Source organism: Sphingomonas sp. 28-62-20, assembly GCF_002281505.1.
On the sequence record NZ_NCGH01000028.1, the window covers coordinates 1 to 57,671 of the forward strand.

Annotated in this window: 51 protein-coding genes, 1 tRNA gene and 2 pseudogenes; 30 read left to right on the top strand and 24 right to left on the bottom strand. The window is 60.9% G+C overall.

All coding sequences use genetic code 11. The annotated features are described in order from the left end of the window. Positions 1-39: 39 nt before the first annotated feature. The 3 genes from B7Y43_RS17555 to B7Y43_RS17565 form a co-directional block, all read right to left on the bottom strand. Positions 40-171, bottom strand: coding sequence for a hypothetical protein (locus B7Y43_RS17555; protein ID WP_374132976.1), 132 nt, complete (start codon positions 169-171; stop codon positions 40-42). A gap of 112 nt (positions 172-283) precedes the next feature. After that, positions 284-598 (bottom strand): hypothetical protein, encoded by a 315-nt coding sequence (locus B7Y43_RS17560; protein WP_374132977.1) that lies wholly within the window; start codon positions 596-598, stop codon positions 284-286. Between the two features lie 344 nt (positions 599-942). Continuing rightward, on the bottom strand, positions 943-1,269 hold the full coding sequence (locus B7Y43_RS17565; RefSeq protein ID WP_374132978.1) for a hypothetical protein: 327 nt from the start codon (positions 1,267-1,269) through the stop codon (positions 943-945). Positions 1,270-2,484: 1,215 nt separating this feature from the next. On the opposite strand from B7Y43_RS17565, the gene B7Y43_RS17570 reads away from it, so the two are divergent. The 5 genes from B7Y43_RS17570 to B7Y43_RS17590 all read left to right on the top strand — a co-directional run bounded on the left by B7Y43_RS17570 (position 2,485) and on the right by B7Y43_RS17590 (position 6,622). Continuing rightward, positions 2,485-2,688 (top strand): hypothetical protein, encoded by a 204-nt coding sequence (locus B7Y43_RS17570; RefSeq protein WP_374132979.1) that lies wholly within the window; start codon positions 2,485-2,487, stop codon positions 2,686-2,688. A gap of 86 nt (positions 2,689-2,774) precedes the next feature. Then, entirely contained in the window at positions 2,775-3,266 is a 492-nt protein-coding gene (locus B7Y43_RS17575) for a hypothetical protein (RefSeq protein ID WP_374132980.1), read from the top strand. A gap of 54 nt (positions 3,267-3,320) precedes the next feature. Next, complete coding sequence (locus B7Y43_RS17580) at positions 3,321-4,658, top strand: efflux RND transporter periplasmic adaptor subunit (protein WP_374132981.1); 1,338 nt, start codon at positions 3,321-3,323, stop codon at positions 4,656-4,658. 9 nt (positions 4,659-4,667) lie between these two features. Beyond that, entirely contained in the window at positions 4,668-5,405 is a 738-nt protein-coding gene (locus B7Y43_RS17585; RefSeq protein ID WP_374132982.1) for an ABC transporter ATP-binding protein, read from the top strand. A 68-nt stretch (positions 5,406-5,473) separates the two neighbouring features. Beyond that, positions 5,474-6,622 carry an ABC transporter permease gene (locus B7Y43_RS17590; protein ID WP_374133026.1) on the top strand — a complete coding sequence of 383 codons (1,149 nt, stop codon included), beginning with the start codon at positions 5,474-5,476 and terminating at the stop codon, positions 6,620-6,622. An 8-nt stretch (positions 6,623-6,630) separates the two neighbouring features. Here B7Y43_RS17590 and B7Y43_RS17595 read toward each other — a convergent pair whose 3' ends face one another. After that, positions 6,631-7,839, bottom strand: coding sequence for a hypothetical protein (locus B7Y43_RS17595; protein WP_374132983.1), 1,209 nt, complete (start codon positions 7,837-7,839; stop codon positions 6,631-6,633). Positions 7,840-8,149: 310 nt separating this feature from the next. Between B7Y43_RS17595 and B7Y43_RS17600 the strand changes: the two are divergent. Both B7Y43_RS17600 and B7Y43_RS17605 read left to right on the top strand, forming a co-directional pair. Further along, positions 8,150-8,458 (top strand): annotated as a pseudogene (locus tag B7Y43_RS17600) (cytochrome c); the annotation flags it as partial. Between the two features lie 112 nt (positions 8,459-8,570). Beyond that, positions 8,571-8,786: pseudogene (locus tag B7Y43_RS17605) on the top strand (transposase); the annotation flags it as partial. A gap of 135 nt (positions 8,787-8,921) precedes the next feature. On the opposite strand, the gene B7Y43_RS17610 reads toward B7Y43_RS17605, so the two are convergent. Next, positions 8,922-8,997 (bottom strand) — tRNA-Thr (locus B7Y43_RS17610). Positions 8,998-9,218: 221 nt separating this feature from the next. Here B7Y43_RS17610 and B7Y43_RS17615 point away from each other — a divergent pair. Together B7Y43_RS17615 and B7Y43_RS17620 are read left to right on the top strand one after the other, a co-directional pair. Further along, positions 9,219-10,529, top strand: coding sequence for a hypothetical protein (locus B7Y43_RS17615; RefSeq protein ID WP_374132984.1), 1,311 nt, complete (start codon positions 9,219-9,221; stop codon positions 10,527-10,529). Between the two features lie 90 nt (positions 10,530-10,619). Further along, positions 10,620-15,245, top strand: a complete 4,626-nt coding sequence (locus B7Y43_RS17620; protein WP_374132985.1) for an NAD-glutamate dehydrogenase — start codon at positions 10,620-10,622, stop codon at positions 15,243-15,245. Between the two features lie 373 nt (positions 15,246-15,618). Here B7Y43_RS17620 and B7Y43_RS17625 read toward each other — a convergent pair whose 3' ends face one another. From B7Y43_RS17625 to B7Y43_RS17650, 6 genes are all read right to left on the bottom strand, one after another. Next, entirely contained in the window at positions 15,619-17,757 is a 2,139-nt protein-coding gene (locus B7Y43_RS17625; RefSeq protein ID WP_374132986.1) for a TonB-dependent siderophore receptor, read from the bottom strand. A gap of 66 nt (positions 17,758-17,823) precedes the next feature. Next, positions 17,824-18,105 carry a ribbon-helix-helix domain-containing protein gene (locus B7Y43_RS17630; RefSeq protein WP_374132987.1) on the bottom strand — a complete coding sequence of 94 codons (282 nt, stop codon included), beginning with the start codon at positions 18,103-18,105 and terminating at the stop codon, positions 17,824-17,826. Continuing rightward, entirely contained in the window at positions 18,102-20,243 is a 2,142-nt protein-coding gene (locus tag B7Y43_RS17635; RefSeq protein ID WP_374132988.1) for a hypothetical protein, read from the bottom strand. The genes B7Y43_RS17630 and B7Y43_RS17635 overlap by 4 nt, the downstream gene beginning before the upstream one ends. Before the next feature lie 267 nt (positions 20,244-20,510). Next, on the bottom strand, positions 20,511-22,343 hold the full coding sequence (gene cobT, locus B7Y43_RS17640) for a cobaltochelatase subunit CobT (RefSeq protein ID WP_374132989.1): 1,833 nt from the start codon (positions 22,341-22,343) through the stop codon (positions 20,511-20,513). Continuing rightward, entirely contained in the window at positions 22,343-22,732 is a 390-nt protein-coding gene (locus B7Y43_RS17645) for a type II toxin-antitoxin system VapC family toxin (protein ID WP_374132990.1), read from the bottom strand. Before B7Y43_RS17645 ends, cobT begins: the two co-directional genes overlap by 1 nt. Continuing rightward, positions 22,729-23,007 carry a type II toxin-antitoxin system Phd/YefM family antitoxin gene (locus B7Y43_RS17650; RefSeq protein WP_374132991.1) on the bottom strand — a complete coding sequence of 93 codons (279 nt, stop codon included), beginning with the start codon at positions 23,005-23,007 and terminating at the stop codon, positions 22,729-22,731. Before B7Y43_RS17650 ends, B7Y43_RS17645 begins: the two co-directional genes overlap by 4 nt. Positions 23,008-23,302: 295 nt before the next feature. Here B7Y43_RS17650 and B7Y43_RS17655 point away from each other — a divergent pair, with 295 nt between their 5' ends. After that, positions 23,303-23,836 (top strand): CHRD domain-containing protein, encoded by a 534-nt coding sequence (locus tag B7Y43_RS17655; RefSeq protein ID WP_374132992.1) that lies wholly within the window; start codon positions 23,303-23,305, stop codon positions 23,834-23,836. 176 nt (positions 23,837-24,012) lie between these two features. On the opposite strand, the gene B7Y43_RS17660 is transcribed toward B7Y43_RS17655, so the two are convergent. The 3 genes from B7Y43_RS17660 to B7Y43_RS17670 all read right to left on the bottom strand — a co-directional run bounded on the left by B7Y43_RS17660 (position 24,013) and on the right by B7Y43_RS17670 (position 26,937). After that, positions 24,013-24,888, bottom strand: coding sequence for an SPFH domain-containing protein (locus B7Y43_RS17660; protein WP_374132993.1), 876 nt, complete (start codon positions 24,886-24,888; stop codon positions 24,013-24,015). Positions 24,889-25,232: 344 nt separating this feature from the next. Continuing rightward, positions 25,233-26,237, bottom strand: coding sequence for a cobaltochelatase subunit CobS (gene cobS / locus B7Y43_RS17665; protein ID WP_374132994.1), 1,005 nt, complete (start codon positions 26,235-26,237; stop codon positions 25,233-25,235). A 94-nt stretch (positions 26,238-26,331) separates the two neighbouring features. Continuing rightward, positions 26,332-26,937, bottom strand: a complete 606-nt coding sequence (locus B7Y43_RS17670; protein WP_374132995.1) for a J domain-containing protein — start codon at positions 26,935-26,937, stop codon at positions 26,332-26,334. A gap of 39 nt (positions 26,938-26,976) precedes the next feature. On the opposite strand from B7Y43_RS17670, the gene B7Y43_RS17675 reads away from it, so the two are divergent. From B7Y43_RS17675 to B7Y43_RS17690, 4 genes are read left to right on the top strand one after another with little or no spacing between them, the layout of a single operon-like run. After that, the gene (locus tag B7Y43_RS17675) at positions 26,977-27,264 is read left to right on the top strand and encodes a BolA family transcriptional regulator (RefSeq protein ID WP_374132996.1); all 288 of its coding nucleotides are present in this window, start codon (positions 26,977-26,979) and stop codon (positions 27,262-27,264) included. Next, positions 27,261-27,710, top strand: coding sequence for an NUDIX hydrolase (locus tag B7Y43_RS17680; RefSeq protein WP_374132997.1), 450 nt, complete (start codon positions 27,261-27,263; stop codon positions 27,708-27,710). The genes B7Y43_RS17675 and B7Y43_RS17680 overlap by 4 nt, the downstream gene beginning before the upstream one ends. Next, the gene (locus B7Y43_RS17685; RefSeq protein ID WP_374132998.1) at positions 27,707-28,609 is read left to right on the top strand and encodes a pirin family protein; all 903 of its coding nucleotides are present in this window, start codon (positions 27,707-27,709) and stop codon (positions 28,607-28,609) included. The genes B7Y43_RS17680 and B7Y43_RS17685 overlap by 4 nt, the downstream gene beginning before the upstream one ends. Positions 28,610-28,651: 42 nt before the next feature. Next, a complete protein-coding gene (locus B7Y43_RS17690) occupies positions 28,652-29,536 on the top strand; it encodes an alpha/beta fold hydrolase (RefSeq protein WP_374132999.1) in 885 nt (294 codons plus the stop codon). A 42-nt stretch (positions 29,537-29,578) separates the two neighbouring features. Here B7Y43_RS17690 and B7Y43_RS17695 read toward each other — a convergent pair whose 3' ends face one another. Genes B7Y43_RS17695 through B7Y43_RS17710 form a run of 4 tightly spaced genes read right to left on the bottom strand, consistent with a single transcriptional unit; the run spans position 29,579 to position 33,568 of the window. Continuing rightward, positions 29,579-30,232, bottom strand: coding sequence for a DUF6134 family protein (locus B7Y43_RS17695; protein ID WP_374133000.1), 654 nt, complete (start codon positions 30,230-30,232; stop codon positions 29,579-29,581). 2 nt (positions 30,233-30,234) lie between these two features. Further along, the gene (locus B7Y43_RS17700; protein ID WP_374133001.1) at positions 30,235-31,458 is read right to left on the bottom strand and encodes a class I SAM-dependent methyltransferase; all 1,224 of its coding nucleotides are present in this window, start codon (positions 31,456-31,458) and stop codon (positions 30,235-30,237) included. Continuing rightward, entirely contained in the window at positions 31,449-32,240 is a 792-nt protein-coding gene (locus B7Y43_RS17705) for a DUF1365 domain-containing protein (RefSeq protein WP_374133002.1), read from the bottom strand. Before B7Y43_RS17705 ends, B7Y43_RS17700 begins: the two co-directional genes overlap by 10 nt. Further along, positions 32,237-33,568, bottom strand: a complete 1,332-nt coding sequence (locus B7Y43_RS17710) for an NAD(P)/FAD-dependent oxidoreductase (protein WP_374133003.1) — start codon at positions 33,566-33,568, stop codon at positions 32,237-32,239. The genes B7Y43_RS17705 and B7Y43_RS17710 overlap by 4 nt, the downstream gene beginning before the upstream one ends. A gap of 125 nt (positions 33,569-33,693) precedes the next feature. Here B7Y43_RS17710 and B7Y43_RS17715 point away from each other — a divergent pair, with 125 nt between their 5' ends. Beyond that, positions 33,694-34,521 (top strand): DUF1295 domain-containing protein, encoded by an 828-nt coding sequence (locus B7Y43_RS17715; protein ID WP_374133004.1) that lies wholly within the window; start codon positions 33,694-33,696, stop codon positions 34,519-34,521. Further along, positions 34,518-35,546 (top strand): cyclopropane-fatty-acyl-phospholipid synthase family protein, encoded by a 1,029-nt coding sequence (locus B7Y43_RS17720; protein ID WP_374133005.1) that lies wholly within the window; start codon positions 34,518-34,520, stop codon positions 35,544-35,546. Before B7Y43_RS17715 ends, B7Y43_RS17720 begins: the two co-directional genes overlap by 4 nt. A 15-nt stretch (positions 35,547-35,561) precedes the next feature. Here the strand turns inward: B7Y43_RS17720 and B7Y43_RS17725 are convergent, their stop codons facing one another. Continuing rightward, positions 35,562-35,975 carry a DUF2177 family protein gene (locus B7Y43_RS17725; protein ID WP_374133006.1) on the bottom strand — a complete coding sequence of 138 codons (414 nt, stop codon included), beginning with the start codon at positions 35,973-35,975 and terminating at the stop codon, positions 35,562-35,564. Between the two features lie 395 nt (positions 35,976-36,370). Between B7Y43_RS17725 and B7Y43_RS17730 the strand changes: the two genes are divergently transcribed. From B7Y43_RS17730 to B7Y43_RS17770, 9 genes are all read left to right on the top strand, one after another. Beyond that, a complete protein-coding gene (locus B7Y43_RS17730) occupies positions 36,371-36,931 on the top strand; it encodes a hypothetical protein (protein WP_374133007.1) in 561 nt (186 codons plus the stop codon). Positions 36,932-37,187: 256 nt separating this feature from the next. Further along, a complete protein-coding gene (locus B7Y43_RS17735) occupies positions 37,188-38,945 on the top strand; it encodes an acetolactate synthase 3 large subunit (RefSeq protein ID WP_374133008.1) in 1,758 nt (585 codons plus the stop codon). Continuing rightward, the gene (ilvN, locus tag B7Y43_RS17740; RefSeq protein ID WP_374133009.1) at positions 38,945-39,460 is read left to right on the top strand and encodes an acetolactate synthase small subunit; all 516 of its coding nucleotides are present in this window, start codon (positions 38,945-38,947) and stop codon (positions 39,458-39,460) included. The genes B7Y43_RS17735 and ilvN overlap by 1 nt, the downstream gene beginning before the upstream one ends. 138 nt (positions 39,461-39,598) lie before the next feature. Next, positions 39,599-40,633, top strand: coding sequence for an NADP-dependent ketol-acid reductoisomerase (ilvC, locus tag B7Y43_RS17745; RefSeq protein ID WP_374133010.1), 1,035 nt, complete (start codon positions 39,599-39,601; stop codon positions 40,631-40,633). A gap of 108 nt (positions 40,634-40,741) precedes the next feature. Next, a complete protein-coding gene (locus B7Y43_RS17750; protein WP_374133011.1) occupies positions 40,742-41,956 on the top strand; it encodes a glycosyltransferase in 1,215 nt (404 codons plus the stop codon). A 248-nt stretch (positions 41,957-42,204) separates the two neighbouring features. Further along, the gene (gene leuA / locus B7Y43_RS17755; protein ID WP_374133012.1) at positions 42,205-43,866 is read left to right on the top strand and encodes a 2-isopropylmalate synthase; all 1,662 of its coding nucleotides are present in this window, start codon (positions 42,205-42,207) and stop codon (positions 43,864-43,866) included. 59 nt (positions 43,867-43,925) lie between these two features. Next, a complete protein-coding gene (locus B7Y43_RS17760) occupies positions 43,926-45,278 on the top strand; it encodes a divalent metal cation transporter (protein ID WP_374133013.1) in 1,353 nt (450 codons plus the stop codon). Positions 45,279-45,426: 148 nt separating this feature from the next. After that, a complete protein-coding gene (locus B7Y43_RS17765) occupies positions 45,427-46,638 on the top strand; it encodes a DNA cytosine methyltransferase (protein ID WP_374133014.1) in 1,212 nt (403 codons plus the stop codon). After that, positions 46,635-47,096 carry an Eco29kI family restriction endonuclease gene (locus B7Y43_RS17770; protein WP_374133015.1) on the top strand — a complete coding sequence of 154 codons (462 nt, stop codon included), beginning with the start codon at positions 46,635-46,637 and terminating at the stop codon, positions 47,094-47,096. The genes B7Y43_RS17765 and B7Y43_RS17770 overlap by 4 nt, the downstream gene beginning before the upstream one ends. Positions 47,097-47,119: 23 nt before the next feature. Here the strand turns inward: B7Y43_RS17770 and B7Y43_RS17775 are convergent, their stop codons facing one another. Further along, entirely contained in the window at positions 47,120-48,565 is a 1,446-nt protein-coding gene (locus tag B7Y43_RS17775) for a glycosyltransferase family 2 protein (protein ID WP_374133016.1), read from the bottom strand. 106 nt (positions 48,566-48,671) lie between these two features. On the opposite strand from B7Y43_RS17775, the gene B7Y43_RS17780 reads away from it, so the two are divergent. The 3 genes from B7Y43_RS17780 to B7Y43_RS17790 are packed head-to-tail and all read left to right on the top strand — an operon-like array spanning position 48,672 to position 51,143. Then, entirely contained in the window at positions 48,672-49,244 is a 573-nt protein-coding gene (locus B7Y43_RS17780) for a cytochrome b (RefSeq protein WP_374133017.1), read from the top strand. After that, positions 49,241-50,422 carry an NAD(P)/FAD-dependent oxidoreductase gene (locus tag B7Y43_RS17785; protein WP_374133027.1) on the top strand — a complete coding sequence of 394 codons (1,182 nt, stop codon included), beginning with the start codon at positions 49,241-49,243 and terminating at the stop codon, positions 50,420-50,422. Before B7Y43_RS17780 ends, B7Y43_RS17785 begins: the two co-directional genes overlap by 4 nt. Before the next feature lie 46 nt (positions 50,423-50,468). Continuing rightward, entirely contained in the window at positions 50,469-51,143 is a 675-nt protein-coding gene (locus tag B7Y43_RS17790) for a peptidylprolyl isomerase (protein WP_374133018.1), read from the top strand. Here B7Y43_RS17790 and B7Y43_RS17795 read toward each other — a convergent pair. The 4 genes from B7Y43_RS17795 to B7Y43_RS17810 form a co-directional block, all read right to left on the bottom strand. Next, positions 51,140-51,676, bottom strand: coding sequence for a DUF4199 domain-containing protein (locus B7Y43_RS17795; RefSeq protein WP_374133019.1), 537 nt, complete (start codon positions 51,674-51,676; stop codon positions 51,140-51,142). The genes B7Y43_RS17790 and B7Y43_RS17795 overlap by 4 nt on opposite strands. Before the next feature lie 115 nt (positions 51,677-51,791). Further along, on the bottom strand, positions 51,792-52,205 hold the full coding sequence (locus B7Y43_RS17800) for a response regulator transcription factor (protein WP_374133020.1): 414 nt from the start codon (positions 52,203-52,205) through the stop codon (positions 51,792-51,794). 41 nt (positions 52,206-52,246) lie between these two features. Continuing rightward, entirely contained in the window at positions 52,247-52,858 is a 612-nt protein-coding gene (locus B7Y43_RS17805) for a 1-acyl-sn-glycerol-3-phosphate acyltransferase (protein WP_374133021.1), read from the bottom strand. Positions 52,859-52,902: 44 nt separating this feature from the next. Beyond that, positions 52,903-54,774, bottom strand: coding sequence for an ABC-F family ATP-binding cassette domain-containing protein (locus B7Y43_RS17810; RefSeq protein WP_374133022.1), 1,872 nt, complete (start codon positions 54,772-54,774; stop codon positions 52,903-52,905). A 305-nt stretch (positions 54,775-55,079) separates the two neighbouring features. Between B7Y43_RS17810 and B7Y43_RS17815 the strand changes: the two genes are divergently transcribed. Next, entirely contained in the window at positions 55,080-56,756 is a 1,677-nt protein-coding gene (locus B7Y43_RS17815; protein WP_374133028.1) for a site-specific integrase, read from the top strand. Positions 56,757-57,172: 416 nt separating this feature from the next. Then, complete coding sequence (locus B7Y43_RS17820) at positions 57,173-57,664, top strand: DUF302 domain-containing protein (RefSeq protein WP_374133023.1); 492 nt, start codon at positions 57,173-57,175, stop codon at positions 57,662-57,664. Positions 57,665-57,671 lie beyond the last annotated feature (7 nt).

Consider the following 57,671-nt stretch of genomic DNA (forward strand, 5'->3'; position numbering starts at 1 on the left):
CCATCTCTGCCGGCCTCCCTCACCAGCAAAGATCGTGAATCAGAAAAAGTCAGCCGTGGGAATCCCCAATCGATTCACCATCGTCGGAAACCGCTCTAGGTCTTCTTCATCGGTGAGTTCGAGGAAAACGACATAATCCGCAATGATATGCGCAATCTGCGTAACGATCATGGCTTCACCACCCTTACCCTGATGTTGGCAATTTTACGTTGTCCCTGAGCGCCAGCGCGGCGTCACTGGCCGTCGTTCCCCCGGCCACTAGATGTCTAGCGCGCCAGCAAATTCACCCCTCTTCCGCGTCGCGCAATGCCTCCAACTCAGCCAATCTCGCTGGATCGTCAGCCGCCACCGCTTCTTCTAGATAGAAGTCATGCGCTATGTTGCGTACCGTCAATTGCGCCTCGTCACTATATTCCGGAGCAATCACAGCGAATGCGTCGATCAAACCTCGAAGCAAATCCTTATCAAGCGCCTCCATGTCGTTAGCGAGTTCTTCCATCTGTTGGACAGCAGCGTCAGGATTTAGTGTATTGTCATCAGTCATATAGAGGAATAAAACATAATTCGCAATTATTCGCGCGACCTGCAAGTTCATCATGGCTTTACTACCCTAACTTTAATGTTAGTAATATTCAACTTCTTGAGCATCTTGAGCGCTTTATTTCTTTGGGTAATAGTAGGAACCTCCCAGGTTCCGGTAGTCCGATGCTGCCCTAGCACGTCAGATTGCCGGAATGCTTGTGCTCGAGCATGTGGTGCGTCGACGACTTTTAACTTTCGGTCGATGGGGTGGTCGATGTCTCCCCCGCCGTCAAACTTAACTGGCCGCTTTGATCCGTCGGGCATGGTGCGCATCAAGGCCGGCGCGTATCCGGATCGTGCACCCGGCGCGGCGTCGTTGTATCGCTTTGCTGAACTGTCGGGGCCGAGATTTTCCCTCACCTAGTGAACCTTCGGCGGCGGAAACGGACCTGGACTAGGCCTTGCCTTACGAAGGCGGCGCAATTCGGAAACCCTTGCCAGTGCCGCACCCGGTGCAACTGCAAGCGCGACGTCTCCAGCGGCTGCCCCCGCGACACGACCGATATCGCGCGCCGAGGCATTGGCCACCGCACTCGCCGCGCGCGCCACTTGGACACGGGCCGGTGTGTCCTCGGCCGCGATCGCCGTATCGATCATCCCCGCGATTCCGCGCTCGACGTTGCGAAGGGTGGTGACCGGGTTCGTCGTCAATGCGGCATAGACGCCCTCGACCGTTCCTTTTGCCACATCATAGCCTCCCTCTCCGACACCGATGATAAAGTCGGCGACGGGATTGCGCTGATCGTTACGCGGCGAACCCACAGGCTTAGGCCGCACCTCGCCCGTCGCTTGGAGTACTGGCTTTTTGCGTTGCTGCGCCGTTTGTCCGGCGGGCGGCGTTTCCGCACTTGGGCGCGTTGCGCGCTCCGGTGGCCGAGGCTTTTGGCGGCCAATAGGATCAGCGTTCCGACTGCTGGCGCTACCCGCCGGGCCGGCCCCGCCTGCGCCATAATGGCGTCCCGCCCCCGCAAAGGTAAACCGGCCATCCAACGGATCATGCCAGGGGTTGAATTTGCGTTCGATCCCGTCAGGCGTTGGAGCCGGGGGCAGCCTGCCGGTTCGCAGCCACCACGAAAAAGCACTTTGCTGCCTGTAGGTTGACGTTCGAATCATGTCGCCCTCGCCGTTCGTTGCGGCCAGAACATTTCGGGAACATTCTCCAACAAGTAAAGGAAAAATAGTCCGAAACTAGAACCGCCGCACGCTGGCATCGTGCCAGCTGCGACCTCTCAGCGATCCCAATTGTGCAAAAACTGGTGCCCTGCAGAGGACAAAGATAGACAGGCGAACCATTGGACGATTTCCGTCAGTCGCCAGTGATTTTGCCCTCATCGTCGGGCAGTTTCGCGTTCGCTCGACGACGGCGAGCGGCTTGTATTTCGTCCTGTTCGCAACCAGATCGAAAAAGCGCATTGTCCGTATGCGGCGCGATTTTGTGAGGATGCGCGCCGCCTCGTCACGACTATCGGCTTGCAAGACAATGTACTCGCGCCACCAAACGTCGTAGCCATGAACTCATAAATATCTGATTATAAATGATAGATCTGCGTTCTTGAGATGAGAATCTAGGTAGCGGCAACCATCCGGCAATCACCGTAATGGAAGCCTTGGCGTAGGTTTGGGAGCGCGGGAGTCATGCCGCCTTTAGGCGCGTCAGTAGTCCGACACAATCAAGCGCATGCAGCGATCGGCCTACCCAGTCGGTCGTCCATGCATATCCTAAAATATCAAGTCCTGCTTATGCTATCGCTAATCGATAAGTAAACTTCCCGACAATCTTTAAATCAGAAAAATACTCACCTATGAGGCTCGATTTGGTACCGATTATTATTTGAACAAATATCTCCGAAATGTGACCTTCAAGTTGACCTTTTACGATCGCTCACATGACGGGAGTTTCGCATGAATAGACTGCCTATGAAAGCACGTCGCTTATTCTCCGTAATTGCCCTTGCGCCGATGCTGGCGTTGATCCCCACAGCGCCAGCAAATGCGGTGACTGTTCACGTCGAACTCATCATCGTCGCGGTGGATATTACGGTTTGTGTTCAGGTCGACGCGGACACCGTAATTTGTCAGACAGTGAACGCTGATACTAAGGCATGATTAACATTCATTGTTGAAATTAATTGGTCGATACGGCAGAATAATTTGCTATCGTATCGACCCTTTTTTCATTGGAGATGCGCGTTATGGTGAAGGCAATGGCGATCGGCACAGCGGGATTTCTTGTCCTGCTTGGTACTGCCTGCAACCAGGGCAATGCGGCGTACCCAGCTTCTGCCATCGCCACGTCAATCCCGAATGGCAGGTATCTGCTGAAATGGAAGGCAGAGCAGCGTGCTGGCGTTGGCGTTAGTATTTCCGTGAAATCAAAGGACAGAACGCAAGCTGCCACGGGCGGACAATATACTGCCGAATTTTCTGTGCGAAATAATAAGCTGAGCGGTTGCGTTTTGTCAGATCCCGTGAGAAATAATGCAGTCGTCGCAGCGCAATGCACCATGGCGAACGATAAATTGATGATCGTGCTCGGTAACCCGGTGGAAAAGGGTTCGGGCATTAAACTGGAGATGGTGCGTGACAATGAACGCTCTTACATTGGCCAGGTGCTCGTAAGTTCTGCCTTATTGCCACTTGGTTCGATAAAAATTGGAAATGCAACGATGACGCCGCTTAATTGAAGTATCGACGTAAATCGGCACGCAGGGCAGTTTATAGGTATTTGATTAATTGACTTGTCGGTTATCAGCGTGATGCGTCTTGCCAGACTTTTTATAATGATGGTCGGCAGGACGTTTCGGCAACGGCCACGGCTGTCGGTAATTGTCACATTGATCGCGCTTTTAGTTGCTTGGTCTTGGTGGCCTGTGCCGAAGCCCGAATATCAAATGGCGAATGTTACGCGCGGTGATGTCGAACGATCGGTCGTTTCCTCGGGCAGGTTGCGCCCCTTACAGACAGTGAAGATCGGCGCTGAGGCATCAGGACTGGTTTCGCAAGTTCTGGTCGACGTCAACGATCATGTGCAGCAAGGGCAACTGCTTGCAGAACTTGAGCCCGTACGCTTGGATGCTTCGGTCCGTCAGGCCGAAGCGCAGGTGGCGCTCGCGCGGGCCAATGTCATTCAGGCCGAAGCGGCGATCACGCGTGGCCTGACAGGAGTCACCGACGCCCGCCGCAATAACGAACGACTCCAACAGTTATATAAGCGTGGCTTTGTGGCGAAGCGTGAGCTTGAAAATGCTGAGACATTGAACCAGCGTGCGGTAGCGGATGTTAAGGGTGCAGGCGGCCAAATGGCAAGCGCGCGCGCAGAATTAGCGCGGGCCGAGGCGTTGCTCGCTGATGCCCGCACCGTCCGCGCGCGCGGACGGATCATTTCGCCGATCGCAGGGGTCGTGATTTCCAGGCAAGTCGATCCGGGGCAGACGCTTGCATCGAACTTCCAAGCGCCCGTGTTATTCGAAATTGCGACTGACCTGTCGCACATGCGGATTGAGGCGAGCATCAACGAGGCCGATATCGGCCAGGTTCGAGTTGGTCAGACCGTAAGGTTCGTCATCGAGGCGTTCCCGACGCGCAACTTTTTGGGCACCGTCAGTCAGGTTCGTCCTCAGGCTATCGATGCGGGCAATGTCATTTCCTATACCGTTATCATCGAGGTTTTCGATAAGAATGCCCGCCTGCTTCCGGGTATGTCTGCTCATGTCGAGATACTGACTGCGATCGCGAAGGAGGCGATCCGTGTGCCGCTGTCGGCGATTGGGTTCACGCCAGTGCTTGCAGGGGAACGTTGGCTGATCCCGAAGATCAGCAGCATCAACGTCTCGGTCGCACCGAGCGGCGGTGGCGGCAATGGCCCGATTTCCACAACAAGAGAGGTGAGATCAACGGGCGCGCCAGCAGATGGTAGGCCGACGATCTGGCGAGCTGACGCCGATGCACCGGGAGGGCTTGTCGCTGTCCCGGTCAAACTGGGAATCAGGGGAGACGAAATGGTGCAGATCGTCGGGGGCGACGTTAAAGTAGGTGATCGGATAGCGATTGGTCGGGCTCGATCTGCGAGCTATTAGCGGATGAAGGTGTTCGACCCCCTTATCGAAACGGTTGCCGTCACCAAGATATATGATTTGGGTGGCAACAGAGTCGTCGCGGTCGATTCGGTCAGCATCAAGATCGACCGTGGCGATCATGTCGCGATCATGGGGCCGTCGGGTTCAGGCAAGTCGACGTTCATGAATCTGCTCGGATGCCTTGATCGACCTACTCACGGTGCGTTGATTGTTGATGGTGCCGACGTTACTCAGTTCACGATCGATCAACTGGCCAGTTTTCGTAGCAGGACGATTGGCTTTGTTTTCCAGCAATTTAATTTGATGGCGCGAATGAATGCGGTCGATAATGTCGCGTTGCCCTTAATCTATCAGGGAGTCCCGGCACCGGAACGCCGCGAACGCGCGCGCGACGCGTTGGCCGCAATGGCGCTTGATGATCGCTTCGATCACTTGCCTGCCCAGATGTCGGGCGGCCAGCAACAGCGCGTTGCCATTGCACGCGCGCTGGTCGGTAATCCGCGGCTGATTCTAGCCGATGAGCCGACCGGCGCGCTTGACAGTGAGACATCGCGTGACGTGCTGGACCGGCTCGACGGACTGCAGGCGCGGGGTATTACCCTGGTCACGGTTACGCACGATCCGCGCGTTGCCGACCGGGCACGACGCATCGTTGATTTTTTTGACGGAAGGGTCGTTTCGGACAATGCCCGCCGGGCACTGGAAACCTCAGCAGCTGAGCAAGACGCGCGTGCGGCAACGCCGTGATGTGGAAAGAGGACATCCGCTCTGCGTTCGACACGATCCGGGCGAACCGGTTGCGGTCGCTCCTGACCATGTTGGGCGTCATCATTGGTGTTGCCTCGGTGGTGCTGATCATCTCGCTGGGGCGGGCGGCTGAACGCAGCATAGCGAGCTCACTCGATGCGTTGGGCCATGACTTGGTGTTGGTTTACCCAGCACCCGATGGACGCGGCGGAGGCGGGGCGATCCGAGCATCGCTGACCGATCGCGATGTTGATGCGATGCAGCGACAATTGCTGGGAATCGACACGGTCGCCGCTCAGCTCTCCGGGTCTGCCCGGATCATTGCGGGCGCAAATCGGGCCGACACTATTGTGCGAGGCGTGGATTTGAGTTTTTTTGACGTGACACCGCTGACGATCGTCGAAGGAGCGTCTTTGCGTGACAGCGACATCGCGACACAGGCTTCGGTGATTGTCCTTGGACGAAGCACTGCAGACCGCTTGTTCGGGGACGACCAGGCCGTCGGTCGCCGTGTTCGGGTGAACGGGGTCTCTGCAACCGTGATCGGAATAGCATCGACTGTTGGTAGTGGTCTTTCGGGTGATCAGAATGATTTCGCACTGACTCCGATCACGACTGCACGCCAACGGCTGGGGCTTCGCGTTGGGAATGACGACGATTCGGTCGGGTTAGTCCTGCTTCAATTCGGCGGCGAGGTCGATTTGACCGACGCGCGCGAGCGGACACTGAAATTCTTGAAGGATAGAAAGCGTATCAGTGACGATGAGACCAGCCCATTTGCTGTATCGACCACGGAAGATCTGAGTGGCGCAACATCGTCGGTTGTCGCGGTGGTGCAAGGTGTACTGGCCGCGATTGCGTCGATCAGCCTGATTGTGGGTGGCATCGGAATCATGAACATCATGCTGGTGTCTGTTACCGAGCGAACCCGAGAAATTGGGTTGCGCATTTCTCTGGGGGCCAAGCCAACCCATATTCGCAACCAGTTTCTAACAGAAGCAGCGATATTGTGCGGGCTTGGCGGGTTCATCGGGCTCGTGCTGACCCTCGCCATTGCCTTTATTATCGCCGCCGTCTCTGCGCTGCCCATTTCGGTAGCGCCTGGCGACGCCTTGTTCGCATTGGCCACATCACTGCTGACGGGATTGGCAGCAGGGTATCTGCCGGCTCGTCGTGCTGCTGCGCTCGATCCGATCGAGGCGCTTCGCAGCGAATAACGACCCATTCAGGCCTTTGCCACAGCCTCGGCAGATTGCTCAACGAGCCACGCGCGCCATTGTATTTCAAGACCTGGGAGTGAGTCGCTCAACCCAATTTGCGCGCCATTCTCGCTGAGCCACCGCTCGAAACTCTGGCCGCGCGACAAAGCCACCGAAATCTTTCCGAAAACCATGTCGTCGTGCGTGCTTGCAATGACGAAGTCTGCAAAGCCACGCGCCTGGATATAGAAATCTGATACCGTTTCGCGTTCAAGTGCTGCCGCCGCGTCATTGGTGGCGTCGGCACGGATCGTGACCGCGACGCTGCCGACCTTGCCATTTGCGATTCTCGGCATTGGATGGTCACGCTGGAGCAACCGCGACTGCGTCTCCAATCGACTGCCGCCTGGTCGGCGAAGTGCCATTTTGAGATCACTGCGGCGTTTTGTAGTGATCGCGTCGTTCTCGACCAGAACTGCGGCCATTTCGTCAAGCCAGTCAGGCGCCGTGCTGCCATAACCGGATTTGGAGGCGCGCGGTGCCAAACCATCAAAATCAAGCATGAACCAGAGGTGGCCGAATTCATGCTGGATGATCCCCATTTCAACGCTGCCCCCAGCGTTTCCCGGCGTCGCTGACAGCTTGGCGAGAAGCTTCTGTAAGATGTCGGCTTTCGCTTCGGCAGTCGCTGCTGGAAATTGGGTATCAATTTGCTTTCGGATGGCAGCCTCAATCACCTTTGGATCCAGCACCGTCCGGGGCCAGTTAAGCAACGGGATGTTTCGCGCGCGGAGGCTAGCAATTTGGTCGGGCAAGAGCTCGGTGCCCACCGCCAACATGATTGGTCGCTTGGGGGCACCGAAGTGGCGCGCATATCGTTCCGCTGCCTCATTTAGCGCCGTAATGTACCGACCGACATCGGTCGATGGGGCAATAACGGCACCTGCCTTTACCTCGCGGCAATCTGTGTTGGGATTGGCGGCGCGTAAGGCACTGTTCAAGGTCGAGCACAATGCGGTTTGCGGTTGATTTTGGGTCTGCTGACCCAGGGCGGCAAAGGGAAAAGCCGCATGCAGAAGGATAATTATCCGCAAGCGATCAATACGAACCAATATTTGCAGCTGATTTCGTGCGTCGCTCATTTTAGTGTACCATGTCAATAAGGGGTATTGTGTAAGATATAAGCCATTTGAGAAATGATCCATACCTTTTGGGGCATTGTTTGTAAAAATCATTTTCAAAATTCAACATTATAATTTGAATTCTGTTATTATCTCTAATATTAATAATGCAAATTAAATATACATCAGTTAATTAAAAATTGTAGAATTTTCAAAACAGTGAAATGCTCAGTCATTATTAATCCAAATAACATGACGGCTGTAGAAATTACAGGTTGCCGTGCCAACTATAAATTGGCGTTTCAGACCATTACCGAAGAGCCATTTTGAGCATCAATTCATTGCTAGATTCAGCGGGGTTCTTGTTCTTATTTGCCGGTAGCGCGGGTGAGCGCAGCGGCGAATGCGACGGCACCCGCATCGGATGGACCACCCACGAAGCCGTCGCGCGCGCCAAGGCGTCCTTAAGCTGGCCCTCGCGCGTTTCCTGGGGCTGAAGATGGTCTTAGCGCGTCGGGATGATACCAGGACGATGGCGCATTCCGCCAAGGCGCTTGCGGCCTGGGAAAGGGATATCCCCGGCATTTTCCCGTCGAGTGTCCATTCCCGCAAATTGACGGCGCTCAAAACGATTTGGAGCGGACGTGCCGGTTGCGAGGCTCGCGCCGACGACATGACTGCTACGGCGGCGAAATTCGCGACACTCGGCAACGCCGGAAAGGCCACCGCCATGCCCGCGCAATGGGACGTTCCGACGGACGCTTCATCGGCGCTTCCTCCCGTCCAGCAAACTGGAGCGCCCCGGGATTGTCAGAGGCTCCAACTCCCGAGGAGGCGGAGCCGATATGAGCAAGACAAAGAACAAGTTTTCAAACGAGGTTCGGGCCCGTGCGGTGCGGATGATATTGGATCACGAGAGCGAATATCCTTCGCGCTGATCGGCCGTGGTGTCGGTTGCCGACAAGATCGGCTGCGTACCGCAGACGCTTCACGAGTGGATGAAGAAGGCCGAGGTCGACAGCGGCAAGCGTGCCGGCGTGCCGACCGATACGGCAGGCAAACCAACCCAACCGGGCGCATTCCGCCACGCCGCGCCAAAGGGCAACGGGTGGCGAATTTTGCAGCTATCCAGTGGGGAAATGGTGGGGCGCAAATCTTGCTGCGCCCGCGAGCGCCCCTTAAGTCATTGAAAATACTGGTGCCGCTTACAGGACTCGAACCTGTGACCCCCGCATTACGAATGCGATGCTCTACCAACTGAGCTAAAGCGGCGCCTGGCATCGGCGCGTCGGTGGGCGCCGGTGAGGAATGGGCCCCTATCAGACGGGTTCGGGGCTGGCAAGCGGCAGGTCGGGCGGTCTGGGGCACTGCTCGTGGCTGCAACGAACAGCCTGCCCCGCCCGTCAAACTTCGGGGCCGGGCTTTACGTAACATTTACCACAGTGCGTCAAAACCAGCGTTGCACCGGGCATGAGCCCATTGGGGAAATGCGCATGGACACGCTCCGCGGGTTCGAAGACGACCGCACCGACTATGACAGCCACGACCAGGCCGATCTGTGCGTGGACGATAATGCCCAGGTCGATATCGGCACGGATGAGCGCCGCATGCATGTGCGCGCCTATAATCACTGGGTGTCGCTGCTGCGCGGCCGCGCTTATCCGCTGATTGAGGACCTGGATCCTGAAAATATCGCTGATTTCGGCGCGCATAGCGTGTTGCTGGATTTTACCGCCGGGATCGAAAATCCGGCGATCCAGTTTCTTGGCCGCGCGCTGCGCACCGAATGCGACCTTGATTCAACCACCACCCATATCAGCCAGGTCCCCAGCCGCTCGCTGCTATCACGGCTGACCGATCATTATCTGCAGATCATCGCCAATCGCGCGCCTATCGGCTTCGAAGCGGAGTTCGTGAGCACGCGCGGCCACAACACCATGTATCGCGGCATTTTGATGCCATTTTCGTCAGACGATGACACGATTGATTTCATCTATGGCGTGATCAATTGGAAAGAGCTGGTCGATGCCGAGACCCAGGCCAAGCTGAATGCGGAAATTGCCGTCGCCGTCAGCCAGGCGCCACGTCAGGCCGTGACGGCAGCGGCACCGGCTTGGGCGAGTGGCCCAAGCGCCGGCCAGGACGATTTCGAGGATACGCACGAGCCATCCAGCGACGACGATTCCGCCTTCGTAATCGCCGCTGGGCTTGCCGATCAGTTGATGCTCGCCCAGCAAACCGCCGCAGCTGCGCGCGCGGCCGATACGCGGAGCCGGTCCGCCCTCTATCGTGCGCTCGGCCGCGCTTTTGATTTTTCTATCGCGGCCAGCACTGATCCGGTTGGCTATACGGCATTGTTGGCGGGGGCTGGGATCACTGAACAAGCCCGCGCGCCGATGACGCCGGTCGTCAAGCTGATCTTTGGCCAGGATTATGACAAGACGCGAATCACCGAATTTGCGGCCGTCCTTGCCCATGCGCGGCGCTGCAACGTTCCAGTCGGCGCGCTCGCCGATTTCCTTGATATGGCAGAAGGCGGGATCAAAGGCATTGTCGCCGCAGAACGTGCGCTGCGCCGCCCTGCCCCGCGCCCTGCCCCGTCCCCAGACCCACTGACGGCAGCACGCGCGGCGCTCAGCATGCGCGCGCCAATCGCAACGATCGATTTCCCCGTCGACCTTCCCAAAGGGTCATTCGTCCTGCTCGTCGCGCGCGCTGGCGACGCGGGCCAATTGGAGATTGTTGCCAGTGTGTCGGGTGACAATCGCTTCGCCGGACCGATCATTGAGCAGGCCGCGCGCTAACCCGTCAGCCGGTGACAGCACCGTGATTTGGATGCAGCGCAAAATGCGCAGACTCTTGAGCTAAGCGCTGGCTGGGCGCATAGCGGCCCAATGGTAAAAGCCACGCTGAAATCGCTGTCTGATGCGCTCGCTGTCAGGCTGGTAGAAGGTGCCCTGCCGGGCGAGTTAGAGGGGTTTGGCAAAGCCGAGCGTGCCGAAGCGGCGCGCTTCATGGCTGCCGCGGCCGAGCAGCGCCCGCCGGGTATACCCCGGCTGGAACTGGAAAGCATCGCCGCCGATCCGATGCACCGCCAAATGCGCTTGGCGATCGTCAATGACGATATGCCCTTCCTGGTCGATTCGATTGCCGCGACGATCGGCGCACATGATGTATCGATCGAACGGATCATCCACCCCGTCTTGCCGGTCGAGCGCGATTCAGCCGGCAAATTACTCAGCGTTGGCACCGGCCACCCCGAATCGATGATCTATATCGAGATGGAACGCGCCGACGCCCGAGTCCGGCGCGCGCTCCTTACCGATCTTGAACGCAATCTTGGCAATGTGCGTGCGGCGGTAAATGATTGGCTAGCCATGCAGGCGCGGATGGAAGCCGATGCTGAAGCGCTGGCCCGCACCACGGACGCGGGTGCTCGCGAGGGTGCGGCCCTGATTAGTTGGTTTGCTGACCGCAAGCTGACCTTGCTTGGCTACGAACACTGGCTGCGCGACGGCCGGGTGACAGAAAGCTTAGGGATTACGCGTCAGCAGCAGCCGGTGCCGCTGCTCGCCGATGCCTCGCGCGTGCTGGCGATGGAATGGTTCGAAGCAGGCAATGTCCCGCCGCTCGTCGTCAAATCCAATCTCATTTCCGGCGTCCATCGCCACGTGCCGCTTGATCTAGTGATCGTACCGGTAATGGACGGCAAGAAAATCGCTGGCCTGTCGATCCATGCCGGGCTGTGGACCAGCGCTGCGCTTGGCGCACCGCCGCAGGAGGTACCGGTACTTCGTGCCCGGCTGGCCATGCTTGAACAGAAGCTGGGCTTTGATCCGCGTGGCCATACCGGCAAGGCACTCAATCATGCGCTGGGCGCGTTACCGCATGATCTGGTGACAGCGTTTGATCAGGAGTCGCTCGAAAAACTATCGCTGACCGCCATGTCGCTGGCGGATCGCCCGCGTGCTGAAATGGTGCTGGTGCGATCAATGCTCGGCCGACACATGTTCGCCTTTGTCTGGCTGCAGCGTGACGATCTTTCGACCGCGCGGCGGATCGCGATTGGTGACATGCTGGCGGCGGCATCGAACGGATCGTTGCTCAATTGGTCGATCGCGCTTGAAGACGGCGTTGTCGCGATGATTCGCTATACCTTCGATCTGCGTGGCGAAGGCCGCATGCCCGACACCGGCCCGCTCAACCAGCGGTTGCAGCATATGGTCCGCGGCTGGGTTCCCGCGGTTGAAGCAGCGCTCGCCGAACAATTGGAGCCGACCCGCGCCGCGCGGTTGGCCATGCGGCATGCAGCCAGCTTCCCGGACGGCTATCGCGCCGCCAATAGCGCGGCGGAGGCAGCACAGGACATTTTGCGGCTCGCCACGCTCAACAATAGCGGTGATCGATCGGTACGGCTGTATCGAACACAGACCGGGCAACGACTGAAAATCTATCGGCTAGGTGGAGCGCTGGCGCTTTCCGATGCGGTGCCGGTGTTCGAAAATTTCGGTTTCCGGGTCATTGAAGAAGTCCCGACCGCGCTTACCGATGAAGCCCATGGCTTCGTCCATGATTTCGCGATTTCGGCAGGCGATTGGGCACCAGCCGATGCGCTTGATGGCGACATGACGGTCCTCGAAAATGCGATTGCGGCCGTGCTGAACGGCAAGGCCGAAAACGATGCCTTCAACAGCCTGATCGTCGATGCCGGATTAGCACCCAGCGCCGTGGTGCTTTTCCGCGCCTGGTTTCGCTATTTGCGCCAGGCCGGAATGAGTTACGGACTGGTGACGGTAGTCGACGCGCTGCGTCGCGCGCCTGCGGTCGCCAAGGCCCTGATCCAGCGGTTCGAGGCAGCGCATAGCCCAAAGTCAAAGCTGAGCGTCGAGGAAGCCGCGCGCGCGATCGATGTCGGGCTCGATGCCGTGTCAGCGATCGACGATGATCGTATCCTGCGGTCAATTCGGGGCGTGATTGCCGCCACCTTGCGCACCAACGCCTTTGCCCCCGCCGCCATTGAAGCACTCGCCTTCAAACTTGATAGCCACAAGGTGCCAGGGCTGCCTGCCCCGCTGCCCTGGCGTGAGGTTTGGGTCTATTCCCCCCGCGTGGAGGGCATTCACCTGCGCGCTGGGCCCGTTGCGCGCGGTGGCCTGCGCTGGTCGGACCGGCGCGATGATTTCCGCACCGAAATCCTCGGCCTGATGAAGGCACAACGCGTCAAGAACGCCGTGATCGTCCCCACCGGTGCCAAGGGTGGCTTCTATCCCAAGCAGTTACCGCCGCCCTCGCACCGCGATGCCTGGCTAGCCGAAGGAACCGAAAGCTACCGCATCTTTATCCGGTCACTGCTGTCGGTCACCGACAACATTGTTGAGGGCAAGATCGTCCACCCCGAAAAGGTAACGATCCTTGACGATGACGATCCCTATTTCGTCGTCGCCGCCGACAAGGGCACCGCGACATTCTCCGACGTTGCCAACGCGATTGCGCTCGAGCGCGGCTTCTGGCTGGGCGATGCCTTCGCCAGCGGCGGTTCGCAAGGCTATGACCATAAGGCGATGGCGATCACCGCCAAGGGCGCGTGGATCAGCGTCCAGCGCCACTTCGCCGAACGTGGTGTCGATGTCCAAACGCAACCCATCCGTGTCGTTGGCTGCGGCGACATGTCGGGCGACGTCTTTGGCAATGGCATGCTGTTGTCAAAATCGATCAAACTGGTCGCTGCGTTCGACCATCGCCACATCTTTTTTGATCCCGATCCCAATCCAGCGACCAGCTGGGAAGAACGCGCGCGGATGTTTGCGCTGCCGCGCTCCAGTTGGGCGGATTATGATGAAAAACTGATCTCAAAGGGTGGGGGCATTTTCGCCCGCAGCGAAAAGTCGATCAAGCTATCCAAACAGATTCGCGACCTGCTGGGGATTGATGCGACGGAGCTTGATCCGGTTGCGCTGATTTCGGCGATCCTGAAAGCCCAGGTCGATTTGATCTGGTTCGGCGGCATCGGCACCTATGTGAAGGCGGCGGCGGAGAATAACATCCAGGTTGGCGATCCCGCCAATGATCGGCTGCGCATCAACGCGGAAGATGTCCGCGCGATAGCAATCGGTGAGGGCGCCAATCTGGGCGTGACGCAAGCCGGCCGCATCGCCTTTGCCGCGCATGGCGGCCGCATCAACACCGATTTCATCGACAATTCGGCCGGCGTCGATTGCTCGGATAATGAGGTCAACATCAAGATCGCGCTCAACCGCGAGATGATCGAAGGCCGCCTTTCCTATGACAAGCGCAACAAGCTGCTCGTCTCGATGACCGACGATGTTGCGAAAATCGTACTCGAGGATAACCGCCTGCAAACGCTCGCGCTGTCGATCATGGAACATGATGGCGCCCAGGGGCTGCCAAGCTATGTCCGGCTAATCGAGATTTTCGAGAGCGCCGGTCGGCTCGACCGTGCGGTCGAGGGGTTGGCGGGTAATGAGGATTTGCTGCGGCGCGCGCAGGAAGGACGCGGGCTGACGCGTCCGGAACTCGCCGTGCTGCTCGCAACCGCCAAGCTCGCGCTGCAGGATTCGATCGAGCATAGCCCGCTCGGCACCGATGCAATGCTGCGCGACGATCTCCAGGCCGCCTTTCCCAAGGCGATGCGCACAAAATTCGCCGACGCGATCGATAGCCACCAGCTCCGCAGCGAGATTGTCGCGACCAAGCTGGCGAATCGGCTGATTAATCGGATGGGCGTGCTCCACCCCTTCGAACTTGCGGAGGAGGAAGGCGCTTCGATGGCCGATATCGCGGCGATGTTCGTGGTCATCGAGCAATTGTTCGAGCTTCCGGCGCTCTGGGCGGAGATCGAAACCGCGGCGATGCCCGAAGAGGCGCGGATCATCCTGTTCGACGAAGTCGCAATCGCCACGCGGTCGCAGATCGCCGATCTGCTGCGCGTGACCAAGCCCGGCACGAGCCCCGGCCCGGTATTGAAGCGCATCGCCAAGGGTTTTGGCGCGCTCGACAAAGCGGCCAAGGCGCTACTGCTGGAAGAAGCGCAGACGCAAAGCCAGCGCATCGTCGAGCGGCTGGAGCGTTACGGCGTGCCCTCCAAACTGAGCCACAAGGTCTTGCGGCTGTTCGAACTGGATGGCGTGATTGGCCTTGCCGAACTTGGCCAGCGGCTCGCTATGGATGAGACGGTGTTGGCACGCGCCTTTACCCATCTCGGCCAGGCGCTGGGGCTTGATTGGGCGCAGACCAATGCGGCCTGGATCACCTCGAGCGATCCTTGGGAGCGGCTGCTGATAGCCGGGCTGGCGCGCGATTTCCAGCAGTTGCGGCTCGAGTTTCTCGGGCGGCATGCGGGCAGCGACCCGCAGCTCCTCGTCGAAACCTGGCTGACGGAGAATGCCGGCCGCGTCACCCAATTCAAGGCACTGGTCGATCGCGCCCGCCGCGCGCCCGCGCCCAATGCCGCGATGCTGGCGCAGATTGCCGGCCAGGCGCGGGTGTTGCTGGGGCGCTAGCGTGTGATGACTTGGGATTGGACCAACCAATACGCCGTTCGCCCTGAGCGAAGTCGCAGGGCATGCGGCGCGCCTGGGCTTCGACTTCCCCCGGACCTGATCCGGGGCCGAACGGGTGTCAGGTTCAATCGACCTACAGCAACGTGCGTTAAATCTGCACCACCTCCGTTCGGCCTGAGCGAAGTCGAAGGCCAAGCGGTGCGCCCTGTGCTTCGACTTCGCTCAGCACGAATTAGAGTGTGATGACTTTGGATTGGTCCAAACCATACACCGTTCGCCCAGAGCGAAGTCGAAGGGCATGGGGAGCGTGTGGGCTTCGACTTCGCTCTGGGCGAACGGGTGTGAGGTTGAATCGACCTAACGTCATCACGCTCTAGAACCGGGCGCGCAGGGTGAAGCGCGCATTGGTTGGCGCGCCGGTCGAGATGTTGACGTCGTTGTGCGCGACCGGGAAATAGGTCGTGTTCGTAACATTTTCGACATTCACTTGCGCGTCGATCTTGTCGGTGAGCTTCACAAACAGCGCGAGATCGAGGCGGGTATAGGCGGGCAATGTCACGGCGTTGCTGATCGTCGTGAACTGATCAGCCTGATGATAAAGGCCAACACCGACGCCGAGCCGATCAAGCAGCTGATAGCGGTTCCACAGCGAAAACTGGTGGCGCGGCACCTGCGCGACTTGCCGTCCCTGCGGCGCGTTCACCGTGGTGGCAGTGATTTCGGCTTCGGTATAGGCATAGCCCAGGCTGGTCTGCCACCGTTTGGTGAGGTTACCCGTGACGCCGAACTCGACCCCTTTTGATCGCTGCGCCCCCGTCAGCACGACGGTGCCCGGCGTCGGCCCAGTGGCGCGCGTATTGGTGCGATCGAGCTGATAAATAGCAAGGGTCGTCTGGAGCGCTGGTGTCACGTCCCACTTCACGCCGATTTCGTAATTGTCGAACCGTTCGGGCACCAAGGCGGCGAGCGAGGCGGTGAGCGACAGAAACTGATCGCCCGATTGCGGCAGATAAGACCGCGTATAGCTGCCATAGAGCGATGCATTGGCTGCAGGCTTCAGCACCAGCCCAAAGCGCGGCGACCACAGATCATCGCTGCGCTGGAATTGCTGCCCGGCGAAAACATCATTCACCGCCAGGTCGATCCGGTCGTAGCGCAGCCCGGCAATCACATCGACATGATCGCCGATACTGATCTGGTCCTGCAGATAGACCGACCCTTGCGTCAGCGTGCTGCGCGTCTGGCGGTTGCTGTTTCCCGCGGCGCCCGCGACGAAGGTGAAGGGTGGTATGACGAAGGGGTCGCTCAGCGACACCGTTGCACGGCGATTGGCCGCGCTCAGCGGTGCGGCAGGATTGAAGAATCCGTTGCGGCGTTCATTGCCGCTATCCTGCCGGGTATATTCCCCCCCGAACAACACGACATGATCGATCCCACCGGTCGATCCGCGCCATTCGGCATTGCCCTGCGCGATGAAATTCTCCCGCTGGGTCAAGTCATCATACGCCTCCACACCCAGCGTGCGTGCGCCCGTGATCGGATTGACCGACACGGCAGTGGCGGGAAAGGCATTGGCGTAGGACTTGTTGTAATCGCCATAGAGCAACTGCGCGTTCACGGTGAGGTGATCGGTCAGCGGCGCTTCTGCGCGCGCGCGGACGACATTGGCCTCAAAAGGCGAGCGATTGATGCCGGGCACGCCGAAAAACGTATCGCGAAATCCGGTGAGCGGACGACCGGCCAGCGAGGGGACGCCGCGATCGGTGACGCGGACATCGCTGACATGTTCATAGCCTAGCTGCAGCTTGATGCCGCCGGCCAATTCGGTGCCGATTACCGGGTTGATAGCGTATCGGGCACCTTCATAAAAATCGCGGTGGCTGTCGAGCTCCTCGTAAAAACCGTTGAGCCGCAGCGCCGCCGCGCCCAGATCGACATTCACGTCGCCAGTTACCGCCCAGCTGCCAAACGTGTCGCCGGTCGCTTCGGCCGTCGCACTGGTGCTGCCGATGATCGGGCCTTTGCTCACCCGGTTGACCACCCCGCCGCCGCCGCCGCGACCAAAGATCGTTGCGTTGGGGCCCTTCAGCACCTCGACCCGATCGACATTATAAAAGCCGCGAAAATACTGAATATCGTCACGAAGACCATCGACGAAGAAATCGGCGGTGGAGTTGTTGCCGCGCAGCGTGATCTGGTCGCGATTGCCCTCACCCTGCCCCGCCGAAACGCCAGGCACGAAGCGCACCAGATCAGCAACCGACCGGATCGCCTGATCGTCAATCTGCTCGCGGGTCAGCACCGTGATCGCCTGCGGCACGTCCACCAACGGCGTCTTGGTCTTGGTCGCGCTGCTCGTCTGTTCGGTGCGATAGCCTTCGATCTTGCCCGTCACGATAATCTCGGTGCCAGTTTGCGGCCCGGCGGCCATGTCGATGTCGTCGCTAGGCAAGGCATGCGCCGGCACCGCCAGGAACAGGGCAGTGGTGGCGAGCAAGGTTGACGCACGCATATGAAATCGGTCCCCAATTGCGAATGACTCGCGATAGGGAAGCTCTATTGAGAGTCATTCGCAACGTCAAGCTTGTTGCGAGTGATTTTCATTAACAACGGGGACATTCGCGAACAACCAGCTGCGCAGCGCACTGGCGAGGTTGGGCGGGTTCGACTGGGCGATGCGCAGCGCGTCGATGGCGGCGATCAGCGCATTGAGCGGGAGGGCGCGGGCGGTGGCTTCACCCTCCAGCGCGGCCCAGAAGGCGGGCTCGAGGCTGATCGAGGTTTGATGACCGGCAATCGTGACGGACCGTTTGACGGGGCCGTGGAAACCGGTGGGGGGTGGGGTGATGGGGGTGGTCAATTGGTGCGGTCGGCGATTCTGGCGCGGATGCGAGTGAGGAGGGCGGTCGCCGTGCCGTAATAGTACGACATGTGCCCGGGCGTATAAACCCTTAACGCCGCCAGCACCGCCGCCTCTGCCGCGCTTAGATTAGGCAGCGAATCATCGCGCAAGTCCGCCATCACTTCAAAGGCCAGCGCGATATTCTCCTGCGTCATCGCCCATTTGGCGGGCATCGCGCTTTCGGTACGCACGATCAGCGCGGCGCGATAGGCGGCAACCGCCTCGGCCAGCAGCGCCAGCCCCGCTTCGCCCCCCGTCCGCTCGCCCTGTATGCGGAGCGCATTGCCCAGATTATTCTGCGTCATCGCCCAATAGGCGGGCATCGCGCTTTCAGTGTAGACGGTCAGCGCGGCGCGATAGGCGGCAACGGCATCGGCCAGCAGCGCCAGCCCCGCTTCGCCCCCCGTCCGCGCACCCTGTGTGCTGAGCGCATTGCCCAGATTATTCTGCGTCGCAGCCCAATCGGCGGGCATCGCGCTTTCGGTGTAGACGGCCAGCGCGGCGCGATAGGCGGCAACCGCCTCGGCCAGCAGCGCCAGCCCCGCCTTGCCCCCCGTCCGCTCGCCCTGCGTGCTGAGCGCATTGCCCAGATTATTCTGCGTCATCGCCCAATCGGCGGGCATCGCGCTTTCGGTGTAGACGGTCAGCGCGGCGCGATAGGCGGCAACGGCGTCCGTCAGCAGCGCCAGCCCCGCCTCGTCCCCCGTCCGCGCGCCCTGCGTCTGGAGCGCAGTGCCCAGATTATTCTGCGTCATCGCCCAATCGGCGGGCATCGCGCTTTCGGTGTAGACGGTCAGCGCGGCGCGATAGGCGGCAACGGCGTCCGCCAGCAGCGCCAGCCCCGCCTCACCCCCCGTCCGCTGGCCCTGCGTGCAGAGCGCATTGCCGAGCCAGATGGACCAGTTTGCAAAGCCCTTGTCATCGGCGGCGTCGCTCAGCCGCGTTTGCATCGCCCGTGCCCGCGCGATCACGGCGTCGAGCGCGCTGCGCGCTCCGAAAATCGTGCCGTGGTCGAGCAATTTCTCGGTCGCCTGCCAGCAGAGCGCATCGGCACCGGCGCGGTCGAACGGCGCGAGCATTGCTTCGGCGCGGCTCCAGTTTCCGTCCGCAGCCCGCCAGTCCAGCGCGAGCAAATCGGCCGCTGCCAGCTCACCAAATTGCGCGGCGGCTTCCTGCACGTACTCGGCAGCGCGATCTTGCTTGACCTCCGCCGCCTCCGCCAGATAGCGCCGCGCCGCCTCCAGATCGCCCTCATCGAGCGCTTTGGCCGCCGCCTGTTGCGCGCCCTTCAAGCGGTTGTCCTTGGCGTCCAGCGCCTCGATCCGGTGACTCAGCGCCCTGTAGTCAGGAATGAACCGGTCGATCCGAGCAATGATCGCGTCGAGCGAGGCGTTCTCGTCCAGCTCGATGAACCTGCCGATCTGCTCGCGGATCGCCTTGAGCGGGATGTCTGTGTCATTATCCAGCCGTGCAAGCACGGCGGCAAACCCGGCATCCATTTTTTGTTCAACGCTTTTCAACTGCGTGAAAGTTTCCGCAATCGCCCGGCCAAGTTCGATCGCGATATCGAGCGTCAGGAAAGTGGCATAGTCGAGATCATTCTTCGCCGCCCGCAGCGCACGTTCGATCACTTCACGAGCGAATTGCCGGGCGAGCGGTTCGGGCTGTTCGCCCTCAGGTGCTTCAAACGATGGATCATGGTCGCCGAGCCGGTCGGCGATCTTGCGCGCCGCGATGACCGGATAGCGCTCGTCATCCTTCCCGCTTTCGGTTGCGGTCGCTGCCAGTTCCTCGCGCGTCAGCATCACGGTCGGCAACCAGCGCGTCATCGCCGCATCGGCGAGCGTCACCGCGTCACGACGCTCCTGCGTGTTTTGCCAGTGATCCCAGTCGCGCAGCACCTCCTTCTGCACTCGCCGTATCGTGTCGGGCTCCTCCAAGCCGGGCTTGCGCAGATTCTCCCGGATGCGCGCAAACAGCCCGGCACCACCGATAACGGCACCGGCCGTCAATCCGGCATCAAGCGGCGCGAGCGCGCAAGCGCCGACGCCGATCCCGATGGCGGTCAGCGATTCAATGCAGTTGAGCTTCAACACGACAAGCCCCTCCCGGCGGGTGACGCCAAGGCTAAAGACTTCTTCACGCAAAGTAATTAGAAATTGGCGTGGTCGCCAGTCAGCAGATTCACCCCTCCCCTTCAGGGGAGGGGACGGGGGTGGGGGCTGTCAGTCTCACCGAGACCGGCGTGCGTGGGGAAAGCCCCCACCCCAACCCAGTGAGGCGACCGTCGGCCCTGTCCGGGGGACAGGGCTGTCGCCTCACTCCTGAAGGGGAGGGGCTATCTGGCCAAATCCCGACCGCCTTCACCGATCGTTATCAAACAACGCCGCGAGCTGCTCGATCATCGTGCCGCCGAGCTGATCGGCGTCCATGATCGTCACCGCGCGCGCATAATAGCGCGTCACGTCATGGCCGATGCCGATCGCGCAGAGTTCGACCGGCGACCGCGCCTCGATCCAGCCGATCACCTGGCGCAGATGCCGTTCCAGATAGCTCCCGCTGTTCACGCTGAGTGTCGAATCATCCACCGGCGCGCCGTCTGAAATCACCATCAATATCTTGCGATCCTCTGGCCGCCCGATCAGCCGACCATGCGCCCAGAGCAGCGCCTCGCCGTCGATATTTTCCTTGAGCAACCCTTCGCGCATCATCAGGCCGAGATTGGCCTTGGCGCGGCGCCAGGGTTCGTCGGCCTGTTTGTAGACGATGTGGCGGATGTCGTTGAGCCGACCGGGCTGCGCTGGGCGACCTGCCGCGAGCCAGCTTTCGCGGCTCTGGCCGCCTTTCCAGGCGCGGGTGGTGAAGCCCAGAATCTCGGTTTTGACGCCGCAGCGCTCCAGCGTGCGCGCGAGGATATCCGCGCTGATCGCCGCGATCGAGATTGGCCGCCCGCGCATTGAGCCGGAATTGTCGATCAGCAGCGTGACGACGGTGTCCTTGAAATCGGTCTCGCGTTCGATCTTGTAGCTGAGCGACTGCATGGGATTGATGATGACGCGCGCCAGCCGGGCGGCGTCGAGCATCCCTTCGTCCTGGTCGAAATCCCAACTGCGGTTCTGCTGCGCCATCAGGCGGCGCTGGAGGCGGTTGGCGAGCTTGGTCACCGCGCCCTGCAGATGGACGAGCTGCTGATCGAGATAGGAACGCAGCCGCGCCAGTTCCTCGGCATCGCACAGCTCGGTCGCGGCGATCACCTCGTCAAAGCTGTTGGTCCAGGCCTTATATTCGAATTGCGGCGCGAAATCCGCCATTGGCCGGTTGGGCCGTACGGGCATCATCCCGTCATCGCCCTCGTCGCCGGGTTCGCCGTCAGCATCGTCGAGCGAATCGTCGCGCGCTTCGCTGCCCTCGCCTTCCTGCTGCTCGCTGTCGGTGGTTTCGCCGCGCTGTTCGACCTGGCCGTCACCCTGCTGCCCGGCGTCTTCGCTGTCGTCGCCCTCGTCCTGTTGCTGGTCGTCCTGCCCCTCGTCATCGCTGCCGCCGTCATCGGCCTCATCGGGGAGCAGATCGCCCTCGACGAGCTCGAGATCCTGGAGCAGCTTCATCGACATTTGCGCGAACGCGGCCTGATCGTCGATGACGAGGCCGAGCGCGTCGAGATCACTCCCCGCCTTCTCCTCAATCCAGTCGCGGACCATGGCGAGGCCGTCCACGCAGGCAGCCGGCGGGGCGAGCCCGGTCAGCCGCTCGCGCACCAGCAAGGAGACGGCGGTCGACAGTGGCACCTCGTCCCGCGTCCGGGCGCGCGTGATCGGGTCAGCGCGCATCCGCACGCCGAGCGCGGTTTGCAGATTATCGGTGATGCCCTGATAGCCGCGCGAGCCCAGCGCCTCCACGCGCGCACTCTCAACCGCATCGAACACCGCGCGCGCCACCGCTTCGACTGGCGCGCCCTTCAAATGCAGCGCGCTATTATGATGCTTCAGCCGCAGTGCAAAACCATCGGCAAAGCCGCGCGCCTCGGCCACTTGATCGGCGGGCAGACTGCGCGCGGGCATCGGCACCTTGATATGCTTGCCCGATTGCGTCGGCGCATCGGCGGTATAGGCAAGCTCCACCTCCGCCTCGTCAGACAGCACGCGCGCTGCACCGCCAAGCACGGTCTTGAATCGGTCAAGGGGGGTTTCATTTGCCATTACCAGATCACCGTACAACCAAGCTTGGCGATCGCGCGGTCCCGCGTGATCACCGTCATATCCTCTATGATTGCCTGCGCAGCAATCAACCGATCAAAGGGGTCGCGATGCCCGCTCATCAGGAACCCTGCTTTCAGTGCATGATCGTCCGTAACGCTTAGCGAGCGAAATTCGTTGGCGCGCATCAAACCCCTATAATCCCGCTCAAAATTTTCGATCATTGTCAGCTTGCCCGACTGGGTTTTGATGGCAATTTCCCAAACGCTTGCGACGCTTACATAGAGCTCGACCTGCCCCGCCGTCAGCGTTGCAAGCGCGGCGCTGCCTAATGGCGCTGGATCAGTCCACCACCACAATGCCGTATGCGTATCCAGCAAAAACCGGCTCACATCAATTCGCCTGGGCCTCTGCCTTCAAAAAGGGCAAGGTCGTCTTCGGAGAGAGGATCGAACCACACCGAATCCGGAATGGGGCCTGTGACCTTCAATCCGCCAGGCTTGCGGCCCGGCAAATTGACATCGCCATATGGCACCAGCTTGGCATAGGGGACCCCCGCCTTGGCCAAAATGATTTCCTCGCCAGCATGGGCCCGGTCGATCAACTTGGAAAAATGCGTCTTAGCATCATGGACATTGTACGTCTTGCTGGGATCGGCTTCTGCCATCGCTCGCCTCTAAGTGGACTAAGTCAGCTTAGTCCACCCTATCCATCGCAGCAACCCCTGCGCCTCCGGAGAGGCTGTGCCGTCCGCCTATGGCAACATGTCGATCAACGGCGGGGGCCCGGCTCTGCACGGTCACAAAGCGGTCGGGAAGACATCCCGTTGGCCAATACCGGCGCCCTATCTGCAAGGCTGCGCCAATAGGATGTCCAATATTCAGAGATGGCTGCGAATCCGATTCGACATAACACCCAAAGTGCATAACAATTTGGCGGCTCATGACCGGGAGGACGACGTAATGAAAATGTACCTACGCGCTGCCATGGTGGTCGCTGCCGTCACGATTCCGGCGATGGCACAGGCCAAACAGACCAGTTTCACCGCAGCCCTGAGCGGCAATTCGGTATCGGCACACACTGGCTCCCCCGCAACGGCGACGGCCATCATCAAGGTGGATGCGGTCGCCCAAACCGTTTCGGTGCAGCTAAAGGTTGTCGGCATATCGATTGGCGGGCTTTGGGATAATCTGGTGGCCGCACCGATCGGCCCGGTCCATCTCCATCAATATGCCAGTACCGATCTGAGCGACCCGAATGCGTCGATGCTCGCCTTCCCGCTGCCGTTCGGCCCCAGTTACACCGCCACTGCAGACGGATTTTCGGTCGATACCGGGGCACGGCCCTATGCAGAAGGCATGGCCACATTGGGATCAAAGGCCAGCTTTGATCAGTTCATGACTGCCATGGAAGGCGGTTCAATCGTGCTGAACATCCATACCGATGCCTTCAATGGCGGTGAAATCAGCGGGCCCGTGGTGCGTTCCCAGCATTGATGAGGCTGGCCTGAGCGCACTGTATCGTCAACCTTCGCCGACAACGCTCTCGGATAAATCCTTGCCGATCAGGGGGCGTTGCGTTGGCGATCACGCGGCTGGGCCAGCCGATCGACAGCAAAAGAAAGCGGCCCCGTGCAAAACGCGCCGACGGCAGAACCGTCGGCGCGCCCTGCTCATTTCACGTCGATAAAGGGCAGCGGCCCGCCGCCGGTATAGGTCGGCAGCTTGCCGTCCCATTTCTCGACCGCCCGAAGCTTGACGATTTCTGGATTGGTCCGGATCGCCTCCGCCTCAACCTGGATCGCCTCGGCATCGCCGCGCGCCTTCTGGATGCGCGCATTGGCATTAGCGGTCGCGGTCGCGACATTGGCTTGCGCTGCGAGCGCCGCTTGTTCATTGGCGATCTTCGCGTTGATCTGTTCCAGTACCGCCTGCGGCACGGCGATATTGCCCGCCCAGTAGATTTGCTCGACCTGCAACCCGACCGGCGCAAAAAAGGCCTGCACCCGCTGCCGCGCGGTGTTGATCAGCTCCGCTTTGTGGTCGCCATAGATTTGCTCGACGCCAAGCTGAGCCGCCCGCTCGACGATGGCGTTGCGAATGGCATTGCGGAGCGGACCAGCAATGATCTGGTCCATGTCGGTACGATAGCGCTGGAACAGGATCGACGCCTTTACTGGATCCACATGATAGCTGACCGCCACATCGGCTCTGAGCGACAGGCCATTCTTGTCCTGAAAGCTAAAGCTTTCGTCGATCGGGCTTTGTTCGGTCGCGCTTGCCGTCCAGGTATAGGTGCGCGTGAAAACCGGATATTCATAGATATGCGTGCCCGGCGGCGAGAAATACCAGCCCACCGATAGCGAGTTGGGGGACACGCCGCCCGCGATGTTGTTCACGCGAATGCCAACATTGCCGGGCTGGACCCGGGCAAAGCTGCTCATAAAAATACCGATTACCGCAAACGTGCCCAGGACGGCAATTATCGCACGGCCAATGCCGCGCCTGCGGACCAGGCTAGGGCTGCGATATCCCTGTTCGTCGTTCATCATCGTCTCCATCATCGGGGGAAGCCGCCCCCAAGTCGGTACGTCCGACGCAGGCGACGCAACGGGTCTGTGCTCGATGAACACGTATGGAATCGATCGGTAGGAATGTGGGTCGGGCGGATGCGCCCTTGTCGGGAGCGCAGGCGGGACGACACAAGCAACAGCCAAATCGCGGGACCAGTCCAAACATCGGACCGCCACCATCATCAAGCTCAAGCCAAAGCGTCTGTCTGCCTGCTCCTCAAAATCATCCGGACAGCAGGGTAATTAGTCGTTTCGCTGGCGGCGCGAAAGCGAAACCGGACGCCGTGCGTCCGGCTCACGCACGATTGCATGTTTTGCAATCACCCCTTGCCGACTACGCTTTCGGGCAAGTCCTTGCCGAACACACGCTGATAATATTCGGCGACCAGTGCCCGTTCGGCCTCATCGCATTTGTTGAGGAACGACAGGCGGAATGCAAAGCCGACATCGCCGAAGATCAGCGCGTTTTGCGCCCAAGTGATGACGGTACGCGGGCTCATGACCGTCGAAATGTCGCCGTTGATAAAGCCTTTGCGCGTCAAGTCGGCCACGCGGACCATGTTGTCGACGACTTGCTTGCCGTGCGGCTTGTCATATTCGCCCGATTTGGCGAGCACGATCTGTGCCTCAACCGCGGCGGGCAGATAGTTGAGCGTGACGACGATGTTCCACCGGTCCATCTGGCCCTGGTTGATCTGCTGCGTGCCGTGATAGAGCCCGCTGGTATCGCCCAAGCCAACCGTATTCGCGGTCGCGAACAGACGGAAATAGGGGTTGGGGCGGATCACGCGATTCTGGTCGAGCAGGGTCAGCTTGCCTTCGGTCTCCAGCACGCGCTGGATGACGAACATCACGTCGGGGCGACCGGCATCATATTCGTCGAATACCAGGGCCGTCGGCGTCTGCAGCGCCCAGGGGAGCAGGCCTTCGCGGAATTCGGTGACCTGCTGGCCGTCCTTGAGCACGATCGCGTCGCGCCCAACAAGATCGATGCGGCTGATATGCGCGTCGAGGTTGATCCGGATACACGGCCATTTCAGCCGCGCGGCAACCTGTTCGATATGCGTCGATTTGCCGGTGCCGTGATAACCCTGCACCATCACCCGCCGGTTGAACGCGAAGCCGGCGCAGATCGCCAGCGTGGTATCGGCGTCGAAGACATAGGCCGGATCGAGATCGGGCACGCGCTCATCGGCTTCGGAGAAGGCGGGGACCTCCATGTCCGAATCGATGCCGAACATCTCGCGGACCTTCACCATCTTGTCGGGCGCCTCCATGATCGTCGTGTCACGGCTGTCGGGCTGGGTATTCGGAATGTTGGTCATCATATCGGCCTTTAGTGAGTCCTCCCCCTAGCCCGATGAATCGCGCCAAGTCGAGATGCCATTGCGCACTCCGCCATCAATTGGCGGCGAGCCATCAGGCAAAGGCAGCTGCACCCTTTAGCTGCTGATAAGCGGCGATCACGTCCTGCAGCTTTTTTTCAAAGCTGCGGTCTCCGCCATTGCGATCGGGATGATATTGGCGAACCAGCGATGCATAGCGTTCGCGCAGCGCCCGCCGGTCGACATCCGTGCCCAGGCCAAGCACCTTCAGCGCCCGGCGGTCACCTTCCGACAAGGGCCGCCCATCCTTGCGATCGGCGGCAGCACGGGCGCGGAAGCGGGCACCGATCGCATCAAGCGGATCGCTGAAATCCGCCCAGGGCGGCGGCCGGTCCGCCCCACCCGTTGCAAAGGCGCGCGTTTCGCGTTCCCACCCTGCATAGGGGCGCTGCGCGGCTGAAATCTCATCCACGCTCATCCCGGCGAAGAAATTATACCGCGCGTTGAAGGCGCGGACGTGATCAAGGCAGAACCAACGATAGGCGGCCGGCTGATCGCGCTGGCTTACCCCTTCGGGCGGTGGCGCGCGGAATTCGCCGGGGGACTCACAGCCCGGTTCCATACAGGGCCGGCCACTATCACCCACGCGTCCATGGAAGCGCTGCGCTGGCCGATCCTTCTTTTCACGCTCGTGCGTCACGTGGCTCCCCGAAATCCTAAAACGGCTTATATAGGGCGGATGACAAATGCTGCCACTGGCCCCGTTGCCACCCAAATCGCTGTGCGCCTTGCCCGCGCGCTTGAGCCCAGCCTGCTCGAAATCATCAACGATAGCGCCAGCCATGCCGGGCATATGGGGGATGACGGATCAGGCGAATCGCATTTCACCGTGGTGATCGAAAGTGCAGCCTTTGTTGGCCAATCGCGGGTGGCGCGGCAGCGGCTCGTCAATCAGGCACTGGGGGATCTGATGGACGGCACCGTTCATGCGCTGGTGATCAAGGCCAAGGCACCCGAGGAGGCGTGAGCGCGCGCCTGCCCCGCCCGGCGGCACGGTTGCTGCTGCTTGATCCGCAAGACCGGCTGCTGATGTTTCGTTTTGCGGCGGATGATCGCGCGCCCTTTTGGGCGACGGCGGGCGGCGGCTGTGATCCGGGCGAGAGTTATGAAGCCGCCGCCCGGCGCGAGTTACTTGAGGAAACCGGCTTTGATCTTGATCCCGGGCCGGAAATTGCCCGTCGCGAAGTGACGTTCATCACCTTGGAAGGGGTGCCGGTCTTCGCGGACGAACGCTATTTCCTGATCCGCACGGAAACCACCGAAATTGCCACCCATGGCCATACGCCGCTGGAAAAGCGCGTCATGGCGGGTTGGCGCTGGTTCACCCGGGCGGAACTGGCAAATTGGCCCGAGAAAATTTTCCCCGAAGACATTGTCGATATGCTGAACCGCTTGCTGGAGCGCGCATCATGACCGATTCCCCAATCCTGGAAACGATCCTACCGACCAGCCATGATCTGGGCGGCTTCAAGGTGCACCGCACCTTGCCAGCGCGCCCGCGAACAATGGTGGGGCCGTTCATCTTCTTCGATCAGATGGGCCCCGCGACGCTCGCGGTCGGCACGGGAATCGATGTTCGGCCGCACCCCCATATCAATCTCGCCACCGTAACCTATTTGTTCAGCGGGGCGATTGATCACCGCGATTCGATCGGCAGCTTCGCTACGATTGAACCGGGCGCGGTCAACCTAATGACCGCAGGCCATGGCATCGTCCATTCGGAGCGCTCGCCGGCCAGCGCGCGCGCCGCTGGACCTACATTGTCGGGAATCCAGACCTGGCTTGCCTTGCCCGAAGCCGACGAAGAAATGGCCCCTGCCTTTGAACATGTCGCGCGCGCCGATCTCCCGGTTATCGAGGGCAGCGGCGCGCATGCGCGCATCATCATGGGATCGCTATGGGGCGCGACCGCCCCGACCACGACCTATGCGCAGACGATTTATGCCGACATCAAGCTTGATGCGGGCGGCAGCATCCCGATCGATGCCAGCACCGATGAGCGCGCGCTTTATGTTGCCATCGGCGACGCCAGCCTGGACGGGATGACGCTCGATCCAATGACGCTTTATGTGCTCAAACCGGGCAACAGGGCGACCCTGCGCTCGGCCCGTGGCGCCCAAGTAATGCTCTGCGGCGGAGAGGCCTTTGCGACCCCGCGCCATGTCTGGTGGAACTTCGTTTCATCACGGCGGGATCGGATCAATCAGGCCAAGGCTGACTGGACAGCGGGCCGCTTCCCCAAGGTTTTAGGTGACGAGGCCGAATTCATTCCGATTCCGGCGGTGCCGAACACGATCAGCCACCCGGAATAACGGTAATGAACCCCCGACCCCGCGTCGGCGTCAGGAGAGAAAATGATCCCACCCTTTCCGCTTACACGCATTGCATTACCGACCGGGGTTGAGCTTGACGTCGCCATCGCTGGCGACCCCGCCAATCCAGCTATCATCCTGCTGCACGGCTTTCCCGAATCGCACCGCACCTGGCGCCACCAGATCCCCGAATTGGCCAAGACCCATTTCGTGATCGCCCCCGATCAGCGCGGCTTTGCGCGATCGTCCAAGCCCGAGCAGGTCAGCGATTATGCGCCTGCCAAGCTCCTTGGCGATGTGCTGGCGCTGGCCGATCATTTCGGCAAGGATCGCTTCACCCTGGTGGGGCATGATTGGGGCGGCGCGGTTGCGTGGATGGCGGCGCTCAATCGGCCCGACCGGGTCGAGCGGTTGATCATCATCAACGCGCCGCATCCGCTGATCTTTCAGCGCACGATGTTCGATGATCCCGATCAGCGCGCCGCCAGCCAGTATATCCGGGCATTCCGCAACCCGTCACTTGAAGCGCATATCGCCGCCATCGGCGTTGAGGCTTATTTCGCCAAGACCTTTGTCGGCCATGCTGACCAGGCCAAGCTCGCCGAGGAACGCGCCAATTATCTCGATCAATGGCGCCAGCCGGGCGCGCTGACCGCGATGTATAACTGGTATCGCGCCAGCCCGATCATCGTGCCCGCCATGGATGAGGAGCCGCCCCGCCCGGCGTTTCTCGACAAGCCCTTTCCTGCGCTCGCCATGCCGGCGCTCATCATTTGGGGCATGGCCGATACGGCGCTGAAGCCCAGCCAGTTGGTCGGGCTAGAGACGCTGGTGCCTGGGATGACGCTGGTGACGATCGATGCCGGGCATTTCGTGCCCTGGGAAGCACCAGATGCCGTCAATGCCGCGCTGTCTGCCTGGCTGTAGCGGGTGAAAAGCTGATCGCGATCAACCGAGGCGGAAAGCCGGTTAGAACTGCCGTTCGTAGCGGATCGGCGTCTTTCCCTTGTTAAAGCTGAGGCCGGACCAGCCGAGATCGTCATCATACCACATATCAAGCTGCACCTCACCCGTCAGCGCAAAGCGGTGAGCCTTGATCGTCTTGCCGCCACCGGCGACGATGGTTTCAATGCCCCGCGGGCTGACCTTGGGCCGCATCAATTTGCCGTCCTGTGTGTTGATCCACGGGCCATCAAGCTCGCGCTGGTTCCAGTGCGTTGCGGGCAGCGCGTTTGCCGGCGCGATATAGCGCGCAACCTTGTTGGTCTGGATCGCCAGCCCTTCGGGCCCACGCTGACCGATCAGCTGATATTTTTCACCATTGTCGTTGGTCGTGCTGCGGAGCGAGACGACCTGATCCCCCGACCAGACCTCTGTCGCGCGATGGGTATAGCGATACAGCGTGACGCCGAGCAGCGAATAGGCAAGATCGACCGCAACATTGACAGTGAGCCCGCCAGCGCTTGGCGTAATCGTCACCTCATGCGTGCCGAGCTTTGATCCCTTACGCAGAATGTTGAAGCGCAGGTGATTGCTGGAAGGCACAGCAAGGCCAGCCCGCGCCACATCCGGAAGTGCCAGCAGCAACGCGCCACCTGCAAGCATCTGCCGTCGATCAATCATCTTTACCCCTTCAAGATATATAACCCGACATCAATGGTGCCGGTCCGGAACCCCGCTTCACAATAACTCAAATAATAAGTCCAGAGCCTACAAAAATCGCGATCGAATCCCAATTTGGCAACCTCATCGGCTGCACCGGTGAATCGCCGCCGCCATTCCGCCAGCGTCGCGGCATAGCCTTCGCGGAAAGTCGTGATGCCATCAAGCGTTAGCCCAACGCGCTGCGCCTGCTGTTCGATCACGCCATGCGACAACAGCATCCCGCCCGGAAAAACATGCTGCTGGATAAAATCGCTCCGGGTTCGATAGGAATCGAACAGATCCTCCCGCATGGTGATGATTTGCAGCACTGCCGTGCCACCGGGTGCCAGCCGCGCGCGCAGCGTATCAAAATATACCGGCCAATAGGCCTCCCCCACCGCTTCGATCATTTCGATCGAGACGATCCGGTCGAAGCGTTCGGGTACATCGCGATAATCCTGCAACCGCAGGTCAACATTGCTGAGGCCGGCGGTGGCGCACCGATCACGGGCCACGGCAAGCTGTTCGCGCGATAGCGTAACCCCGGTCACGCTGGCGGAGAGCGGTGCCAGATGGGCAGCAAGCGCGCCCCAGCCGCAACCAATTTCCAGTACGGTTTCGCTGCCGTGGAGATCAAGCATGCCAGCAATGGCATCCAGCTTGGCCTGTTGGGCGTCTTCTAGCGTTTGCCCAGGCTGGACGGCGCAGGCCGACGAATAGGTCATGCTTTCATCCAGCCAGAGCCGGTAGAAATCATTGCCCAGATCATAATGGAAAGAAATGTTGCGCCGGCTGCCCCGCTTTGAATTGCGCCGCACCAGATGGCGGAGTCTTTTGGCGAGACGAACAACGGCAAGCCCGTCAATCGTCTGCTGCAACCGTTCGACATTATCAGCAAGCAGGGTCAGCAGCGCGACCAGATCGGGCGATGACCAGTCGCCAGCGACATAGCCATCGAAAAAGCCCATATCGCCCCGCGTCAACAGTCGTCGGATCGCGCGAGGATGATGCAGGATCAGCGTCGCATCATGCCCAGGCATCTCACCGGTTTGGGCAATAGCCTCTCCTGAGGGCAGAATGATCGTCAGCCGCCCTTTATGGATATAGCGCAGCACGCGGCGGGCGAGCCAATTGCCTGCCCCACGCTGCGCAGCAACGGGGATGGGATCGGGGGTTGCGGGCATGCCGCCATCATTCAGATACATGATTTGGTCACCTGGGCAGTCGGCACGGTAATCACGCGGCCGGGCGATGGAGGTTTGGGTTGGAGCGGCACGCCCTTGATCCACAATTTAAGGGCTTCCCACATGATGCCGCCAACCACTTTCAAGGTCATCAATGGATAAGCGGCCAGCGCGCGGAGCAAGGCCCTATCGGTCAACGCATGCCGGTGCGCGACAAGGGCGGCGGTGATCACCGCACCACTGGCGCCAGTGCCGGTAATCGCAACGGCCAGCCGTTCAGCCGGGGGCGATACGCGAAACGCATACTCCATCTGCATGCCGATGAATGGCGATACGTGAAACGCCTTGGGCACCGTCTGCCGGACCGGCAGGCCGGCGGCGGGATCAACCGGCAGCAGGTAGCTGTGCCGCTCCCCAAAAGTATTGTTCACTTCGTAGAGAATGGCGGCGAGCGTCGCGTCAGGCCGGTAGCAAAAATAAACGCTGAGCGGGTTGAAAGCGAAGCCAAACATGCGCGGCATCGTCAGCAGTCGGATCGCCCCGCCATTGATCGACAGCCCGGCATCATCGAGATGCCGTTCGATCTGCGCCCTAAGCGGCACCCGCGATCCATCGCCATAATCGCGATCGTTGAACGACAGCAGATTGAACCGGTTTCGCGAGAAAAAACGCAACCGCTGGCCAAGCGCGCCAACCTCGTCGAGATCGAGCAGCAGCATGAACAGGCGATAATCAAGCCGGTGGCGGCGCGGCCCGTGCCGCTGGTGCATCACATTGCCCCGGTACAATGCCGATTGCGTCATGATGCTACCGCCAGCAACGGGGCTGCATCAACGGGGTGCACATGGATCCGCCCCGATGGATTGGCCACGCTCCAAGGACGCGCTACCCCGCCGAGTTGCTCCGCCACGGCAAGCCCGGCCTGAAGCCCATCTTCGTGAAAGCCTGCACCAAAATAGGCGCCGCAAAACCAGCTGTTGCGGTTGCCCTGCAACGACCACAACTGCTGCTGCGCGTGGATGGCGGCGGTATCGAACACCGGGTGATCATAAATGCCGCGCCAGATGATGCTGGCCGGATCGGGCTCGCGCAAGGGATTGAGCGTAACGAACAAGGGGCTGCTGTCGGGCAGGTCCTGCAACCGGTTCATCCAATAGGTCACCGATAGCTTGTTCGCATCCGCACCCCTGGCGGCATAGTTCCAGCTCGACCAGGTTCGGCGGCGCTGCGGCATCAGCGCGGCATCGCTGTGCAGCACCGCATCGTTACACCGATAACCAAAGGCACCGAGCAAGGCTTGTTCAGCCGGATCAGCATCGCTCAGCATCGCCAGCGCCTGATCGGCATGGCACGCCAGCACGACATGATCGAACTGGCGGGTCTCGTGATCGGTGGTGATATCGACGCGACCACCCGAACGGCGAACCGAGCGCACCGGCGCGTCCCGGATGATGCGATCGGCATAGTCGGCGGTCAGCCGCTTCACATATTCCCGGCTGCCGCCATCAACCGTCCGCCAGATCGGGCGCTGGCCAAGTTCGAAGAGCGCGTGATTATCCCAGAAGCGGATAAAGGCGGCGGCGGGATAAAGCGGGATATCAGTGGACGGTGTCGACCAGATCGCAGCGGCCATCGGGTAAAGATGGTCTTCGCGGAACGCCACGCCATAGCCGCCGCGGTCAAGATAGTCGGTCAGGCTTTCGTCCCCCAAACCGGCAAGATCGCGCGGTGCCTGGCGATAAAAACGCAGCAGATCGCGCATCATCGACCAGAAGCGTGGACGGAAGATATTGCGCCGCTGGGCGAGCAGGCTGCCCAGATCATTGGCACCATATTCCAGCCGACCATCGTCGATCGACACCGAAAACGTCATCTCAGACGCTTTGGTCGGCACCTCGAGATGCGCGAACAGCGCCGTCAGATTCGGATAGGTCGATTCGTTATAGACGATGAAACCGGTATCGACCGGGCCGCTGGGTGCGACCACGGTATGGCTATGGCCACCGATCCGGCCATCAGCCTCGAACAGGGTAACCCGGTGGCGCTTCGCCAATAGCCAGGCGGCAGAAAGGCCGGAAATTCCGCTACCTACGATCGCAATATCAAGCACGGCATCGTTTTCAAATCGCATTACGACGCAGCCCCCCGCTGCCTTTTCCCCACCCACATTACCCGATTAGATACGAGCGCTGTCGCTTTTTGGATTTCTTTTGCTGGACGATCATCCAAAAAAGTCGTCCACCCGTATCCTATTCCATGACCTTCGCCACCCTAATCCTCCTTATCGCGCTCTTCCTGTCGGCTGTCATGGCCGGCGCCTGGGCGATTGCGCGCCGCCCGGGCCAATCCGGATGGACCGACGCAATCTGGTCGTTCGCGATCGGAATCGCGGGTGTTATTGCAGCGCTTGCCCCGCTTGATGGCCCGCCCGGCACGCGGCAATGGCTGGTCGCCGCTTTGGTCGCCGGTTGGGCGCTGCGGCTTGGCCTGCATATCGCGGTCCGCACCACAAAACATGCTGATGATCCGCGTTATGCAGAGCTTCGCCGCGAATGGGGCGATGATTTTTCGCGTCAGCTATTCATCTTCCTGCAGATTCAGGCAGCGGCGGCGCTGCTGCTGGTCGGCGCGATCATGCTGGCCGCGCGTAACCCCGCCCCGGCGATTGCCTGGTCGGATCTGGTCGGCGCGCTGATCCTGGTGATTGCGGTGATTGGCGAGGGGGTTGCCGATCAGCAGCTCACCCGATTCCGCGCCAACCCCGCCAATCGCGGACAGATTTGCGACACCGGCTTATGGGGCCTGTCACGCCATCCGAATTACTTTTTCGAATGGCTGAGCTGGACGGCCTATGCCGTGATTGCGATCGGGCCGGACGGCGCCTTTGGCTGGGGCTGGCTCGCCATGTCCGGCCCGGCCTTCATGTATCTGCTGCTCGTCTATGCCTCTGGCCTGCCGCCGCTGGAGGCGCATATGCTGCGCTCGCGCGGCGATGCCTTTCGCGATTATCAAGCGCGCGTCCGGGCATTTTGGCCACTCCCCAAAACCCCAACCGTCAATTCCCCTGCGAAAGAGTATCAATGAACTTGCTTGAAAAGGCGCTGCGCGCCGCTGAATCGACGCCCCTGCCCGATCCAATCACCAAATTGGGCGTCGATTTCCTGTGCGCACGGACCAAGCGCAAACTTGCGGGCGCACCGTCCAATGATGAGCAATTCGCGCGGGCAATGATCGATCATCCCATCGCCGAACATGCCGATGTCGCCAATCAACAACATTATGAACTGCCGCCCGCCTTTTTCGGCCTGACGCTGGGGCCGCGCCGCAAATATAGCTGCTGCCTCTATTCCACGGGCAAAGAGACGCTCGCCGAGGCCGAAATCCTGGCGCTGACCGAAACCGTCGCGCATGCCGATCTCGCCGATGGCCAAACCATCTTGGAGCTGGGCTGCGGCTGGGGTTCGCTGACGCTGTTCATGGCCGAACGCTTCCCCAATGCCCGGATCGTCGCGGTTTCCAATTCCGCCCCGCAGCGCGGCTATATTGAAGGGCAGGTCAAGGCGTTGGGCCTGAACAACGTGACGATCATTACCGCGGACATGAATGATTTCGTGCCCGATTTCGTCGCTGACCGGATCGTTTCGGTCGAGATGTTCGAACATATGGCCAATTGGGAAACATTGCTCGCCCGCGCACGCGGCTGGCTGAACCCGGAGGGACGGATGTTCGTGCATGTGTTCACGCATCGCAACCAGCCATACCGCTTCAACCAGCATGACAAGGCCGATTGGATCGCCCAGCATTTCTTCACCGGCGGCATCATGCCGAGCCACGGGCTGATCGGGCATTTCCCGCAAAGCTTTGAAGTCGAGCAAAGCTGGCGCTGGAATGGCGCGCATTATCAGCGCACCGCGATCGACTGGCTCGCCAATTTCGATGCCAATATCGCCGAGATCGATCGCATCCTGGTGGAGGTGTACGGCAAGGATGCGCGGCTATGGCGGCGGCGCTGGCGGCTGTTCTACCTGGCCACTGCCGGGTTGTTTGGCCATGCTGGTGGTGAGGAATGGGGCGTCAGCCATTATCGGCTGCGCCCGGCAAAGCCCTGATCGGCGCGGGCGGCCCTACCGCGCTGGCGCAGCGAAGCGGCGGCTGACCCAATAGCCAAAGCTGGCCGCCGACGCCGTCAGGAACGTCCCCCAGCACAGATCGGCGACCGTCACCACCGTTGACCAATCGCGCAAGGTCGCCTGGTTGGTGAGATCATAGGTGGCATAGGCCACAAAGCCGAGCACCGCGCCGCGAAACATGGCGGTCGTCGCCCGCCCGCTGGCGAGCGCGGGCTGGATCGCCAGCACGGTGATGCCCATCAGGTAAATCAGGTAGAACAGCCCGGCCGGGACAAGATTAAACCCCGGCATCATCAGATCACCCAGATTGGCGCGATACAGCCGGTCTGCGGTCAAAACGAGCCACACGGAATCCAGCGCCAACATCGCGATTGCTGCGGAGAAATAGGCGATGATGGTGGATTTCATGGCGGGTTTTTCGCTTTCGATGGGTGGCGGCGGGGGGTGTACCGCGACTTTGCGGCGGCTGGCTAGCCGGACGTTAGGCCAGGATTGGACTTGTAACGGTTTTGCGCCGTTCGAACGGCGCGGCAACGGTTCGACGCAATCTTCGCCGGACCAGCCGGACAGCTTGCTGAAACGGGCGACGGCACGCTGTAGGTAATAGATTGCGAACATGAGCTGGCCGACCGCAACCTGGAGCACATGATCGATCTTGGCGATTTCGCTCTTTCCCTCGACCCCGAGGCGGGCACCAGCTTTGGCGATACAGCCCGCAATACCCGGCACACCGCATTGAGCGCGCTCGCCTCTCCGGATTCGAGGGTGTGGTCCATGACGGAAAGACGCTCGGGATTGCGAATATGATGATCGCTAAGGGCAGCGATCGTCCGGTTTACATCGTGACACCTGAGGCGAGCATGACCATAACCTCGAAATCCTCCTTGTTGCCCGATCAGGCGGCCGAGGCCGTGATGCTGGCACACGCATTGGACAAGGCACCAAAGAATTTACGCCACGTCCCTCGGCTTCTAGCGCAATCGCATGAAAGCCGACTGCAGTCACTCAGCGCATTCATTTCCGCGTGGGCCGGGCTCGAAATCTTGGTGGGTGCGACGTTCGAGCGCTATGAAGCGTCCTGGACCGCAGCGATTGGCAGCGCGTTGCCGCAGAGCGCCCAGAACGTGGCCGACCGCATGCGGATCGTCATGAAGGACAAATATCGCCTTGCAGACAAGTTTGCGATCATGGCGAGCGCGCTCGATCCGGCTGGAGCCAATCAGGATATTGCGATCTTTGCGAACTTGAAGGAGACGCGGGACGCGTTCTTTCACAAGCTTTCAAGCGATCCCGCTCAACTTCCGGGAGAAACGACGCGACGCTTGCTGCGAAAATACTTATCCCTGCACCTCCAGCAGATTTAGCCCCGCTAGTTGGCGCGGTCGGGCATTTCTCACTCGCGACGTCGGCATTTCAGCGCGCTCGATGCCCACCCAAATTTACCCATCGCCGCCACCGCGCCCACGCGCTATAGCGCCGCCAATGACGCGACAGAATCGAATAGTCTGCGCAACGAAATTGAAACTAGATTACGCAAAAAGGGTTGACCTGCATTTTTTACACCTCTAACAGCGCGCTTCGCATAATTTTGTTGCGCTGCAGTAACCCGAAGGACGACTGATGACCGAGAAATCCGGAGCCGATATCCTTGTCGAGGCGCTGTGCGATCTCGGCGTGGAGATCGTATTCGGCTATCCTGGCGGCGCCGTTCTGCCGATTTATGACGCACTGTTCCGTCACAATGCGGCTGGCGGGCGGATCAAGCATATTCTGGTCCGTCATGAACAAGCCGCGACGCATGCGGCGGAGGGCTATGCGCGATCGACCGGCAAGCCCGGCGTGGTGCTGGTCACCTCTGGCCCCGGCGCGACCAATGCCGTGACGGGGATCACCGATGCGCTGATGGATTCGATCCCGATGGTGGTGATCACTGGCCAGGTGCCGACATCCCTGATCGGCACCGATGCCTTTCAGGAGGCCGACACGGTGGGCATCACCCGCCACTGCACCAAGCATAATTATCTGGTGAAGGACCCGGCCAAGCTGGGCAGCGTGATCCATGAGGCTTTTCATATCGCTACATCGGGCCGGCCGGGCCCAGTCGTTGTCGATATCCCCAAGGACGTGCAGGTCGCGGTGGCGCGCTATACCAAGCCTGGCCCGATCAAGCACAAAACCTATCGCCCGCAGATCAAGCCCGATCCGGCCGTGATTGAGCAATTGGTTGATATGCTCGCGGCGGCTGAACGCCCGGTTTTCTATACCGGTGGCGGCATCATCAATGCCGGACCGGCGGCGAGCACGTTGCTGCGTGAACTGGCGCAGATCACGGGCGCGCCGGTGACATCGACATTGATGGGGCTTGGTGCCTTTCCGGCATCGTCGAAGCAATGGCTCGGCATGCTGGGCATGCACGGCACTTATGAAGCCAATTGGGCGATGAACCAGGCCGATTTGATCATCGCGATGGGGGCACGGTTCGATGATCGCGTGACGGGGCGGCTCGACGCGTTCAGCCCGCATTCGCGCAAGGCGCATATCGATATCGATCGCAGCAGCATCAACAAAACGGTGCGGGTCGACCTGCCGGTGATCGCCGATGTCGGCTATGCGCTGGAGGCGATGATCCGTGTGTACAAGACGCGGCAGCACCCCAAGCCCGACCTGACCGACTGGTGGCAGCGGATCGAGGGCTGGCGCGCGAAGAAGAGCCTGGCCTTTGCTGAGTCCAAGACAGAGATCATGCCGCAGCGCGCCATCCGGGCGCTGTGGGAGGCGACGCACAGACGATCACCGATCATCACCACCGAGGTCGGCCAGCACCAGATGTGGGCCGCGCAGCATTTCGATTTCGAACTGCCCAATAAATGGCTGACGAGCGGTGGGCTCGGCACGATGGGCTATGGCCTGCCCGCCGCGATCGGCGCGCAGCTTGGCCACCCCAAGGCGCTGGTGATCGACATTGCCGGTGAGGCGTCGATCCAGATGAACATCCAGGAGCTGGCGACCGCGACGCAATATCGCTTGCCGGTCAAGATCTTCATCCTGAACAACCAATATATGGGGATGGTCCGCCAGTGGCAGGAGCTGACCTATGAAAGCCGCTACGCCGAAAGCTATAGCGATTCACTGCCCGATTTCGTCAAGCTGGCCGAGGCTTATGGCTGGAAGGGCATTTTGATCGAAAAGCCGGGCGAGCTTGAGAGCGGCATATCCGAAATGCTGGCTTATGACGGGCCGGTAATGGTCGATTGCCGGGTGTCGCAGAGCGCGAACTGCTTTCCGATGATCCCATCAGGCGCGGCGCATACCGACATGATCCTGGCCGCTGATCAGGTGACCGGCGTGATGGACGACGAAGCCAAGGCGCTGGTCTGATGCACATCAAGCAAGAAAACGCCGAACGCCATACCCTGGCGGTGATCGTCGATAACGAGCCGGGCATATTGGCGCGGATTGCCGGGCTGTTCACCGCGCGTGGCTATAATATCGCGAGCCTGACGGTGAGCGAGATTACCGAGGACAAATCGGTCAGCCGGATCACGATCGTCACCTCGGCCAGCCCGCCGGTGCTCGAACAGATCGTGGCGCAGCTTGATCGGCTGGTGCCGGTGCACAAGGTCACCGATCTCACCGCCGCCGGCGCGCATGTCGAACGCGAACTGGCGCTGATCAAGGTTGCGGGTACTGGCGATCACCGGATCGAAGCACTGCGGCTGGCGGACGTTTACCGGGCGCGCGTAGTCGATGCGACGACGTCGAGCTTCGTGTTTGAGGTGACCGGCGGCACCGAAAAGATCGATAAATTCGTTGAGCTGATGCGCGAGGTCGGGCTGATCGAAGTTGCGCGCACCGGCATCGTCGCCATTTCGCGGGGCAAAGAGGCGGCATAGGACGCGCACATCATTAGCCGTCACCCCGGACTTGTGCCGGGGTCCACTGCGCCCCATTCACTGCACTGCGGGCGGCGAGGTGGGCCCCAGCACAAGTCCGGGGTGACGGGACGGAAACAGGACAAGGGAGCTACCGAAATGAAAGTCTATTACGATCGCGACGCCGATCTGAACCTGATCACCGACAAGAAGGTCGCGGTCGTCGGCTATGGTAGCCAAGGCCATGCCCATGCGCAGAATCTGCGCGACAGCGGCGTCAAAGAAGTCGCGATCGCACTCCGCCCCGGTTCCGCCACCGCGAAAAAGGCCGAAGCGGCGGGCTTCAAGGTAATGAGCAATGCCGAGGCTGCCGCCTGGGCCGATGTGACGATGATCCTCGCCCCTGATGAACATCAGGCGGCGATCTATGCCGATGATCTCCACGCCAACCTGAAACAGGGCGCGACGATTGCGTTTGCGCACGGCCTGAACGTGCATTTCGGGCTGATCGAGGCGCGGGCTGATCTCGACGTGATCATGATCGCGCCCAAGGGCCCCGGCCACACCGTGCGCAGCGAATATCAAAAGGGCGGCGGCGTCCCCTGCCTGATCGCGGTCGCGCAAGAAGCCGAAGGCGGGTCGGGCAACGGCTATGCCAAGGCGCTGGCGCTGTCCTATGCGAGCGCGGTCGGCGGCGGCCGCAGCGGCATCATCGAAACGACCTTCCGCGAGGAATGCGAGACCGATTTGTTCGGCGAGCAAGCGGTGCTGTGCGGTGGCATCACCCATCTGATCCAGGCGGGTTTCGAGACGCTGGTCGAGGCCGGCTATGCGCCGGAAATGGCCTATTTCGAATGCCTGCATGAAACCAAACTGATCGTCGATCTGCTCTATGAAGGCGGCATCGCCAATATGCGCTATTCGATCAGCAACACCGCTGAATATGGCGACATCAAAACCGGTCCGCGGATCATTACGCCCGAGACCAAGGCCGAGATGAAGCGCGTGCTCGCTGATATTCAGGCGGGGCGCTTCGTCAAAGATTTCGTCCTCGACAACCGCGCCGGCCAGCCCGAACTAAAGGCATCGCGCAAGGCCGCAGCCGCGCACCCGATTGAAAAGGTCGGGGCGGAGCTGCGCGCGATGATGCCGTGGATCGGCGCCAACAAGCTGGTCGACAAGGCGAAGAACTAGCCACACCGAAATCAGGATACGCGGCAGTCCGACCTGCGTGGCTTGACTTGGCATGGAAGGTCCGACAATCGAACCCTTTGGGGGCTTCGGTTTCTATCGGACCATGCCATGCAGTTTTTTTTGCCACGGCCGCATATCCTGATTGCGATGCATGATTTCCATCCCGGCGGGACGGAAAAAATTGCGATGACGCTGGCTGGTGCCTGGATTGACATGGGGTTCCGGGTATCCATTGCCGTGGGCAGCACCAGCGGCGAAAGCGATGCTCATGTCCCGGCTGGGGCGACGATTGTGGCGCTCGATCCGCCGATCGAGCGCAGCCTGTTGTCGCGCTGGCGGCTCGCCCGCCGATTGGCGGATCGGGTTGCCCCGCTTCGCCCCGACATTATTTTCCTGCCGGGCAATTATCATTTCGGCCTGGCGCGCGCCTTTCGCCGCCAGCTGCCCAACGCGGCCATCGTCGCCAAGATCAGCAACCCGCTGATCGCCAGAAATGGCGTGCTGCTGGAGGCTGTACAGCGCTTTTTCCTGCGTCGGCTGGTGAGCGGCATTGATGCGCTGGCGGCAATGACGCCAGGCCTGAAGAATGACGCAAAGGCCTTGTTGCCTGACATGCTAGTGCAATCGGTGCCAGACCCGTTTCTTGCCGATTCAGTGGTTCCGTTACCCCCTGCGCAACGGCGTTCGACCAAGGACATGCTCCACCTTGTCTGTATCGGGCGGCTGGAGCCCCAAAAGCGCTTCGCCCTAGCGATTGAGGTAGTGGCGGCGATGCAGCCGGACACCAAGGTCCATCTGACGATCGTCGGTGAAGGGCGCGAACGCCCCCAATTGGAGCGAGCGATTGCGCGGCATGGCTTGCAAGAGCACATCACGCTGACCGGATATCGGCCGGATGTATCGACCATCTTGCGTGATGCCGATCTGCTGCTGATCTGTTCGCGCTATGAAGGCGGGCCAGCTGTTGCGGCAGAAGCGCTGATTGCGGGCGTGCCCTTTGTCGCGACCGATTGCTCTCATTATTTGCGTGATCTGGCGCAGATTGGCAGCTTCGGCACGCTGGCGGCTGACAGCTCAGCCGCGGCGTTGGTCACCGCGATCCATCACCAGCAACACCAGCCCCGACCGAGCATTGTCGAAGCAGCCGCAGCCCTCTCCGCGAACCGGCTGTCGCACGCGGCGCAAGGCTATGCGCAGCTCTTCGAATCGTTGCAGGTTGGGCAACGGCGCGCGGCGTTGCTGCATTCCGGTGGCATCCCGCGAGCAACGACCGATCAAGCCAGTCTTTCGGCGAATCGCCACAGCGAGGATGTCGCTGCATAACATTGCCACCCCCAAATAGGGCATGATTTGCCGGCGCTGGGCCGCCGATGACTGGCCTTTCCGCAGGCCAAGGCTGGACAGCCATCCCGCCGACGCGTTAGGGGGAGATCATGGCCGAGCGCATCCTGCTCCTGTCGCTGCGACTTACGCGCCCTTAGGCGCCACTATCGCGTGCGCCCTTGCCCGCGCGATCAACCGCCTAAGGGCCTGGACCGACCCGAACCGCAGACCCCGCAGCCAGCGAGACCATGATGCACAGCAATCCGTCAGCCAAATATCGCCCCTTCCCACCGATCGCCCTGCCCGACCGGCAATGGCCATCACGCACCATCACCGCCGCGCCGCGCTGGCTGTCGACCGATCTGCGCGATGGCAACCAGGCGCTGATCGATCCGATGGATGCCGAGAAAAAGACGCGGATGTTCGATCTGCTCTGCAAAATCGGCATGAAGGAGATTGAGGTCGGCTTTCCCAGCGCGGGCGCGACCGAATATGGGTTCATTTCCGGGCTGGTTGCCGAGGGGCGGATCCCCGAAGATGTCACGATCCAGGTGTTGACCCAGGCACGCCGTGACTTGATCGAGACAAGTTTTGAATCGCTGCGCGGGGCCCCGCGCGCGATCGTCCATCTCTACAATGCCGTCAGCCCGGCCTGGCGCAAGATCGTGTTCGGCATGACCCGCGACGACGTGCGCGGCATCGCGGTGGAGGGCGCAAAGATCCTGCGCGATTGCGCCGCCGCCCAGCCCGATACCGATTGGCATTTCCAATATAGCCCAGAGACCTTTTCCACTGCCGAGCTGGATTTCTCGGTAGAGGTGTGCGCGGCAGTGATGGACATTCTGCGCCCCACCCCCGACCACCCGATCATCTTGAACCTGCCCGCCACCGTCGAATGCGCGACGCCCAATATCTATGCCGACCAGATCGAATGGTTCGGGCGCAACATTCCCAATCGCGACAGCGTGGTAATCTCGCTCCACACGCATAATGATCGCGGCACCGGGGTCGCGGCGGCGGAGCTTGGCCTGATGGCCGGGGCCGACCGGGTCGAGGGCTGTTTGCTCGGCAATGGCGAACGCACCGGCAATTGCGATTTGGTAACGGTTGCGCTCAACATGTACACGCAAGGCGTTGACCCGAAACTGGATTTTTCCGACATTGATGCGATCGTCAAGACGGTCGAATATTGCACGCATATCCCGATCCACCCGCGCACCCCCTATGCGGGCGATCTGGTGTTCACGGCATTTTCGGGATCGCATCAGGACGCCATCAAAAAGGGCTTCGCCGCGCAGGAAGCGCGCAACGATGCGCATTGGGAAGTCCCCTATTTGCCAATCGATCCGGCCGATCTGGGGCGCAGCTATGAAGCGGTGATCCGCGTCAATTCGCAAAGCGGCAAGGGCGGCGTCGCCTGGGTGATCGAACAGGATAAGGGGCTGAAACTGCCCAAGCGGCTGCAGGCGGATTTCAGCCGCCATGTCCAGGCGCTCGCCGACGAAGCCAGCCGCGAGCTCAACGCCGCCGATATCTGGCAGCTGTTTGAAGCGACCTATCTGCCCAGTGCCAAGGATCGCTTCGTGCTGCGCGATTATGAAGAGACCGGGGCAGCCGGTCAGCGCGTCTTCATCGGCCATGTCGCGATTGACGGCGAGGACCGATCAATCTCCGGGCGCGGCAACGGCCTGATCTCTGGCGTTATCGCCGCGCTGAGCGACAGCACCGGGCCGGCGCTCGATGTCGTCGATTATAGCGAGCATGCGATCGGCCATGGCGCCGATGCCCAGGCGGTCGCTTATGTCGAATGCCGCACCGCCAGCGGTCGGACGGTGTTCGGCGTCGGGCTGGACAGCGACATTGCCACGGCAAGCGTCCGCGCCGTCCTGAGTGCCGCCAATCGCACCTGATCGGGCAGAACCGGCACTGTTGATTGGACGCGCCGCGATTGGCGCGCCAATAAGCGCTGATGGCCCCGCCCCCGCCCTTTGACGGTGATCCCTATGCGATGATCGGCAGCGACGCAGCCGAGACGCGCCGTGCCTCGCTGAGTGAGAGCTATCGCACGATCGCGATCCCCAAAGGCGCGCCCTTCTGGCGGCGGCTGCTGGCGTTCAGCGGGCCGGGCTATCTGGTCGCGGTCGGCTATATGGACCCGGGCAACTGGGCGACTGACATCGCGGGTGGATCGGCGTTCGGTTACCAGCTGCTCTCCGTCATCCTCATCTCCAACATGATGGCGATGCTGCTCCAGGCGCTCGCCGCGCGGCTGGGGATCGCAGCGGGGCTCGACCTCGCCCAGGCCTGCCGCGCGCGCTATTCGCGCCCCGTCAATTTTAGCCTGTGGGTGCTGTGCGAGATTGCGATCATCGCCTGTGATCTGGCCGAGGTGCTGGGCACCGCAATCGCGCTGCAATTGCTGTTCGGGCTGCCGCTGCTGTGGGGCGTGGGGATCACCGCGTTCGACGTGCTGCTGATCCTGATGCTCCAGAATTACGGCTTTCGCCTGCTCGAGGCGTTCATCATCACGCTGCTCGTCGTGATCGCGGGGTGTTTCGCCTATGAACTCTGGATCGCGCAGCCCGACCTGGCCGCAATTGCCGGCGGACTGATACCGACCGCGCGGATCGTGACTGACCCGGCGATGCTGTACATTGCGATCGGCATATTGGGCGCGACGGTGATGCCGCATAACCTGTATCTCCACTCATCAATCGTCCAGACCCGCGCCTTCGACACCGACGACGCGGCCAAGCGCGACGCGATTCGGCTGGCGACAATCGACAGCAGCATCGCGCTGGGGCTGGCGCTGTTCATCAACGCGGCGATCCTCATCCTGGCGGCGGCAACCTTTCATGTCGCGGGGCGCAACGATGTGGCCGAGATCGGTCAGGCCTATGCCCTGCTGAGCCCAATGCTGGGCGCGGGCGCGGCGAGCGTGGTGTTCGCGGTCGCGCTGCTGGCGGCGGGGCAGAATTCGACCGTGACGGGCACGCTGGCCGGCCAGATCGTGGCGGAGGGCTTTCTCGACCTGAAAATCCCGGTCTGGGCACGGCGACTGGCGACGCGCCTGCTGGCGATCATCCCCGCCGTCGCCGTCATCGCCGCGCTCGGCGACCGCGGCGCGACCGACCTGCTGGTGCTGAGCCAGGTGGTGCTGAGCCTGCAACTCCCCTTCGCGGTGGTGCCGCTGGTGGCATTTACCAGCGACCGCCGGGTGATGGGGGGATTGGCGAGCCCGGCGTGGCTGAAATGGACGGCGTGGGGCGTGGCGGGGGTGATTATTGGGCTGAATGGGTGGTTGTTGGTGGGGTTTTTGTGAGGGGGGTGCCAGTACTATGGGCTAATACAGAACTCCCGAGCGGCCATCGAGGAGCTAGTGACCGCGATTTCCTGTTGTAGAAATGTCAGTTGCGCCATAAAGAACAATTAAAGAACAAACCGGTGGCACTTCTAAGTTAAAAGGGCATATGATGAAGGCGGTCGAACTGTTCGCTGGTGCTGGTGGGCTGGGCATGGGCATTGCTGAGGCAGGATTTAAGCCGGAGCGGGTAGTCGAATGGGATCGCTGGTGCTGCGATACAATTCGCGAGAACCGAAAGACAATTAAGAGCCCTTTAGCGCACTGGCCCGATCCCATTGAAGCGGATGTGCGCGGCATCAATTTTGGCGATCTGAGTGGTAAGGTCGACCTGGTTAGCGGTGGCCCCCCGTGCCAACCCTTCTCCCTTGGTGGAAAACACCGCGCGCACAAGGACACGCGCGACATGTGGCCTGAAGCCGTACGCGTCGTCCGCGAAATCGAACCCAGGGCGTTCATTTTTGAGAACGTCAAAGGACTAACCCGGGCTTCGTTCGCTACCTATTTTTCCTACATCGTGCTCCAATTGAACTACCCCGAGATCGCTGGGCGACCGGATGAAGAGTGGGACGATCATCTTGCGAGACTTGAGCAGCATCATACCTCCGGAGTTGTAACAGGCCTTCAATACCGGGTCGTTCCGAGGGTGCTAAATGCTGCAAACTACGGCGTTCCACAAAGGCGCGAGCGCGTTGTTTTCGTTGGCTTTCGTGCAGACTTGGGGATTGAGTGGAGCTTTCCAGAAGAAACGCATTCTTTAGAGGCTTTGCTATGGGATCAATGTCGCGAGGGAACTTATTGGAATCGGCATCGAGTTGCGCGGATCGACCAAAATTTGGATTGCCGCCTCTATGATCGTGGCATGAAGTTGCTTGAAAGGCCGTCGGCCAAGCCCTGGAGAACTGTTCGCGACGCGATAGCCGATTTACCCGAACCTACCACGACTTCCACGCTGAAGTTCGCAAATCATCGCTTCCAGCAGGGTGCCCGCTCATATCCAGGTCATACCGGGAGCCCACTTGACGAAGCGGCCAAGACCCTAAAAGCCGGTGTTCATGGTGTTCCCGGAGGCGAAAATATGCTGGCAAGGCCAGATGGGTCTGTCCGCTACTTTACCGTTCGCGAAAGTGCCCGGCTGCAAACCTTTCCCGACGGCTATCGTCTGCTCGGTTCATGGTCAGAAGCGATGCGTCAACTTGGGAACGCAGTTCCTGTGGAACTTGCTCGTGTAATTGCTATGAATGTCGCTTCGCATCTAAAACAGGCCACCTATCAGCCACCGGTGACACGCCGCACCACAATGTGCAAAAGTATGGCATGAATTTTTCGAACAGCCCCCATCACTTCGACTTCGATTTGGACGAGGGCATTCGAATTCAAGTGATCGAGAAGCTTGAGGCCAGCCCGTTATTGCCGCTCCAGCCAGGGGTTGGCCCTCGGGAAAGTGGAGTGTACGCGCTCTATTTTAAGGGCAATCTCGTTTATGTGGGAAAAGCGTCCAAAGAAACTACTAAGAGCGGTCGAACGCTGCGTGCCCGTTTAGCCGAGCACATCTCCAAGATTCGTAAAAGGCAAAATATTGATCTGGCGGACGTACAATGCCGTTACTTGACCTTTAGCAGTGAGTGGTGGGTATTTGCCGCTGAATACGCACTTATCGTGCACTACGCCCCAGCGTGGAACTATAGTGGATTCGGCAGCAAAACGCCCGGCGCGGGACGGCCGGGCACTGGCATTGTCGGGCGTTGGAATGAACTTTTCCCTCCTTTGAAGGGATAGGGCCTGGAAATGCCCAGTCCCCCCTACCGCCCCACCCCTTCAATCGCCGTCCGCTTCTGCCGCCCCCAGGTCTCGCGGCCCGTGAGCACCATCCACCAGCCCCAGGTCGCGCCGGCGTGGCGCAGGAGCTGGAAGGTGAAGGGCTCGAGGATCGCGGCGATGATCGCCCAGCCGAGCCCCAGCCCCTCGCGCTGGCCGGTCCAGCGCGCATAAAGGCGCAGCGACCAGAGGTGGTAAGCGAGATCGAAAATGATCTTGGCGATCATCACCAGCAGAATCGGCCAGGCGAGCATGAACTTGCCGCTTAGCACCAGCACGCCAAGGATGATGAAGGCGGCGATGCCGTAGATTGGCTGGAGCGTATCGAGCGTCTTGACCGGCATTTGCGCAGTGCCGAGCGACCCGAAGCGCGGGTTGCCGATCATGTCGCGGTTCCAATATTGCGTCTGCAGATAGCCGCCGAACCAGCGGCGGCGTTGGCGCAGGAATGCCATCAGCGAGGCGGGCGCATCGGTGCGGGCGGTGGCAGCACCAATGACGCGGACCTTCCAGCCGAGCCCCTTGTCCGTCGAATGGCGATGCAGGCGGTGGATCAGCTCATAATCCTCGACAAGGCAGGCGGGATCGAACCCGCCGACGGCGATCAGCGCATCCCTGCGGAATGCGGCAAAGGCACCCGAGATCAGCAACAGGCTATCGACGCGCATCCAGGCATAGCGCGACAGGAAATTGCGGACATATTCATAGGTCTGGAACCACTGGAAGATCCGCCCCGACAGCGAGGGGCCGCAAATCGGGGTGAGGACGCCAGTGGCGGCGACGAGCGCGGGCTCAGCCGCGAAGGCACCACGCATCGCGGCGAGCGCGGGCGGGTCGAGCAGGGTATCGGCATCGACCGTCAGGACCACATCGGTATCCAGCAGCTGGATCGCCTGATTGAGCGCGCGCGCCTTGCCACCGTGCGGGACGCGCAGCCAGCGGAGCGTGGGGAGGCCGGGGGCAGGGTCGCTGATCTGGCCGAGCGCTGGGGGGGTGAGGCCATAGAGGCGCAGAAGCTCGGCGGGCGTATCGTCGCTGGAGCCGTCATCGGCGATGAGGATCAGATCAGGCGGGTCGCTTTGCTGCGCGAGCGTGTCGATCGTGATGCCGAGCACGCCCGCTTCGTTATGCGCGGCGATGATCACGCCGAGCGTGGGGCGGTGCGTGGTGGCGCTGGTCTGGGCGGGCGGAGGTGCCGGGCGCATCAACTGCCAGGTCTTCGTGCCCGTGAAGATCAGCAGCGCGGTATCATACGCAATGTAGACAATGCCGACCGACCAGCTCGCAAGGCCCGTGCGGAAAAACGCCTGCGCCACCAGCGCGACGAACAGAATCAGCACGCCACCGGCGATGAGATAGGCGGAAGCAGGCACGCGTCGGGGCGTCAGCCGCGGCGATTGCGCGGCGAGCGTCTGGCTAATCGAGGTCATGCGCTGGGCTTATTTCCGATTTCTGATGAACACAGGCTTGCAACACGCTAGGCTTTGGGGCGTTTTATCGCCAGAGCAGCGCCACAAGATACGACGGGAAGAGACGATGGAAGCACGCCGCTATACCAGCCTTGCGATTACGCTCCACTGGCTTGTTGCGATCGGGATTATCATCAACGTGTTCCTGGCGCTGACCTGGGAGTTTTACCCCGAGGAATCGATTCGCCCGGCGATCAACCTGCACAAATCGATTGGCATTACCGTGCTGGGGCTGGCGATCATGCGGCTGTTGTGGCGCTTCACGCACACTCCGCCCGCGCTGCCCACCGGCTATGCGAAATGGGAAGTGCAGCTGAGCCATGTGACGCATGTGCTGCTCTATGTGATCATCTTCGCGATGCCGATCACGGGCTGGATGCATGATTCGGCGTGGAAAGCGGCTGACGAAAACCCGCTGACGCTGTTCGGGGTAATCCCTTTTCCGCGCATCAGCTACATCATGAACCTGGACGCGGTGACCAAGGAGCAGATGCATGATCTGTTCGGCGAGTTTCATGAGATCGCGGCCTATGCCGTCTATGTGCTGGTCGGGCTGCACGTGCTCGGCGCGCTGAAGCACCAGTTCATGGACAAGCAGCGCGAATTGCAGCGCATGTGGTTTACGGGCGACGTGGAATAACACCGCCTGCCCCCTATGATGCGATTATCCTGGGCGCAGGGGCGGCCGGGCTGTTCTGTGCGCAGGTTGCGGGGCAGCGCGGGCGGCGCGTGCTGCTGATCGACCATGCCGATGCGGTGGGCAAGAAGATCCTGATTTCGGGCGGCGGGCGGTGCAATTTCACCAATATCGGCACCACGCCCGCGCAGTTCATCTCTGCCAACCCGCATTTCGCCAAATCAGCGCTGAGCCGCTACGCGCCCGCCGATTTCATCGCGCTGGTCGAGGCGCACGGGATTGCCTGGCACGAAAAGACGCTGGGGCAGTTATTCTGCGACGGATCGGCCAAGCAGGTCGTCAATCTGCTGCTCGACGAATGCGCCAAGGGGCAGGTGGATATCGCGCTGGGGTCGGCAATCCGATCAGTCGAGCATGCGGACGGCCGGTTTCGGGTGGCTTTTGGCGATCGTATCGAGACGGCACCGGCACTGGTGATCGCGACCGGTGGCCCCTCAATCCCGCAAATGGGCGCGACGGGCTTTGCCTATGATCTCGCGCGGCAGTTCGGGCTGAAGGTCGTGGAGCCGCGCCCTGCCCTTGTCCCGCTGACCTTGGGGGGTGACGAGACCTTGTTCCAAACCCTGTCGGGCGTCGCGACCGAGGTGGTGGCGCGGTGCGGCAAGGCGGTGTTCAAGGAGGCGGCGTTGTTCACACATCGCGGGCTGTCGGGCCCGGCGATCCTGCAGGTATCAAGCTATTGGCGGCACGGCGAGGCGATCGGCATCGATTTCCTGCCCGGACGCCCGCGCGATTGGCTGGTCGCAGCGAAACGCGCGGGGCCAAAGGTGAGCTTACGCAACAGCCTGGCGAGCGTGCTGCCATTGCGGCTCGCTGATACGTTAACCGAAAAGCTGCCATTTGGCGGTGCGTTGCTAACCTATACCGATCGCGAACTGACCGATATCGCCGCGCGGCTGGCCGATTGGCGCTTTATGCCGAATGGCAGCGAGGGGTTTGCCAAGGCCGAAGTGACGGTCGGCGGGATTTCGACCGACGGGCTGTCGTCTCAAACGATGGCGGCACGCAAGCTGCCGGGGCTGTATGCGATCGGCGAGGCAGTCGATGTGACCGGGTGGCTTGGCGGCTATAATTTCCAATGGGCCTGGGCGAGCGGCAACGCGGCGGGGCTGGCGATTTAGCGCGATGAAGGTGGCGGTGAGCGGCGCAAAACGGTAGATTGCGGTAATGCCCCCTATCCTTGCCCGCATCGCCGCGCCGATTATCGCCCTTGCCCTGCTGACTAGCGCTGCGAGCGCGAGCCCGAGGCGCAAAGCCGCCCCTGCCCCGCCACCGCCTGCCGTGCTTGGCGATACGGTACGGGTGGCGATCACGACTGATGCGGGGGTGATCACGCTCGATCTCGATCACCTGCATGCGCCGGTCACGACCGAGAATTTCGTCGCCTATGTCGATCGCAAGCTGTTCGACGGCACGACCTTTTACCGCGCAATGCGGCTGGCCTGGGGGACGCAGCCCAACGGCCTGATCCAGGGCGGCACGCAGAATGTGCCGCAGCGCACGCTGAAGCCGATCGCGCATGAAGCGACGACGCAGACCGGCATTCTCCACAAGGCCGGGACGATATCAATGGCGCGCTATGCGCCGGGTACTGCGACCGGGGATTTCTCGATCCTGCTGGCCGATATGCCCGGGCTCGACGCGCATCCGGAGGCGATCGGCGATACCGCAGGCTATGCAGCATTTGGCCGTGTCGTGGCGGGGATGGAGGTCGTCGCGCGGATATTCGACGCGCCGACCTCACCGACGCTGGGCGAAGGGTTCATGAAGGGTCAGATGATTGCGGCACCGGTGCGGATCATTTCCGCACGGCGGGTGCCGAATGCGGGCGCCGTGCCTTAACGCGCCGGCAGGATGCGCGGGTTGCGCAACAGGGCGGCCGACACGAGCGACACCACGGCGCCAACGGGTGCGATTTCCATGAAGGTCATCGGCAAGCGAAACAATGGGTTAGCGTAGCTGGTCCGCATGGCTTCCAGCGGCGCCATGGCGCGATCGAGCGCTGCTCCGGTCACGCCCGCTGCCTGCTTGGCGTGGCGGATGCCATCGATGTAATCGTTGATGAAGGCATAGTTGGTCGCAGCCAGATAGACTTCCCACACCAACACATAGACAAAAGCTGCGACCAGCGCGATCGCGAGCCCTACCCCAAAGGCCGGCAGGAAGCGGATGATGCCGCCGCGCTCGATATCGCGGTAGCGCTTTATGCCGACAAAGATGAAGGTCAGTGCGACCAGCATGACGAGATAGCCGAAAAATTCGGACCCGGCGAAGCTGATGCGATCGGCCAGCGCCGTACCGCCGATAATCGTGGCGATGATGACCGCGCCGGAACACCCGCCATAAATCGCTGCGTATCTGGTGATGCTGTTCATGCCCGCTTCTCCCCCGGCATTGCTGATAGCCGCCTCTCTATCCCCGCGCCTGGGCCAGATGCTATCACCCGGATGGGTGATTTGGCCCCATCACCCGCCCCATCACCCCACTATTTCAGGCAATCAGGGCGAGCGTACGCGCCTTTTCAATCGCCTCGATCCGACGCGTGACGGCAAGCTTTTCATAGACACGTGCGACATGCGTCTTGACCGTATTGGGCGAGATACCAAGGCTGCGGGCGAGCTCCTTGTTCGACTGGCCCGACGCGAGCAGGGCGAGAATCTCGCATTCGCGCGGCGTCAGCCCGAGCGCGCGGATCGCGGCATCGTTGCGCTGAAATGGTCCGGCGATCGTGCGCGGGGTGAGGCGTGCGCCCGTCCAGATGCCGAGCGTGATAAAGCCGATGGCCAACAGCGTGACGTAGAGTTCGGTTGAAAAGGCGTGGACTGTGTATCGATAGTCGAGCCATTGCAGTGCGGTCGCCGCGAGGGCGAGCAACAATGCATAGGAGATGACGGTCCGCGCCATGGCGTGATGCTGCCACAAAGGCGCGGGCGGGGCGAGTGCCCTCACCCCCCCGTCGCAAACGCCCCGCGCACCTTGCCAACCGCTTCTTTGTACGGTGCGCGAATCTGGAGAATGTCGGCGGCATAATCGCCGGTCGGGTGGAAGACGTCGGCCACGCGGATCGTCTTGGTGCCATAATCGAGCACCGTCAGGATGATCGGCACGCCGGCCTTTACGGCGATGTGGTAGAAGCCCGTCTTCCATTCGCGCGTCAGGCTGCGGGTACCTTCGGGCGGGATGGCGAGGATCATTGCGTCTTCGGTGGCGAAAGCGTCCGTCATTGCCTGCACGACGTCATGGCTCGCCGCGCGATCGATCGGGACGCAGCCGAGCCAAAGGACCAGCCGACCAAATGGGCCGGTGGTGAGGCTCTTCTTCCCCATCCAGCGCAACGTCACCCGGTAATAGCCAGCCGCCGCGAGCATATTAATGCCGTCCCAGTTCGACGTGTGCGGGGCAGCAAGCAGCACGGCCTTGGCGAGTGGTGGCCAATCGCCCTGCATCGTCCAGCCACCGAGCTTAAGATAGGCGAGGCACAGCCAGCGGAACATTTCAGCGGCGATACCGCGATAGGGGCCGGAGCGCGCGGTGAGCGCCGTCTTCGCATGCTGCATTTGGCCGGCTCTCCTTATCAGCCGACCTTATTACCGATCGGCGATCAGGCCGCCACCGATTCCAGCGCCTCGCTCGCGTCAAGCCAGGCGGCTTCGGCGAGGGTGAGCTTGGCGTCGACTTCGGCCCGACGCTGGCTAAGTTCGCTCATCGACAGCTTGGCGAGCCAGGGCTCAGCACCCGATGGATCGAACATCGCGCGGTCGATGGCGCTGCGCTGTGACGTGAGTTTCACCACCGCCTGTTCGGCTTCGTGCGCAGTCTTTTTCAGCGCGACGGCGCGCTCGCGCTCTGCGGCGGCAGCTTTTTTGTCCTTCTTGCTGCCCCCCTTGGCCGCATTGGCATCGCCCTTGGGCTGGTTCCGGCCGAGGATCAGATCGGTATAGTCATCCAAGCTGCCGGCATATTCCTTGGCGGTACCGGCATCGACGAGCACCAGCCGATCGGCGGTGAGCTCGATCATGTGGCGATCATGGCTGACGACGACGACCGCGCCATCATAGGCGTTGAGCGCCTGCACTAGCGCCTCGCGCGCATCGACGTCGAGATGGTTGGTCGGCTCGTCGAGGATCAGCATGTGCGGCGCATCGCGGGTGATAAGCGCGAGCGCCAACCGCGCGCGCTCGCCGCCCGACAATTTGCCGACCTTGGTCGTCGCCTTTTGCCCCGAAAAGCCGAAACGGCCGAGCTGGGCGCGGACGGCGGCGGGGGTCTTGTCGCCCATCAGCCGCTGCATATGCTCAAGCGGGGTATCCTCGCCGTCGAGCTCCTCGACCTGATATTGCGTGAAATAGCCGACGCGCATCTTGCCCGATTTGGTCATGTCGCCGTCCATCGGCGCGAGTTGCGCGGCGAGCAGGCGGGCAAGCGTGGTCTTGCCGTTGCCGTTGCGGCCAAGCAGCGCGATGCGATCATCGGGATCGAGGCGGAGGTTCAACCGCTGCAGGATCGGTTTGTCGCCATAGCCGACGCTGGCCATATCGAGCGTCACCAGTGGCGGCTTCAGCTCATCGGGGCTGGGGAAATCGAAGCTCAAGGTCGGATCATCGGCCATCGCGGCGATCGGCTGCATCTTCGCCAGCATCTTCTGGCGCGACTGGGCCTGTTTGGCGGTGGAGGCGCGGGCGGAATTGCGCGCGATATAATCCTGCAGCTTGGCGCGCTGCGCATCCTGGCTGGCCTTGGCAGCGGCGAGTTGTGCCGCGCGCTCGGCGCGCTGGCGCTCAAATGCGTCATAGCCGCCAGCGTAAAGCGTTGTCTTGCCGCCTTCGAGATGCAGGATGTTATCGACGACATTGTTGAGCAGATCGCGCTCATGGCTGATGACAACCATCATGCCGGGATAGGCCTTGAGGAAGCTTTCGAGCCACAAAGTCGCTTCGAGATCGAGATGGTTCGATGGCTCGTCGAGCAGCAGCAGATCGGGTTCGGAAAACAGCAAGGCGGCGAGCGCCACCCGCATCTTCCAGCCGCCCGAATAGCTGTCGAGCGGGCGCTGCTGCATTTCCTCGTCAAAGCCGAGCCCGACCAGGATGCGCGCGGCCCGGGCCTCGGCGGTATAGGCGTCGATCGCTTCGAGCCGTTCATAGAGTTCAGCGACGCGGTCAGGATCGACGCAATGTTCGGCCTCCGCAAACAGCGCGGCACGTTCAGTGTCGGCTTCGAGGACCGTCTCGATCGGCGTCTTGCTCCCGTGCGGGGCTTCCTGCTGGAGATAGCCGATCCGCGTCTTGCGCGGCATCTCGATCTCGCCATCATCGGCATCAAGCTGGCCGATCATCACCTTCATCAGCGTCGATTTGCCAGCGCCATTGCGGCCAATCAGCCCGACACGGCTCTTCGCCGGCAAGGTCGCGCTTGCACGTTCCAATATCGTGCGACCGCCAAGCCGCACCGTAATGCCGTTGATATTGAGCATAAGGGTGCGCCTATCACGGCTTTGGGCTGGCCCCAAGGGGTGTTCGCATGTGCAGCAGATTTGGCGGGCAAAGGGGCGGGAATGGGGGAGGACCGGCAAGGTCCAAAAGGCGCATCGTGGGGCCGATGAACAGTGGCGACGCGATCGCTTAAGCGGATGGATCAGTGATGGTCGGGAAGAGAGGATTCGAACCAACATAGCAACCTTGACAAGGGATCCCTGCGAGTCGCTGATTTCTGTGGGTTGATAGCTCCTTCGCTGTATATTTCTGTGTATATTTTATAGGTTAGGGTGCATCGTTGGGTATGAAAACCTCTCATCCCGCGATCGGCCGTTACCTATGGGACCGCCCTGGATCGCGATCAATCTGGTTCCGAATGGCAGTGCCCAAACAATACCAAGGCCAAGACGGCACAAAAATCATTCAGCGGTCACTTAACACCGCAGATCGCCGCGAAGCATCTATCCTGGCTGGTAAATTCCGCGCCGAACTTTTTGAGCAATGGCGCGGCTGCGTGGTCCCCAACGAAGAGGATTTGGAGGAAGCTGCGACCGTCGTCGGCTACGAAATGGAGCTCGAGCGAATGGACGCTGGCAGAGTCGGAATGCGCAATAGCTCAATTAGCTTGTTTGATGCGAATGTCGGCTGGCACCAGAGTGAGCTGCGCCACCGGATGCGCGCAGCGGCGACGAACGACAGCAAAACGGTATCATACCTTGCCGATGAGATTGTCGATGCGCTTGGTTGGATGTTGCCAAAACACAGCGACGGATACGCGCGGCTCTGCGAGCTTTTCCGGCTGGCTGGCGCAGTTGACGCCTCCACGGACAACAAGCTCATTCAGCGCGTTGGGCAACGGTTGGGTGAAGCTGCACCCGCGGGGCAGACGATCCTTGAGCTTTTTGAGCGCTTCGCTGCCGAACAGCTAGGTGCAGGCAAACGCCCTGATACCGTTAATGGGAAGCGGATAGTCGTCCAAATGTTCGCAGATTGTGTTGGAAATGATCGGCGGCTCGCTGCTATTGGCCGGGATGAGATCCGTGATTGGCGAAACGCTATCGCCGCGCTGCCCCGAAACTATCGAAACTCAAATGCCTATAAAAATCTAGACATGCGGGCCGCTGTTGCGAAGGCGGCGGTGTTAAAAGGGCGGACGATCGATGCTCAAACTGTCAACAGCAAGCTATCAGCCCTGTCTTCGTTTTTGCGATGGGCCGTGCGCAATGGCTACGCCGACACCAACGGCTGCGACGGTTTGTTCGTCGACGCCGACAAGGCTGCAAACGAACGGTGCCCGTTCACTGTCAATCAGCTGAATACGATCCTGGGTTCTCCACTATTTAAGGGATTTCTCAGAGACGGTGCCGAACACAAGCCAGGCAATGTGCTGTCCGACGACTGGCGTAAATGGATTCCCTTGATTGCGATGTTTTCAGGTGCTCGCATTGGCGAGATAGCTCAGCTCCGAGTTTCCGATATCGAAGAACTTCACGATCGGTGGTTCATTCACCTCCGCGACGACACAAAAACCGGGCAACACACGAAGTCACGTAAGAACCGAATGGTCCCGGTTCACCGGAAACTGGAGGGTATCGGATTTTTGCGGTTTCATGCCGCCCAGGTTGAAATCGCCGGAGGTGACGAAACTCGTCAGCTATTTCCCGAAATGGTGGCAAATTCGCGAGATCACATCGGCGCTAAAGCGTCGAAGTGGTGGCGCCGATACCTCGGTAAAATCGGCGTAAAGGAAGAGGGTGATGGGCTCGGTTCCCACGCTTTTCGACACTATATGGCCGACGAACTTCGCACGGCGGGCTTCCTCGACGATCAATTTGGCCCGCTCATTCTCGGCCACCAAAAGGGCAGCGTAACGGGCAAATACGGCAGGATGCCGCAAGGCACCGCGACAATGCTGTGCGAAATGATCGATGGCGTAAAATTTGATGGCGTGAATTTCAATCAGCTTTGCGATCAAGCCTAAGCTCCCGGCGCCGATCGACCGCTTTTGGTCAGCAACCACTGTGTAGCTGCCGTTTGATTGCAATGCGCGGTGCCGACCGCTGTCGACCCATAGTCGGTCGTTCCTATGATCGCAGATAAACGGCAGCTTCTGCGAAATGCTGCCGTTCGAAAGTGCGAATTCAGTGATTCAGCTTTGCTCTGAACCGTCGCCGTTCTGAGGTGACTGCCTCGTTGTAGAAAGCGGACATCCCTCTCAGCGAACTTGCGGGATAGCCGACCACGCCTAGACAGCGCGTCCGAACGCCGCTGCCGCACTTCGCTGAGCCATAGCATTCGGGCATCAACTCGATGCGACATTCCTATTCCCGTTTGCGCGCGCGATCGAGGAAAAGGCGGGCATCCCGGCGACTCCCCCGCCTCAATGGAGATTGACCCATGTTCGCTCGTCCTATCCTTCTCGCCATCGCCTTGGCGATCACTGGTACCCCGGCTGAAGCGCGGCAGGCTGCGCCGACGTCAAGTGCTAAGCAGTCCAATGCCGACGGCGTCGTGCGTGTCCGCAGCAGCCACGGCTTTGACGAAACGGTCGAACGCCTGAAAGCAGCGATCGCGGCCAAGGGCGTGCGCTTTTTCGATGCACTCGACCAGCAGGCGCTCGGCAAGGAAGCCAATCTGACGATCGGCAAGTCGGTGATTGTGCGCTTTGGCAACCCGCCGCTGGGCGTGCAATTCCTTCAGGCGAACCGCTACGCCGGGCTCGACTGGCCAGTGCGGATGTTGGTGGTCGAAGAGGCCGATGGCAGCGTCTGGCTCGCCTGGACCGATTTCCGGTTCATGGCGAAACGCTATCGGATCACCACCCAGGACGCGCAGTTCAAGATGGCGGCCGAAGTCGCTGGCGCTATCGCCGCTGATGCTGCCAACTGAGCGAAGT

Coding starts and splice junctions, on each gene's coding strand:
- B7Y43_RS17800 (WP_374133020.1), bottom strand. CDS start 52,205: ATGGCGCGGACCGTCATCTCCTATGCATTGTTGCTCGCCCTCGCGGCG.
- B7Y43_RS17735 (WP_374133008.1), top strand. CDS start 37,188: ATGACCGAGAAATCCGGAGCCGATATCCTTGTCGAGGCGCTGTGCGAT.
- B7Y43_RS17760 (WP_374133013.1), top strand. CDS start 43,926: ATGGCCCCGCCCCCGCCCTTTGACGGTGATCCCTATGCGATGATCGGC.
- B7Y43_RS17770 (WP_374133015.1), top strand. CDS start 46,635: ATGAATTTTTCGAACAGCCCCCATCACTTCGACTTCGATTTGGACGAG.
- B7Y43_RS17805 (WP_374133021.1), bottom strand. CDS start 52,858: ATGCAGCATGCGAAGACGGCGCTCACCGCGCGCTCCGGCCCCTATCGC.
- B7Y43_RS17765 (WP_374133014.1), top strand. CDS start 45,427: ATGATGAAGGCGGTCGAACTGTTCGCTGGTGCTGGTGGGCTGGGCATG.
- cobS (WP_374132994.1), bottom strand. CDS start 26,237: ATGACCAACATTCCGAATACCCAGCCCGACAGCCGTGACACGACGATC.
- B7Y43_RS17615 (WP_374132984.1), top strand. CDS start 9,219: ATGGACACGCTCCGCGGGTTCGAAGACGACCGCACCGACTATGACAGC.
- B7Y43_RS17560 (WP_374132977.1), bottom strand. CDS start 598: ATGATGAACTTGCAGGTCGCGCGAATAATTGCGAATTATGTTTTATTC.
- B7Y43_RS17685 (WP_374132998.1), top strand. CDS start 27,707: ATGACCGATTCCCCAATCCTGGAAACGATCCTACCGACCAGCCATGAT.
- B7Y43_RS17710 (WP_374133003.1), bottom strand. CDS start 33,568: ATGCGATTTGAAAACGATGCCGTGCTTGATATTGCGATCGTAGGTAGC.
- B7Y43_RS17705 (WP_374133002.1), bottom strand. CDS start 32,240: ATGACGCAATCGGCATTGTACCGGGGCAATGTGATGCACCAGCGGCAC.
- B7Y43_RS17775 (WP_374133016.1), bottom strand. CDS start 48,565: ATGACCTCGATTAGCCAGACGCTCGCCGCGCAATCGCCGCGGCTGACG.
- B7Y43_RS17595 (WP_374132983.1), bottom strand. CDS start 7,839: ATGATTTTTACAAACAATGCCCCAAAAGGTATGGATCATTTCTCAAAT.
- B7Y43_RS17675 (WP_374132996.1), top strand. CDS start 26,977: ATGACAAATGCTGCCACTGGCCCCGTTGCCACCCAAATCGCTGTGCGC.
- B7Y43_RS17625 (WP_374132986.1), bottom strand. CDS start 17,757: ATGCGTGCGTCAACCTTGCTCGCCACCACTGCCCTGTTCCTGGCGGTG.
- B7Y43_RS17660 (WP_374132993.1), bottom strand. CDS start 24,888: ATGAACGACGAACAGGGATATCGCAGCCCTAGCCTGGTCCGCAGGCGC.
- B7Y43_RS17655 (WP_374132992.1), top strand. CDS start 23,303: ATGAAAATGTACCTACGCGCTGCCATGGTGGTCGCTGCCGTCACGATT.
- B7Y43_RS17810 (WP_374133022.1), bottom strand. CDS start 54,774: ATGCTCAATATCAACGGCATTACGGTGCGGCTTGGCGGTCGCACGATA.
- B7Y43_RS17695 (WP_374133000.1), bottom strand. CDS start 30,232: ATGATTGATCGACGGCAGATGCTTGCAGGTGGCGCGTTGCTGCTGGCA.
- B7Y43_RS17700 (WP_374133001.1), bottom strand. CDS start 31,458: ATGTATCTGAATGATGGCGGCATGCCCGCAACCCCCGATCCCATCCCC.
- B7Y43_RS17620 (WP_374132985.1), top strand. CDS start 10,620: ATGGTAAAAGCCACGCTGAAATCGCTGTCTGATGCGCTCGCTGTCAGG.
- B7Y43_RS17750 (WP_374133011.1), top strand. CDS start 40,742: ATGCAGTTTTTTTTGCCACGGCCGCATATCCTGATTGCGATGCATGAT.
- B7Y43_RS17570 (WP_374132979.1), top strand. CDS start 2,485: ATGAATAGACTGCCTATGAAAGCACGTCGCTTATTCTCCGTAATTGCC.
- B7Y43_RS17575 (WP_374132980.1), top strand. CDS start 2,775: ATGGTGAAGGCAATGGCGATCGGCACAGCGGGATTTCTTGTCCTGCTT.
- B7Y43_RS17815 (WP_374133028.1), top strand. CDS start 55,080: ATGAAAACCTCTCATCCCGCGATCGGCCGTTACCTATGGGACCGCCCT.
- B7Y43_RS17590 (WP_374133026.1), top strand. CDS start 5,474: ATGTTGGGCGTCATCATTGGTGTTGCCTCGGTGGTGCTGATCATCTCG.
- B7Y43_RS17725 (WP_374133006.1), bottom strand. CDS start 35,975: ATGAAATCCACCATCATCGCCTATTTCTCCGCAGCAATCGCGATGTTG.
- ilvC (WP_374133010.1), top strand. CDS start 39,599: ATGAAAGTCTATTACGATCGCGACGCCGATCTGAACCTGATCACCGAC.
- B7Y43_RS17820 (WP_374133023.1), top strand. CDS start 57,173: ATGTTCGCTCGTCCTATCCTTCTCGCCATCGCCTTGGCGATCACTGGT.
- B7Y43_RS17650 (WP_374132991.1), bottom strand. CDS start 23,007: ATGGCAGAAGCCGATCCCAGCAAGACGTACAATGTCCATGATGCTAAG.
- B7Y43_RS17690 (WP_374132999.1), top strand. CDS start 28,652: ATGATCCCACCCTTTCCGCTTACACGCATTGCATTACCGACCGGGGTT.
- B7Y43_RS17780 (WP_374133017.1), top strand. CDS start 48,672: ATGGAAGCACGCCGCTATACCAGCCTTGCGATTACGCTCCACTGGCTT.
- B7Y43_RS17730 (WP_374133007.1), top strand. CDS start 36,371: ATGATGATCGCTAAGGGCAGCGATCGTCCGGTTTACATCGTGACACCT.
- B7Y43_RS17715 (WP_374133004.1), top strand. CDS start 33,694: ATGACCTTCGCCACCCTAATCCTCCTTATCGCGCTCTTCCTGTCGGCT.
- leuA (WP_374133012.1), top strand. CDS start 42,205: ATGATGCACAGCAATCCGTCAGCCAAATATCGCCCCTTCCCACCGATC.
- B7Y43_RS17795 (WP_374133019.1), bottom strand. CDS start 51,676: ATGAACAGCATCACCAGATACGCAGCGATTTATGGCGGGTGTTCCGGC.
- cobT (WP_374132989.1), bottom strand. CDS start 22,343: ATGGCAAATGAAACCCCCCTTGACCGATTCAAGACCGTGCTTGGCGGT.
- B7Y43_RS17555 (WP_374132976.1), bottom strand. CDS start 171: ATGATCGTTACGCAGATTGCGCATATCATTGCGGATTATGTCGTTTTC.
- B7Y43_RS17790 (WP_374133018.1), top strand. CDS start 50,469: ATGCCCCCTATCCTTGCCCGCATCGCCGCGCCGATTATCGCCCTTGCC.
- B7Y43_RS17720 (WP_374133005.1), top strand. CDS start 34,518: ATGAACTTGCTTGAAAAGGCGCTGCGCGCCGCTGAATCGACGCCCCTG.
- ilvN (WP_374133009.1), top strand. CDS start 38,945: ATGCACATCAAGCAAGAAAACGCCGAACGCCATACCCTGGCGGTGATC.